Here is a 47,802-nt window from a genome sequence, read left to right as displayed (position 1 = left end):
GGATGAGGCTGTAGCTTTGTCTGCGTTTATCCCCAATTTGAGGCGTAAAAAGATGGTTTTCCGACGCATTGAAAACCGTGTATCTATATTAGTCCTGTGACAAAAACATCCCGTACAAGTTAACAGTCGCGTAGTCCCTGCCTAAAATGACAAACTCTGTCTATGGTTGATTTTTCACATCGCAGGCGGCCTGTTCGCCTGGTACAGATATACGAGACTGACATGGTATTGAATAGTCATTTGCCCGCCTCTGTGCTGTTTGAAAGTCTGACTCCGCGCGAGCGCGACGTGCTGTCTTATATCGCCATCGGCAAGGCGAACAAGGTGATTGCGGCTGAATTGGCGATTTCCCAGCGTACGGTGGAGGCGCATCGGGCACGCGTTTTTCAGAAGTTACGCGTGCGCAATGCGGTTGAATTGACCCGCTTTGTATTTAGCGAGCCGGGCTTGCGCGATGTGCTGCCGCCCAGCCTGGTGGGCAGCCTGTCTATGCCTTAGATTAGCGGCAGGCAGGAGTGGCCTGGCCGTCCAGCTCGCTGATCGGGTCGATGTCGGCTTGGCGAGTCAGGTGGCTCTCCAGCGTAGGGCGTTGCTGGTTAAAGGTGTGAATGCGCAGTACGTTGTTGTTCACAAAGCTCAGATCGGCCAAGGTCGAGTCGTTGTTGGCCAGCAAAGCGATGCGGGTAGGCTGTGTGCCGATAGGTACCCAGCAGCCGCTCATGCGGTGTTCTTCGCCAGCACCCAGCGGGGTGGCACGCAAGCGCCATTGGCCAGCAGGAGCCAGGGTTACGCTGATTTTGTAGGGCTCACATGCGCCGCCTTGTGGTGGGCAGGACAGGGTGCCCAGAAAGGTTTTGGGCTCGGCCAGCTCTGGAACGCTACGGTCGACCATGGCGGCAGGCTGCTGGGCGCGGGCCGGTGTAATGGCGTGCAGGCCTTCCTGGTTACCGAAGCCTAAATTGATTTGCGAGGGGGCACGGGCGGTGCCGCTACCTTGCGCTTGGCGCAGGGCGTCTTTCTGGGTGGAGTCACGACCTTCGTTGGGGGTAGGCTGAACGGGTGCCTGGGCACATGCTGCCAGCAAAACGACCGAAAGCAAGGTAAGGGAACGCAGAGGGGAAATCTTGGTGAAAGACATGGCGGGCTTCCGTGGACTGGTTGATAGCTGAATTCTACGCTAGACCTGGGGCGGCGGGACAGTATCAGGTCTATTCAGGGTAGGAGGATTGGCGCGGGTACGTTACAGTTTTGTTTTTTATCCGTGGATTGCGCATGCTGACAATTGGGCTGACTGGTGGAATTGGATCGGGCAAAAGCCAGGTGGCCAATTTTTTTGCCTCTTGGGGGGCGGCTGTCGTGGATACGGATGTCATCGCGCATGAGTTGACCGCGCCCGGTGGTCTGGCCATTGAGCCGATTCGCGCTGCCTTTGGGGCACAGGCCTTGGCCGCGGATGGTTCCATGGACCGGGATTGGATGCGGGCCTGTGTATTTGCCGATCCTGATGCCCGTCATCGACTCGAGGCGATCATTCATCCCCTGATTTGGAACGTAACAAAAGCACAGACCTTGAAAGCGCAAGGATGTTATCTTGTTGTGGTTGTACCCTTGCTGGTGGAATCAGGACGATGGCGAGACCGTGTGGACCGGATTTGCGTTGTGGATTGTGATGAAGCGACCCAGATCGAGCGTGTTCAAAAGCGCAACGGGCTGGCAGTGGCCACAATTGAACGTATCATGGCAGCACAGGCGCAACGTCAGCAGCGCCTGGATGTGGCCGACGACGTGGTTCTGAATGACGGGCAGACGACTTTGCCCCTGTTGGAAGAGCGGGCGCGAGCAGTACACCAACGCTGGTGTGCCTTGACTGCCTGACAACACGACGTGTCTGACCCTCCAGTCGACAGAAAAAGGTTTTTAAACGCGTGACTCTATACGAATACCCCTGCAATGAGCGTGTCCGGGCTTTACTGAGAGTCGAATACTTGTTCGATAGGCTGTTTCATTTTTCGGCCAACCAGGATGCGTACTCGCATCAGATTGCTGTAGCGACTTTGTTTGATTTGCTGGACATCTCGGATCGAACCGATTTGCGTTCTGCTGTTCTTCAAGACCTGGAGCGTCAGCGCGTGGCGCTGGCTGCGCTGCGTGAACACCCCGGTGTTCAGCTGCAGGCGCTGGACAAGATGATTGAACAAATTGTGCGCGCTTCTGCTGACCTCTCGGCCCAGGGACGGGTGGGGCAGGGCCTGCGTGAAAATGAATGGTTGGCCAGTTTGCGGGGCCGGGTTGCTGTGCCCGGTGGTACGTCGCAGGTGGACATGCCTTCTTATTATTCCTGGCAACAGCGCCCCGATGCCGATCGTGTCCAGGATTTGCGCCGTTGGTCCGAGTCTTTCCTGCCACTGTATCAAGGTCTGGCCTTGATTTTGCGCTTGCTGCGCCAGTCGGGTGACTCGGCAGACCAACTGGCCCGTGACGGTTCCTATCAAGAAATGCTGGCAGGCAAGACCTTCCAGTTGCTGCGGGTGTGGGTGGACGCCGGTGCGTGCATCTATCCGGAAATGAGCGCTAACCGCTACGTCATCTGGATACGCTTTGTGCAGCAAGATAATCAATTGAAACCGCAGGCCGTGACGGGGGATATCCCCTTCAGGCTGGCCCGTTGCAACTTCGGCTGAAAACGCTGTTCATATAAGGTTCAGACTGCCGCTTTTATACTTGCTGTGCCAGCGTGGTCTAGCAGGGATGCGGTTTTGTCAGCGCTTGTATCTCTTTATCGTTTGAAACTAATTGCTATCGTGTTTTGGCTGCATAATGCGTGTCGCCGTCACGATCGGTAGTGCTTAAACGCTTATTTAGACCGTGCATAGAGACAATCAAGTTTTAGCCGGGGAGTATTCATGTCGGAGTTGAACACAGGCAGAGGTCGGCGGTCCCGATCCTTCTATGTCTGGGTGGTGGTGGGGCTGCTGGTGACAGCAGGCCTCGTTTATTACGCCCTGTCTTCCCCTTCCAGTACGTCCACTCCCATGCGCGGGCCTCGCGGCATGATGGGGGCGACTAAAGTCCCGGTGCAGGTGGCCACGGTCAAGGAAGGCCTGATCGACCAAACGGTCAATGCGATTGCCACGGTTAAACCTTTGCAAACAGTCGCCGTGCGCGGTGAAGTTGATGGTGTGCTCGAACGCATCCACTTCAAGGACGGCCAACGTGTAAAGGCCGGCGATTTGCTGGCCGAGATTGATCCGCGTACCTATCAGGTGCAACTGGATCAGGCGCGTGGCCAATTGGCGCAGAATCAGGCTCAGCTCAAAGGGGCGCAGCAGGAACTGGCCCGCCACCGCGTCCTGTTTCAACAGAATTCTATTGCTCGCCAGGCCTTGGAAACCAAGGAAACGGCCGTGCAGCAACTGCAGGCACAGATCAAATCCAATCAAGCAGAGGTGGCCCGTGCGCAGGTCCAGCTGGATCGCACTCGTATTACGGCGCCTTTGGATGGCCGCCTGGGTTTGCGCAAGCTGGATCAGGGCAATCTGGTGTCTGCCGGTAGTACTGATGGGATTGTCGTCATTACCCAGACGGATCCCATAGGCGTGGAGTTCTCCTTGCCGCAGAATCAATTGAGCAGCCTGCTGGAGGCCATGAAACAAAGCGAATCGCCTTTGCGGGTGTCCCTGATCGACAGCAAGGGTCAGCTCTTGTCGGACAAGGGCCGTTTGCAGGCACTGGATAACCAGATCGACATCAATACCGGCACGCTGAAAGTGAAGGCCGAATTTGATAATGCCGATGAAACCTTGTTTGCTAATCAGTTTGTCAATTCCCGTGTCTTTTTGGGCCAGGAACAAGGCTTGCTGATCCCATCGCACGCTGTGCAACGGGGTTCGGTGGGCACGTATGTGTACACCTTGGATGCCGAGGACAAGGTCCATATCCAGGTGGTGGAATTGGGGACGGCCACGCTGGAATTGACCTTGATTAAAACCGGCCTGAAAGAGGGCGATCGTGTGGTGGTTGAAGGGACTGACCGTTTGCGTGAAGGCTCGGAGGTCGAGGTGATGCAGCAAGATGGTCAGGCCAAGGAAAAGCCTGCGCCCGATGATGCCGCCGACAAGCCAGAGCAAGGCAAACGTCCGGGTGAGGGTCGCCGTCCACGTCCTGCAAGCGAGTAAGCCGTGAGCATGTCGCGTATCTTTATCCTGCGCCCGGTGGCTACCACCTTGGCGATGGTGGCCTTGCTGGTGTCCGGCTTGCTGGCCTATCGCATGTTGCCCGTAGCCGCTTTGCCGCAGGTGGATTACCCCACTATTCAGGTGGTCACGCTCTATCCGGGCGCTAGCCCGGATGTAGTGGCGGCCTTGATCACTTCACCGCTGGAGCGGCGTTTCGGCAGCATGTCGGGCCTGTCGCAGATGATTTCGTCCAGTTCAGGCGGGGCATCGCGCATTACCTTGCAGTTTGATTTGGGCTTGCCCCTGGATGTGGCCGAGCAAGAGGTGCAGGCGGCGATTAATGCCGCCTCCAATATGCTGCCCAATGATTTGCCTGCACCGCCTATCTATAACAAGGTCAATCCGGCTGATACCCCGGTTATTTCTTTGGCGGTGACCTCCCCCAATATGCCCCTGCACGAGGTGCGCGACCTGATTGATGTGCGGGTTGCACAAAAGCTCTCGCAGGTGACGGGCGTGGGTCTGGTCAGCATTGCGGGTGGTCAGGAACCAGCCATGCGCATTCAGGCTGATCCCAACGCCTTGGCCGTCCGCAATCTGACCTTAAGTCACCTGCGGCAGGCGGTGGTCGCGGCCAACGTGAACCAGCCCAAAGGCAATCTGGATGGGCCTCAGCGTTCCACCAGCATCGGTGCCAATGAACAACTGAAAACGGTACAGGATTATGAAAATCTGATCGTCAGCTACAAGGACGGTGCTGCCGTGCGTCTGGGCGAACTGGCCAAGGTGGTGCGGGATGCGCAGGATGTGCGTCAGGCCGCCTGGATGGGGACTGTGCCTGCGATCTTGCTGAATATTCAGCGTCAGCCTGGCGCCAACGTCATTGATGTAGTGGACCAGATTCAAAGCCTGCTGCCCGAGATACGCCGTTCCTTGCCGGTCGGTGTGGATGTGGAAGTCGCCACGGACCGCACCCAGACCATTCGGGACTCGGTTGACCATGTGCAAAAGGAAATGATGCTGGCCATTGTGCTGGTGGTGCTGGTGACTTTTGTGTTCCTGCGCACCTGGACGGCTACGCTGATTCCCAGCGTTGTCGTGCCTATCTCCCTGATCGCCACCTTTGCCATCATGCTGATGTGGGGATTCAGTATCAATAACCTGACCCTGATGGCCTTGACGGTTGCCACCGGCTTTGTGGTTGATGATGCGATCGTGATGATCGAGAACATCGCCCGCTATATCGAAAAGGGCGAAACCGCCTTGCAGGCTGCCTTGAAGGGCGCGGCGCAGATTGGCTTTACCCTGCTGTCACTGACCATCTCCCTGATCGCCGTGCTGATTCCGCTGCTGTTCATGAGCGATGTCATCGGCCGTTTGTTCCGTGAGTTTGCCATTACCCTGGCCGTCGCCATCCTGCTGTCCCTGTTCATTTCGCTGACGCTCACGCCCATGATGTGTGCGCGTATGCTCAAGCCCGAGGACGAACGCCAGTATGGCCGTTTCACGACCTGGTTGGGCGATCAGATGGACCGCATCATTGCGGCTTACGACCGTGGCCTGATTGTGGTGCTGCGCCACCAGACGCTGACCTTGTGGGTAGCTCTGGGCACAGTGGTGTTGACGGGCCTGCTGTACGTGATCGTCCCCAAAGGCTTTTTCCCGCAACAGGATACCGGCCTGATTCAGGCGATTACCCAAGGACCGCAAACCGCGTCGTTCCGCGCAATGGGGAATTTGCAGCAGCAAGCCGTTGCGATTGTGCTGGAAGATCCGGATGTGGAAGCCGTCACGTCCTTTATCGGGGTAGATGGCACGAACGCCACCTTGAACAATGGCCGTCTGCAAATTGCTTTGAAGCCCATTGGTTCAGGCCGGGCCAGCGCCAATGAAATCATGGCCAGGCTCGATGAGCGTCTGAAAGATATTCCCGGTTTGTCGATTTACCAACAGTCCATTCAGGAGCTGACGGTAGACGATCAGATCAGCCGTAATGTGTACCAGATGGCCTTGTCGGACCCGGAAACAGAGGTGCTGACGACCTGGATGCCGCGCTGGCTGGATGCTGTCAATGCCTTGCCGCAGATTAAAGATGCATCCATGAGCCTGCAAAACGATGGCCTGCAAGTGCTGCTGGATATAGACCGGGATGCGGCAGCCCGTGTGGGCGTGACCAAGGCAAATATCGACGATGCACTGTACGACGCGTTCGGACAGCGTTTGATCTCCACGATCTACACGCAGTCTGCCCAGTACCGTGTCGTGCTGGAGGTCAAGGATCAATATCGCCAAGGCCCGCAGGATCTGGAAAATATTCATGTAATGACAGCGGCAGGTACACCTGTGCCGATTACTTCCCTGGCGCGCATTCAGCTGGTTCCCACAACGTTATCGGTAGAGCGCTTGGGACAGTTCCCGTCCGTGAACGTGTCCTTTGACCTGGCTGATGGCTATTCCTTGTCCGACGCCATTGAAGCCATTGAAACCGTGCCCGACCAGATCGGTATGCCCTCCTCGGTGGATACCCGCTACCTGGGTGCCGCCAAGGCCTTCCATGCCTCTTTGTCCAGCACGCTGTGGCTGATGTTGGCCGCCGTGCTGACCATGTACATCGTGCTGGGTGTTTTGTACGAAAGCTATATCCACCCCATCACTATTTTGTCGACGCTGCCTTCGGCTGCCATCGGCGCGCTGCTTGCCTTGCTGTTAGCCGGGCGGGATCTGGACATGGTGGGGGTGATCGGGATCATCCTGCTGATTGGCATCGTGAAAAAGAACGCCATCATGATGATCGACTTCGCCCTGGAGGCGCAGCGCGAGCAGGGCATGAAACCGCAAGAGGCCATTCATCAAGCCGCCTTGCTGCGTTTCCGCCCCATTTTGATGACGACTCTGGCGGCCTTGTTCAGTGCCATCCCTTTGATGCTGGCCACCGGCTCTGGCGCAGAGCTGCGTCAACCCTTGGGACTGGTCATGGTGGGCGGTCTCTTGGCTAGCCAAGTGCTGACCCTGTTCACGACTCCCGTGATCTATCTGTTTTTTGACCGCTTTACCCGTAATGGCGCCAAGTCGGTACGCGAGTCGACATGAAACGCTTGTTAGGGCTGTTTATCTTCCGGCCAGTGGGCTCCAGCCTGCTGACACTGGCGATGGTCTTGGTGGGCGCATTGGCCTTGCGGCTCTTGCCCGTGGCGTCTTTGCCGGAAATGGATTTTCCGGTGATTGCGATTTCGGCCAATTTGCCCGGTGCCAGCCCTGAAACCATGGCTTCCAGTGTGGCCACGCCACTGGAGCAGGCTTTAGGTTCTATTGCCGGGGTGTCGGAAATGAGCTCTCGCAGCAGCGAGGGTTCCACCCAGATCATGCTGGTATTTGAACTGGACCGAGATATTGAAGGGGCTGCACGCGATGTGCAGGCCGCTATCAACCAGGCCCGGCCCATGTTGCCTTCGGGCATGTCCAGCGTGCCCACCTACGAGAAGGTCAACCCGTCGTCCATGCCTATCATGGTGCTGGCGCTGACCTCGCAGACGGCAAACAAGGCCCAGCTGTTTGATATGGCCAGCGGCATTGTGCAGCAGAAGCTGGCACAGATTCCGGGCGTGGGTTCGGTAGACGTGGGCGGTGGCTCCTTGCCAGCGGTACGGGTGGGATTGAATCCCAAGGCATTGGCCTCGGCTGGCATTGCGCTGGACGATGTGCGTTCGGTGATCAATAACGCCAACAGTTTGCGTCCTAATGGCTACCTGGAAAGTGAGCAGGGCCAGTGGCAGATCAACTCGGGCAAGCAGTACAACCAGGCACGGTTTTTTGACCCCTTGATTCTGAAGAATCAGGACGGGCAGGTTATTCGTTTGGGAGATGTGGCCAAGGTCGAGGACTCTGTTGAGAACATTCACAGCATGGGTTACTGGAATAACCAGGAAGCGGTGCTGTTGATTGTGCGTCGTCAGGCGGGCGCCAATATTATCGAGACGGTCAATACCATTCGTGAACGCCTGGCTGGTATCGAGGAAATGCTGCCCAGCCAGGCGCAATTGACAGTGGCTCAGGATCGTACGCCCAGTATTCGTGCCACGCTGGAAGAGGCTCAACTGACACTGATTATTGCGGTGGCCCTGGTGGTGCTGGTGGTCTTGCTGTTCCTGCGAAACTGGCGCGCTGCTTTAATTCCGGCCATTGCCGTCCCGGCGTCCTTGATCAGTACCTTTGCCTTCATGCATTTGTTCGGCTTTACGCTGAACACCATTTCCCTGATGGCCCTGATTGTCGCTACCGGATTTGTGGTGGATGACGCCATCGTGGTGCTGGAAAGCATTATGCGTTACCTGGAAAAAGGCTTGTCCCCCATGCGGGCAGCCTTGCGCGGGACGCGGGAGGTGGGCTTTACCGTCACAGCCATGAGCTTGTCGCTGGTGGCCGTGTTCATTCCCTTGTGGTTGATTGGCGGGCTGGCGGGACGCTTGTTCATGGAGTTTGCCGTCACCTTGTGTACCGCCGTCCTGGTGTCCCTGGTGATCTCCTTGATGCTGACTCCCATGATGTCATCGCGCCTGCTGCGTCCTGGGCCGCAAGAGCATGAGTCCACCAACCCTATCAGCCGCTTTTTGGGCTGGATAGGCAGCGTCAGCTGGCGTGGCTACCGTCGTTCATTGGGGTGGGCGCTCAAGCACCATCGCCTGATGCTGTTCTCCTTGTTCGTCACGATTGGCCTGAATGTGTACCTCTACGCCGTGGTGCCCAAGGGACTGTTCCCGCAGCAGGATACTGGCCAGTTGATGGGTTTTTTCCGAGTCGACCGGGGGACCTCTTTCCAGTCCATGGTGCCCAAGCTGGAATACTTCCGTTCTATCCTGAATCAGGACCCGGACATTCGTTCGGTGGCCGTGTTTGCCGGTGGCCGCAGTGGCAGCACCTCGTCCTTTATTCTGGTTGAGCTCAAACCTATGGACGAGCGCAAGGCCAGCACGACGGATATTGTGAATCGTCTGCGCGAGCCTTTATCCACCACGCCGGGGGCGCGCATGTTCATGGTGCCGCAGCAGGATATTCCGGTCGGTAGCGGGGGCGGTGGGCGCAGTGGCTCTTACGACTATTCCTTGCTGGGCAGTGATCTGGAGCTGTTGAAAACCTGGTTGCCCAAGGTTCAGCAAGCCATGGCCGAATTGCCAGAGCTGGTGGACGTGGACACTGGCACGGACGATAAGGCAGGCCTGGTCCAGCTGGAAATTGACCGCGATATGGCCACGCGCCTGGGCATTGATATGTCCATGGTGGCGGGGACCTTGAATAACTCCTTTTCCCAGCGTCAGGTTTCCACGATTTTTGGCCGCTTGAACCAGTATTACGTAGTCATGGAAGTGGAGCCGCGTTTTGCGCAGGATCTGGAGTCTCTGAAGGAAATCGAGGTCGTTGCCAAAGACGGCACCCGCGTTCCTTTGTCTGCCTTTACGCGCTTTACGACCGGCACCGCGCCGCGCAGCATTAACCATATGGGTTTGCTGGTGGCCGAGTCTGTGTCCTTCGGTTTGGCCGAAGGCGTCACCCTCAGTCAGGCAACGGCGGCCATTGAGCAGGCCATGGCTCGTATTCAGCTTCCTACACGCGAGATCCAGGCCGGGTTTGAAGGTAATACGGCGCAGATGCTCGATGCCCTGGCCAAGCAACCCATGATGTTCCTGGCTGCTTTGGTGGCTTTGTATATCGTGCTGGGGATGTTGTACGAGAGCTATATGCACCCGCTCACCATTCTGTCCACTTTGCCTTCGGCTGGGATTGGGGCATTGCTGGCCCTGATGATGACTAGTGGCGAGTTCAACCTGATTGCCATGATCGGGGTGTTCTTGCTGATTGGTATCGTCAAGAAGAACGCCATCATGATGGTGGATTACGCCTTGCAAATGGAGCGTGAGCGCGGCATGGGTTCGCGTGAAGCTATTTACGAAGCCTGCCTGGTGCGATTCCGCCCCATCATGATGACGACCTTGTCCGCCATTTTTGGTGCTATTCCTTTGATTCTGGCCTCCGGGCCGGGCGTGGAAATGCGCCAGCCCTTGGGCGTCACCATTGTGGGTGGTTTGGTGCTCAGTCAAATCCTGACCTTGTACACCACGCCGGTGGTTTATCTTTATCTGGATCGTTTGCGCCATCGCTTCATGCGCCGCAAGAACCAGACAACTTTGAATATATAAGCTGATATGCCTACTTCTAACGCCATGATTCTTCCGCGCTTCGCACTGGCTGGGATGGTGCTGCTCCTGTCCGCATGTGCTGTTGGCCCTGATTATCAGCGGCCCGAAGCGCCGGTGGGCGAGCACTTCAGGGAAGAGGTACGGTCCACGGCCTGGAAGCAGGCCGAACCGGCTGATTTGAAAGACCGCGGCCCCTGGTGGGAAAGCTTCAACGATGGCGTGCTCAACACCCTGATGCAAAGCCTGAACGAGCAGAACTTCACTTTGCAGCAGGCACAGGCACGCGTTCGTCAGGCGCAGGCCACCCTGTCCAACACGCGTTCGACCCAGTTCCCGCAAGTAGGCAGTTCGGTCGGCACGACACGGCGTGGCAGCGGGTCGGGTGATACCAGCCAAAGCAGCAGCGCCTATGACGCCAGCATCACGGTGAATTGGGAAGTGGATTTGTGGGGGCGGATTCGCCGTCAGGTAGAAGCAGGTGATGCTGGCCTGCAAGCCAGTGCTGCGGATATGGCTGCTACACGCTTGAGCCTGCAGTCTCAATTGGCACAGACTTATTTGCAGTACCGCAGTGTGGAGTCCAGCGAGCGAGTGCTGGATGAAACCGTGGCCGCGTACGAGCGTTCTTTGCAAATCAATCAGAATCGCCTGGACGCCGGGTTTTCGGCACCGGGAGATGTGGCTGCAGCCTTAAGCCAGCTAGAGGGGGCTCGCACCCAGCGCTTGGCCTTGAATCGCGAGAAGGCCACCTACCTGCATGCGATGGCTGTGTTGGTAGGCCGCGCACCTTCCCAGTTTGAGGTGGTGCCTCATGCGCCCTGGCCTGTTGCTCCGGATATTCCGGTGGGTCTGCCATCCAGTTTGCTGGAACGTCGCCCCGATGTGGCCCGTGCCGAGCGTCGCATGGCGCAGGCCAATGCCCAGATTGGTGTGGCCAAGGCTGCCTGGTTTCCCAGTCTGAGCCTGAAGGCCAGTGGAGGGTTCAGCAGCAGTGATCTTAGCGAATGGCTGACGGCACCCGCGCGCGTCTGGTCCCTGGGCCCAGCCTTTGCCCTGACTTTGCTGGATTTTGGGGCACGCCGTGCGCAAGTCGAGCAGGCCGAGGCCAGCTATGACGAACAATTGGCTGCCTATCGTCAGACGGTGCTGGATGCGTTGAAGGAAGTGGAAGATGCCTTGTCTGAACGCAATGGCCTGGAGCTGGAGCAAGCCAGCCAGGCGCGTTCTCTGGCCGCGGCACGCGAATCCCTGCGGCTGACGCGCAATCAGTTTGATGCTGGTCTGGTGGATTTCCTGAGTCTGGCACAAACCCAGGCTACGGCTTTGTCAGCCGAGCGGCAGGCTTTGGATCTGGAGTCCCAACGCCTGCGGGCTGCGGTCAAGCTGATGGTTGCCTTGGGTGGTGGCTGGGATGTAGCGACGGGTCTGAATCCCGAAGAGCCGAAAGCGGTGGAAGTTGATCCAGCTGCGAAAGCAGAATAGGTTTGGCCTGACCTACACTAATCTGACCTGACCTGACCTGACCTGACCTGACCTGACCTGACCTGACCTGACCCGATCCAATCTGGTCTTAATCAAGTTTGGTTTAGTTTGGTTTGATGTGGTTCGGCGTTGGCTGAACTTCTTGGCGCTTGGTTTGGTTTGGCCGTTTCACCGTGCTCTCCGGCCTGGCTGGGCCGGAGCTTCAACGCCCGGTTTGCTTCGTATGGACCAAGCAAGGATTGGATTACCGCCCAAGCTTTGGGCTGCAGTTTGCTTGCTTGTAGTTCAATAGCGGCTCATTCCTTGCTTGATAGTGCGCGGAAACCGCCTCAGTCCTGGTCCATCCAGGCATACAGTCCGTCAACCCATTCCTCGCCGTCGGCCAAGCCCAGGGTGGCGTGGATTTCTTCGGCCCGCTGGTACAAATCATCAAAATCAATTTGCGGCGGGTCAGCAAAGGCCAGGGCAACCAGATTGCCATCATGGGTTTCAGGTAACCAGACCACGGCCGGGAAACTCTCTTGCAGCGCATGCAGATTGCGCGCATGGACCAGTTCCGAGCCCAGCAAATTCACCGTTAACAGTCCTTGTGGCCCCAGAGCCTTGCGGCAGGCCTGATAGAAAGCTGCGCTTTCCAGGGCAGGGTGTTCGGCCTGGTCGGAGTACACATCAATTTGCAGCACATCCAGCTCGCCGTAGACGGCATCCAGATAGTCCAGCGCGTCTACCGTGTGCACGTTCAGGCGTTCGTCGTCGGGCGGCAGATTGAATAGCAGGCGACTGGCCTGCACCACTTCCGGGTTGATTTCCACGGCGTCGATGCGCGCCTGGGGGAAGTGCTGGTAGCAAAAGCGAGTCAGGCTGCCTGCGCCCAGGCCAAGCTGGGCAATACGACGTGGATCGGTCTGGAACAAGGTCCAGATCATCATTTGACGAATGTAGTGCAGCTCTAGCTGATCGGGAGCATCCAGGCGCATCGCACCCTGCACCCAGGCAGAGCCCAGGTGCAGGTAGCGTACGCCTTCATGTTCCGAAATAGTGACGTGTGGCGTCATGCCGGGTCGTTGTCCAGCATGTGGCGTATACCGGCAATACCGTGTGCACCGTGGTTGCGGGCGTCAGCCAAGGTCTTGGCCGACTGTCCGCCTATGGCAAACACAGGTAGTCCAGCTTGTTCCGCCAGGCTGGCGAAACGGGCCCAGCCCATGCCGGGATCGCCGGGATGGGAGGAGGTTTCCAGGACATGGCCCAGAACCAGAAAGTCCGCCTGGATTTTGCGGGCTATTTCAATATCACTTTCATTGTGCGTGGACATGCCGATCAGGCCTTTGCTGATTGCGGGAAATGTCGTCAGGGTGTCGTGGCATTTCGCGGACAGGGCTTGGGCGTCGCTGGCGCGCAAATGCACACCATCGGCATGGTCCCACCAGCTCTCGGGGTGCAGGCTATTGACCAGGCAGCGCGCTTGGTAGCGCTGGCACAGGTTCACAACTTGCAGGAACGCTTGGTGCAAATGGAATTCGGCATCGGGCCGGGCAGCCCAGGCTGGCTCACGAAACTGGACCAAGGCCGGGCCTTGTTGCAGGGCTTGTTCCAGTTGTTCCAGATAGGCGGGTAAGCGGGCCGGCTCGTCGATGTTGGTAATCAGATAGCGTTCGGGCAGTTGCAGCCATTTAAGCGGCGGTTCGGTAGCAGGCAGTACAGGGCCGACTTCCAAAGGACCTTTAGGGTTGACCCAGGCAAGCTCTTGGCCTTCCAGGCACTGGGGTTCGCCTTCCCATTCCCGCACCAGGCAGAAAGAGAGTTTGACGAAATTCTTGGGGTATTCGTGTGTATAGGTAACCCAGGGGTGTGCGTGGGTGGTTTCAATGCCGAGTTCTTCGCGCAGTTCCCGTACCAGCGCCTGTATGACGCTCTCGCCCGCCTCAATCTTGCCGCCTGGCAGTTCCCACCAGCCCGGCCAGGGTTTATCGGCTGGGCGTTTTCCCAGTAGCACTTGGCCGTGTTGGTTCAGTAAAACGCCAACGGCCACTTCCAACGTGGGTTTAGACATGTCTAGCGGTCCAATCTCTAGCAAATTGACGTGCTACCCGGCCGGAGCGAGAGCCACGTTCCAGAGCCCATTGCAAGGCTTCCATACGCGAGCTTTCAATGTGTTCTGCAGGGCAACCCAAAGCGCCAAGCCAGTAATACACAATGTCCAGGTAGTCGTCTTGTTTAAAGGGGTAAAACGACAACCATAGTCCAAAGCGCTCGGACAGGGATACCTTTTCTTCAACGGCTTCACCAGGGTGGATCTCGCCGTCTGCAGACGTGGAGGCACTCAGGTTCTCTTTCATGTACTCGGGCATCAGGTGACGTCGGTTGGACGTGGCGTAGATCAGTACATTGTCGCCAGGGGAGGCCAGCGAGCCGTCCAGCACGGATTTAAGCGCCTTGTAACCGGCTTCACCTTCTTCAAAGGACAGGTCGTCGCTGAAGATGATGAAGTGTTCGGGGCGGGTGCTGATCAGGTCAATGATGTAGCCCAGGTCGCCCAGATCGGATTTGTCCACTTCGATCAGACGCAGGCCCTGATCGGCAAATTTGGCCAGCATGGCCTTGACCAGCGAGCTTTTGCCCGTACCGCGAGCACCTGTCATCAAGACGTTATTGGCCGGTTTGCCTGCCAGGAAATGGCGGGTGTTGCGCTCAATAATGCCCTTTTGGCGTTCGATATGATGCAGGTCTTCGGTCTGGATGGTGGCTACGTGCTGGACACCTTCAAGCCAGCCGCGCGAACCATTGGTACGCCAGCGAAAAGCAATGGAATCCCAGTTGATGGGGGGTGGAGCAGGGGGCAGCCAGGCTTCCAGTTGAGCGAGAACCCGCTCGGCCCGGCTGATCAGGGTACTAAGGTCTTGCGAACTCAAGACAGTCTCCGTTTCAGGTTGAAATGCTTATTATCGCTAATTTGGCCCCTTTTTCTGTGATCACTGTTGTGCTTGACGCGTAACAATAGGCCCAAAGCGATTCAAAATCGTATAATCATCAAGTTACGGTTGGCCGATAGCGGCCCCCTCCCTTACTCGTCCGGAATTCTGTTTTGAACCTGTCCACCCTGATTGAACCTATTGCCGACGACATGAAGGCTCTTGATGTCGTCATTCGTGAGCGCTTGAATTCGGATGTGGTGCTGATACGCACAATCGGCGAATACATCGTTAGTGCTGGCGGCAAGCGCATGCGTCCTGCGCTGCTGTTGCTGGTAGCCCGCGCGCTGGCTTATCAGGGGAGCACGCACCATCTGTTGGCAGGTGTGGTGGAGTTCATCCACACCGCCACCTTGCTGCACGACGATGTGGTCGATGAATCCGATATGCGACGCGGTCGCCACACGGCCAATGCGGTCTACGGTAATGCCGCCAGCGTGCTGGTTGGCGACTACCTGTACTCGCGCTCCTTCGAGATGATGGTGCAGTCGAACTCCATGCCGGCCATGGCCGTGCTGTCGGCAGCCACCACGGTGATCGCCGAAGGCGAGGTCTTGCAGCTGCTGAACGTACACGACCCGGACGTTTCCTTGGAACGTTATCTGCAAGTCGTACGCTACAAGACAGCCAAGCTGTTTGAAGCGGCGGCGCAAGTGGGGGCGATTGTGGCCGGTGCTTCGCCTGAAATGGAAGAAGCCATGGCCGCCTATGGCCGCCACCTGGGTACCGCCTTCCAATTGGTCGACGACGTGCTCGATTACACCGGTGATGCCCAGGCCTTGGGCAAGAACGTGGGTGACGATCTGCGCGAAGGCAAACCCACCATGCCACTGATCCGTGTCATGGAAGTTGGCACACCCGAGCAGGTTCAGCTGATCAAGTCGGCCATTGAAACCGGTGATGCGGATTTTGCCGCTGTTGCACAGGCTATCGAGCAAACCGATGCTTTGGCCTATACCCGTGAAGCGGCCAAGGCAGAAGCCCAGCTGGCTGTTCAGGCCTTGGCTGATGTTCCCGAGAGCGAATTCAAGCAGGTATTACTGAGCTTGTGCGCGTTTTCCATCGAGCGCGACCGCTAAGTCTCCAGCCTTTCCCAACCCGCCACATGGCGGGTTTTTTTGTAATAAAGCGGGCCGATTCAGGGAAATTGGCGTCATTAGGCGCCTGTTCATGTTATTTTTCTCGGTTTTACTACGCTGTTGGTGGTCATGCCTTTGTCCCACAAGGACGAAGTAGCGACGATAGACATGCCTATTTGAACAAATTGGTTTGAAGCCTCTGTCAGACACAAAGGTGCAGGCCCCTTATTCCAAAGATGTAAGGAACGGATAGATGAACATTCAGCTCGATATCGCGCAAACGGTAGGTTTGGCGGCTGTCTTTCTCGTGCTGGGAGAATATATAAAGAATCGCGTTGCTGTATTGGCCCGCTATTTCATTCCCAGCCCCATTATCGGCGGATTGATTTTTGCCCTGATTGCCTTGGTTGGACATCAGACCGGCTCGTTCAACTTTACGTTTAACGACGATATACGCAATTTCTTGCTGATGGCCTTTTTCACGACCATCGGTTTTTCAGCCAGCTTCGAGTTGCTGAAAAAGGGTGGTCTGGCCGTTGCTTTGTTCCTGGGCTGCGCGGTTGTCCTGATTATTTTGCAGAACGTGATGGGCGTGACCTTGGCGACCCTCATGGACGCTAACCCCTTGCTGGGTCTGGCCGCTGGTTCGATCTCCATGACGGGGGGCCACGGTACTTCGGCTGCCTTTGGTCCAATGCTGGAAAATGCTGGTGCTGTTGGGGCTTTGCCTGCTGCCATTGCTGCTTCGACATGGGGGCTGGTAATGGGTTGTGTCATCGGCGGCCCCTTGGGCAAGCGCTTGATGAAAAAATACAATATCGACGGTCCTGCTCCACACCGTCGTCATCGTCGTCAGCATGAGGGTGCAGATGCGCCTCATGTGGTGGAAACCACGGTTAAAGAAACCGTTAAGATTGACGACGGTGGCTTTGAAATGCCGGTGTACGCCGTAGTCCTCTTGTCCATCGCGATTGGAGTGGGCAGTGTCGTCATCGAATGGTTGGGCGAGCGCGGCATTGTGTTGCCAGCCTACCTGGGCTCCATGCTGGTGGCAGCCATCATCCGTAATGTGATCGACTGGCGTCGTTATCGCTTGCCGGAAAAAGAGTTTGAAACCATGGGCAATGTATCCCTGGCTTTCTTCCTGGTCATGGCGCTGATGGTGATGAAGCTGTGGGAGCTGGCTGAAGTAGCGGGCCCGCTGTTGATCATCCTGATCGCCCAGACGGTGCTGATGTTCTTCTTTGCCAGCTACGTGACTTTCAAGGTCATGGGCAAGGACTACGATGCTGTGGTGATGTCGGCTGGTCATTGTGGTTTTGGTATGGGCGCAACGCCTAACGCCATGGCGAATATGCAGGCCTTTACGGAAGACAATGGTCCATCACGCAAGGCCTTCTTTGTAATCCCGCTGGTGGGCTCCTTGTTCATCGACTTCTTCAATGCCGTGATCATTACCGGTTTTGTGAATTTTCTGACTTAAGTACCGAGAAGTGGGCGCAATCAGCAATATCGCGGCCCTTGTCAGACAGCCCCTTGGATCGATATCCGGTCCCAGGGGCTTTCTTTTTACCTGTGTTGTTGAATCGTGAATCTTGGATCGCTTCTATTTTTGAGTCCTTAAGGACTCTGTTTGCCTTGGCGCAAGGACGCCTGCAGGCGCTTGGGCTTCAATTGTGCTTGTCTTTAGGGAGTGCGCAATGCGAAGCCATGTAGTGGGATCCGTGCTGTTAGTGGCCATTCTGGCCGGATGTTCGTCTGGCGAGCCCAGCAATCCAGCGGGTTTGCCCGAGCTGGTTGAAGTGGCTGGTCCGGCGCGTGAAGTTATGCAGGCCGGTGAATACTTGCTGGATGGACGTTTGATTGCGTCCGACACGGTGATGTACGCTCCTGTTCCCACCTTGAAAGCCATGAAATATCAGGTCAGTCAGTTTGAGTACGATCAGTGCGTTCGTGCCGAGCGTTGTAAAGCTGCCGATGCGGTGGGCCAAGGACAGGCCAAGAATATGCCGGTGGTCGGCGTCAGCTGGCAAGACGGCCAGGATTACGCCGCCTGGTTAAGCGAGCGCACCGGCAAGACATTCCGTTTGCCGGACTATCTGGAGTGGAGCTATTTCGCGGACCAGAAAGTGCCTGAGTCGGCCCAAAGCGGTCTGGACGAAAACGAGCAAGCTGCCTTGTGGCTGCAGGAGTATCAGGAGAGCTACAAACGCAAGCAGGAACAGGAAGTTCCCTTGGCACCCTTGGGGCAGGGCGTTGCCAATGCTTATGGGGTGTTTGATGCGGGTGGGCAGGTGGCTGAATGGACCAATACCTGCCATGTCCGGGTACACCGTATCAGCATGCCACGCGCAGAGTCTCGCCTGGAAAACTGCGGTGTCCGTACCCTGGGGGGCGAGCACATTGCGGTGATGCCCGACTTTATTCGCGACCCAAAAACCGGGGCGTGTTCGGTGGGTGTGCCACCGCGTTACTTGGGTCTGCGTCTGGTCACTGAAGATTAAACCCGCGCTTAGCCGCGTTCCAGAACCGCTTGTGCAAACTTGTCCAGGTCCGCAATCGTAATTTGCTTGCGGCCTGCCAGAATCAAACCTTGATGATCCCAGCTGCTGACGACGCGGCTGGCCGTGTACAAGGTGGTTCCGGCCAGGTCGGCCAGATCTTGCCGGGTTACCGGAATACTCAAGGACGTCCCTTGTGCGCCGCTTTGACCCACCTGACGAATCAAGCGCAGCAGGCTGTGAGCCAGTCGCTGCTCCACTTCCAGACTATGAATTTCCAGCAGGCGATCATCGGCATCGCTTAGTCGTTGTGCGACCGTGTCTTGTGCAGAACTGAGCAGGCAAGGAAAGCGTTGCGTCAGGCTGTCCCAGGACTTTTCAGGCCAGGCCAATGCGGCGCTGGTGGTTACGCTAATGGCGGTTGCCGGATAGTTGCGACGGCGCAGGGCAGGGGCAATGCCAATTACGTCGCCGGGCAAGGCAAAACGTACCAAGAGTTGTGAACCATTGGGCATGGTGCGTACGACTTTGATCAGGCCTTGCAGCAGAACAAAAAAGTGGTCGCTGCTTTGTTCCTGACGAAAGACCTGGCTGTCCTTGTCGTAGTGGATCAGGCGTCCCTCTTGCCACAGTTCGTTGATGCTGGCTGCGTCCAGCTGGGAGAAAACGGGCAGGCTGGCTAACAAGGAGGGGTAGGATATGTCAGTCATCACTTAAGCTTTCTGAGCGGGTTTTAAGCCCTAGTTTGCTGGCCAGCTTGTGCAGATTGCTGGGGTCTATGCCTAGCTGCCGGGCAGCCTGGCTCCAGTTACCGTCGGTCTCATCCAGAGCTTGCCGAATCAGCCGGCTTTGCAGTTGCTCAACGGACTGACGCAAGGATGGGCGAGGTGAGTCAATAGCCGTACTGGTCGCTGCGACAGGCTGGTGGGTAGAAGGTAACAAATTGAGATTATCGGCGCTAAGCGTAAATATTTGGTTACGATCTGGCGTATCGACCAGCAGGCGGATGGTTGCCCGACTGATTAAATGTTCTAGTTCGCGAACATTACCTGGCCAATGATAAGCCAGTAAAGCGGCTTCTGCGTCGGGGGATAAGCGAATTCCGCGCAATCCCAAACGAGAACGGTTGGTTTCCAGAAAGTGGCCTGCCAACAGCAGAATGTCCTGATGGCGCTCGCGCAAGGCGGGGATCGTGAGGGGGAAAACCGACAGACGGTGAAACAAGTCCGCCCGGAAACCACCTTGGGCGATCTGCTGGCTCAGATCACGGTTGGTGGCAGCAACCAGACGTACATTCAATTTGATGGGGTGGTCCGCCCCCAGGCGCTGAATCTCGCCGTTCTGCAAAGTACGCAGCAGTTTGGCTTGTATCGTTAAAGACAACTCGCCAATTTCATCCAGAAACAGGGTGCCTCCCTGGGCGGCCTCAAAGCGCCCGGCACGATTCTCATGGGCACCCGAGAACGCTCCCTTTACGTGCCCGAATAATTCGCTTTCTGCCAGAGACTCGGGCAGGGCAGCGCAGTTCACGTAGATCAAGGGTTTGTTGTGGCGTGGTGAGCGTTGGTGCAGGCGTTGTGCAAATAACTCCTTCCCCACGCCGGTTTCACCCAGCAAGAGCACAGGCAGCTCGGAGGTGGCCACCGTGTCCAGCAATTGAATGACCTCCAGCAGGGATTTGCTGTTGCCAATGATGGCGGCCGAGTTATTGCGCGACAGGTAATCGGGCGGCAAGGTGGAGAGCAGGCGCAAGCTGCGGTTTTCTTCTTCCAGCTCGCTGATGCGAATTGCGCTTTCCAACACCAGACACCAGTGCTTGAGTTCCACCAGCGTGGAGGCTGAAAACGTCCCTGGTCGCAAGGCATCCAGCGTCAGAATGCCCCAGGGCGTGCCCTGGACTTGCAAGGTAATTCCCACGCAATCATGCACCGGCAGGGGCTGGCCCAGCTTGTCATCAAGCAGGCCGTCATACGGGTCCGGCAGGGCACAGTCGGGTTCAAAGCGGGTCAGGCTGGGGGAGTTCAGGATCCGCGTCAGTCGGGGGTGATCTGCAATGACAAAGTGACGCCCCAAAGTGTCATGGCCCAGACCACTGGCAGCCACAATGCGCAGCACCGTGTCGTCCAGCTTCAGCAAACCTGCCGCATCACAGCCAAAGTGCCGTGCCAGCAAATGCACCATGCGCTGCAGGCGTAACGGTCCCGGAATCTCGGTGGCAAGGTCGGCAATCAAGAGATCTAGCATGGGTGAAAAATACCCTTATGGTGAAAAATACCCAGTTTTGTCGAGGTAGTTTATACCCAGGCTGACGGCAACCCTTTGATCTATGTCGTCCAGGACTTGGCACGGTCTTTGCTTTAGATGTTTTGTCATACATTTTTAAGGACTATGACATGACCCCCGACTTAGCAGAACATCGCTACAAGGCGTGTACTTCGGTCCGTCCCCCGTTCCGGGGCCGTACCCAAACAGGTTTTGACCAGGTAACTGGGTCCTGCCAGGACTTGTTTGGATTGGGTCGTTTGATTCATCAGCGAGACGGAGAAGAAAATGCGTAGCTATAAAAAACTATGGTGGTCCCTGGTGGCAGTCACCATGGTCACCTTTGCCATCCTGGGATGGACAGGTGTGGAGGTGTATCGTCAGGCACCTCCCATGCCCGTCAAGGTAGTCACACCGGATGGCCGTGAATTTACCTCACAGGAACAGATACATCGTGGCCAGTCCGCCTGGCAAAGTACTGGCGGTATGCAGCTGGGCTCGATCTGGGGGCATGGGGCCTACCAGGCCCCGGACTGGAGCGCGGACTGGCTGCACCGGGAGGCTCTGGCCTGGCTGGATCTGGCCGCCCAGCAAACCTACTCGCTGAACTATGATCAGCTGACATCCAGTCAGCAGGCCACCTTGCGGCAGGAACTGCAGGACGAATACCGTCCTAACCGCATTGATGAAGCGACAGGCGTATTGCAGATCAGCGAACGTCGCGCCAAGGCCATCGACACCACTGCCCAGTATTACATCGACCTGTTTGGTGATGCGCCCGAGCTGAAATCCAGCCGCGAAAGCTTCGCCATGAAGGACAACACCTTGCCAGAGCTGCAGCGCCGTCAGGACATGACCCGCTTTTTCTTCTGGCTGTCCTGGGCCACGGTAACGGAGCGTCCTGGCACTACCGTCAGCTATACCAACAACTGGCCACATGAGCCCTTGGTGGATAACCATCCTTCCACGGCCAATATCGTCTGGTCCATTGTCAGTATCGTGCTCTTGCTGGCCGGTATTGGTTTGCTGGTCTGGATCTGGGCTTTTACGCACAAAGAAGAGGAAGCCCCTGTTGCACCGGCCACTGATCCGGTTCTGGCATTTCGCCTGACCCCTTCGCAGCGTGCCCTGAAAAAATATGCCTTCCTGACGGTTGCCCTGTTTGTCATCCAGGTCTTCCTGGGCGGCTTTACGGCGCACTACACGGTTGAAGGCCAGATGTTCTATGGCATAGACGTGTCGCAGTGGTTCCCTTACTCCTTGACCCGTACCTGGCATATTCAGGCAGCCCTTTTGTGGATTGCCAGTGGCTTCCTGACCGCTGGTCTGTTCCTGGTGCCATTGATTAATGGGGGCGAGGATCCGAAGTTTCAGCGTCTGGGTGTGGACGTTCTGTTCGGCGCTCTGGTTGTGCTCTTTATTGGTTCTTTTGCCGGCAACTTCCTGGCCATCAAAAACATCCTGCCCCCCGAGCTGAACTTCTGGTTCGGTCACCAGGGTTATGAGTATCTGGATCTGGGCCGTTTCTGGCAGATCATCAAGTTCATTGGCCTGGCTTTCTGGCTCCTGCTGATGTTGCGTGGCATGTGGCCTGCCTTGCGTCGTGACAAGGGCGACAACCATTTATTGGTTCTGTTGACCATCTCTACCGTGGCCATTGGTCTGTTCTACGGTACCGGCTTGTTCTATGGCGAGCACACCAATATCACCATCATGGAGTACTGGCGCTGGTGGGTGGTTCACCTGTGGGTTGAGGGCTTCTTCGAGGTCTTTGCAACGGTTGCCATGGGCTTTATCTTCCTGACCTTGGGTCTGGTTTCCAAGCGTAGTGCCACGATTGCGGGTCTGGCAGCGGCCTCGCTGTTCCTGGTCGGTGGTGTGCCTGGTACTTTGCACCACCTGTACTTCTCGGGTACGACCACGCCGATCATGGCCATTGGTGCTTCCTTCAGCGCGTTGGAAGTGGTGCCTTTGATCATGCTGGGCTACGAAGCTTTCCATAACTGGAAGATGCAGAAACAAGCCAGCTGGATGAGTGATCTGCGTTGGCCTGTCATGTTCTTTGTGGCCGTGGCCTTCTGGAACATGCTGGGTGCTGGTGTGTTTGGCTTCCTGATCAACCCACCTATCTCGCTGTACTACATCCAGGGTTTGAACACCACGCCATTGCATGCTCACGCAGCCTTGTTCGGTGTGTATGGTTTCCTGTCTCTGGGCTTTGTCTTGCTGGTGGTGCGTTATATCTCGCCCGAGGTTCGTTACAACGATCGCCTGATGAGCTGGGGCTTCTGGACGCTGAACCTGGGTCTGGTGCTGATGATGTTCGTCAGCCTGCTGCCAGCCGGGATTATTCAGGCCTGGGCCAGCATCTCGGAAGGCATGTGGTATGCCCGTAGCGAAGAGTTCATGCAGCAGCCTATCCTGCAATCCTTGCGCTGGTGGCGCACCTTGGGTGACGTTGTGTTCATTGCCGGTGCCTTGATTGTGTTCCAGCAGGTTTGGGTACGTATCATGGCTGGCCGTCGCGGTGCCGCTGCCAATGCTGCAGGTGCAGTAAAAGCATCGTGATCTTGTTTAAGGACGGTCTGTTTTTTCTGTGAGATTCCGTCTATGAAAAAAACCGCCTTCGGGCGGTTTTTTTTGTTGCTTATGCGAGATGCTTGCGCTGCAGCAAAGAGCGGGAAGTCTGATTGCGGTCCAATACATCCTGTAACTGTTAGATCTGAATAACATTTAATCAGCAGGCATCACGCCTGGATCAAACCGGAGGTAGTATGGAACGTCGTCATTTCTTGAAAAGTGCTGGCCTAGGTGTCGCCGCAGGAACGACTTTGCTGGCGGCTCAAGTACAAGCCCGCGAGACGGCTGCACCAAAAAAGAACGCGCCCTGGCTGGCCGCGCGTACAGAAGCCCAGATCGCCAAGCTGGAGCGGGTCAAGGTGGATCTGGTTGCGCCTCCTATGGTCCACAAGCACGAGCAGAAAGTAGGTCCCGAGCCTCGCGTGGTGGAGTTCCGCATGAGCATCGTGGAAAAAGAGATCGTGGTCGATCGCGATGGCACCACCATGCACGCCATGATGTTTGATGGCTCCATGCCCGGCCCCACCATGGTTGTGCATGAAGGCGACTACCTGGAGCTGACTCTGGTCAACCCGGCCAGCAACACCATGCCGCACAACATCGACTTTCACGCCTCGACTGGCGCGCTGGGCGGTGCCAAGTTGACCAACGTGAACCCCGGCGAACAAGCCACCTTGCGCTTCAAGGCCGACCGTACCGGTACGTTTGTGTACCACTGCGCACCCGAAGGCTCGGTAGCCTGGCACGTGGTCCAGGGCATGCACGGTACCGTCATGGTGCTGCCACGCGACGGCCTGAAGGATTCGGCGGGCAACTCGCTGCATTACGACCGTGTCTACACCATTGGCGAGTTTGACCTCTACATCCCTCGTGATGAAAAGGGCAACTTCAAAAAGTATGGTTCCTCGGCTGAAAGCTATGGCGACACCCTGGAAGCCATGCGTGGTCTGATCCCCAGCCACGTGGTGTTCAACGGCAAGGTCGGTGCCTTGATGGGCGACGGTGCCATGAAGGCCAACGTGGGTGAAACCGTGCTGTTCATTCACTCGCAGGCCAACCGCGACACCCGTCCTCACCTGATCGGTGGTCACGGTGATTGGGTTTGGGAACTGGGCAAGTTTGATGATCCACCTGCCAAGAACCTGGAAACCTGGTTCATTCGCGGCGGTTCGGCCGGTGTGGCGCTCTACACCTTCAAGCAGCCTGGTGTGTACGCCTATGTGAACCACAACCTGATCGAAGCCATGGAACTGGGCGCAGCAGGTCACGTTCTGGTCGAAGGCGAATGGAACGACGACTTGATGAAGCAAGTCAGCCCTCCCGGCCCGATCAAGGGCTAAGCAGGGTTGGCACCCGGTACGCGGAATTGAGGACTAGAAGCACTTATCAATTCCGCCGGGCTTCAAGGCAGTTATTGAATAGTGATTAGCTAGTGAAAACGCAAGAGGTTCGAACCATGAAAAACGGGCCTCTTGTACAGAAAACGAAGTATCAGCCAGGCATGCATTCATGCCGACTGTTTAAAGGGTAAACCCATGAGAACCTATCGCCCCGCCACCATGATGTACTCCGCAATGGCCGCTTTGTTTTTGCTGGCCGCCGCACCTGCAGCACATGCCAACTCGGACGAAGCTCTCAAGCTGTACAAGTCTTCGTGTATGGTCTGTCATGCATCGGGTATGGCCAATGCCCCTCGTTTGGGTGACAAGGCTCGTTGGGAGCCCCTGATCGCCCAAGGCGAAGACGCCTTGATGCAAGTTGTGCTGAACGGCAAGGGCGCCATGCCCCCACGCGGTGCAGCACCCAAAGCAACCGATGAACAATTGCGTAGCGTTGTGCGCTACATGATTGAAAAAGCCAGCTAAGGCGCTGGCTTTTTCAGGCTGGATTTACAGGCTCCAGTCGTAATCAACCGTCAGTGGTGCGTGGTCGCTGAAACGCTCTTCCTTATAGACCGTTGCACTGCGCGCCTTGGCAGCAATACCTGGGGTGGCAATTTGATAATCAATGCGCCACCCCACATTTTTGGCCCAAGCCTGGCCGCGGTTGCTCCACCAGGTGTAGCACTCGTCCGTGGTATCGGGATGCAGGCTGCGGTACACATCCACCCAAGCCAGTTCGCCCAGCACTTTGCTCATCCAGGCGCGTTCTTCTGGCAGAAAACCGCTGTTTTTCAGATTGCCTTTCCAGTTCTTCAAATCGGCTTCGTGGTGCGCAATATTCCAGTCACCGCAAATGATGAACTCGCGGCCGGTCTCGCGGTGTTCCTGCATCAAGCCATTAATCCATTGCTCAAAATGATCCAGAAAGCGGTACTTGGCGGTTTGACGCTCGTCGCCCGATGAACCTGAGGGCAGGTAGGCGCTGATCACACTAAGGTCGTTCCAGTCGGCGCGGATAATGCGGCCTTCAGCATCGAACTCTTCGCAGGCCATGCCTTCGGCCACGCTTTCTGCCTTGTGGTTCAGGTACAGGCCTACACCGCTATAGCCTTTTTTCTGAGCATGGTGGAAATGCCCGTGGTATTGACCGGGGTTGGTCAAATCGGGGGTCAGATCAGGCTCGCTGATCTTGATTTCCTGCATGCAGACAATATGAGGTTTCTGGGCTTCCAGCCAGGCGGGCAGGCCTTTACGAAAGGCGGCCCGAATACCGTTGACGTTTAACGAGGTGACGCGTAACACGTGGCAATTCTCCTTATAGCGTCAGCACTTTAACCCGTAACCTGCCTGGATGTCAGTGGCCGTCAGAGCTTGTTACGACGCTGAGCCGAAGCGGTAGCTGGACACGGTCAAGCCACCAAAGGCCTGGGTTTCGTGGTGGAAGCGATGCGCTGCGTCGCCACGCGCAGCACCAGCGGCCACCATGAGGGGAACCAGGTGATCTTCGCGGGGATGGGCAATACGTGCGGCCGGGGCCTGTTCCCAGTCCATCAAGGCCTGACGACGGGCGGCAGGGTCCTCCAGGCTCAGGCTTTGATGCAGCCAGGCATCAAACTGGGCAGAGGGCTGCACACCGCCAGGGCCCATATTGCGCAGGTTGTGATAGCTCAGACCGCTGCCAATAATCAGCACCTCTTCGTCTCGCAAAGGCGCAAGCGCCTCGCCCATGGCGTAGTGCAGGGCCGGGTCGTAGTTCGCGTGAATGGACAGTTGCACCATAGGCACTTTGGCTTGCGGATAGATCACATAAGCCGGTACGAATGCACCGTGGTCAAAGCCACGCTGCGAATCCAGATGAGTGGGCAGGCCAGCGCCTTCCAGCAAATTACAGACCTGTTGGGCCAGAGCAGGATCGCCTGGTGCAGGGTAATGAATCTCGTACGTGTGGGACGGAAAGCCGTAATAGTCGTACACCATGCTCGGTTGTGCTGCGGCGGCAACCAGCAGATTGGCTTGTTGAGCTTCCCAGTGGGCGGAGACCATCAAGATCGCTTTGGGTGTGCGCCCCAATTGGCGTGGAATATCCTGCAAGGCAGCACGCAGCGGGGCGTACATGGTTTGCGCTTCAGGCATCCAGGGCCAGGGTCCGCCACCATGCGAGATGAAGTAGGTGGGCATTGTCATGATGATCTCCTGCCCCTGCCCTGATAGGGGCAGGGGATAAGGGGTTGGTTAAGGCGTCAGGCTTTGCCGCGGCCTGCGTCAATACTCCATGGGCCTGGGCCGGCAAAGGCCAGGTACAGGAAGGCAAAGCAGAACAGAACTGCCGCCTCACCGCCATTGAGGATAGGGGTTGCGAAGGTGCTGCCGCTGGCGTGGCCAATAAAGTAAGCGAAAGCGCACAGGCCCGAAGCAATAAAGGCCGCAAAACGAGAGAACAGACCAATCACCAGCAAGACACCCAGAACCAGTTCCAGAATGCCCGCAATGCCGTAAATGGAGCTGATTTGCAGGTTGGCAAACATGTCTACTTTGGGGAAACCCAGGATCTTGGCAGTACCGTGTGTCAGCAGGAGATAGCCTGTAACGATGCGCAGCAGGCTAAGGATGCGAGGAGTCCAGCTAGAGGTAAGGGCGCTCATGTATGTTCCTTTGGAAAGTTGACAGTATCGGTAAACGAAGCACTGGCCCGGCGTAGTGACAAAAGCTCTGTGTCAGGCATGACGTGATGACATCCTGGTGCTGGTCCCGCCCATTCAAGGCCCAGACAGGCACCGGGTTAGCGCTCGTTCAAGATTAATCAATTACTATCAGGAAATAAACAGGCCTATTTTCATTAGATACTTTCTTATTAGGAAAGCATGGATACGATTCAGAGTTTGCGGGTGTTCCGGGAAATCGTCGCAGCGGGCAGCTTTGCAGCGGCGGCGCAACGCTTGGATATGTCTGCGCCCATGGTCAGCAAGCACCTGGCCAATCTGGAAAAACAGCTGGGCGCCCGCTTGCTCCATCGCAGCAGCCGTCGTTTGAGCCTGACGGAGTTGGGGCAAACCTACTTTGATTATTGCTTGCAGGCACTCGATACCCTGGAGCGCGGACAGCAGGCATTGTCGGGTTCTGAGCATCAGCCCCAAGGTGTGTTGAGAGTGACGGCCCCCGTATGGTTTGCCAACCGCAAAGTGGCGCAGCTGTTGCAGGATTACCAAACGCGCTTTCCGGAAGTGACTCTGGACATGAGCCTGAGCAATCATAAAGTGGATTTGGTGGCGGAAGGTTTTGACCTGGCCTTGCGGGTGATGCGCGAGCCTGCGCCGCATCAGATTGCACGTCTTATTTGCCCCACGCCCTTTCATCTGGTGGCCAGCCCGGAGTTTGTGGCCCAGCACGGCATGCCGCGTAACTGTGCGGAGGTGATGCGTCTGCCGGCTATCAGCCCCAGTTATTTACAGCAGCCCAGTTTTGAATTTTTGGGGCCGGACGGGCCGGAGTCCTTGCGCCTGAATCCTTTCATGCGTTCGGATAACACCAATCTGACTTATTACAGTGCGTTGGGTGGAGCAGGGCTGGCCTATTTGCCGGAGTGGCTGGTGATGGATGATCTGGAAAGTGGTCGGCTGATTCGCCTGTTGCCCGATTACACCGAAGAGCTGCAGCAGCTGCATGCCGTCTATGCCAGCCGTCGCTATTTGACACCTAAAGTGCGCAGTTTTATCGACTTCTTGCTGGAAGAACTGGCCGAACCTGCCAAGTGATGGCTCACATCACGCTAAAATGCTTTTCGTCTCTATCTTTTTCATACTCTGTCATGTCGGCTAATAACGATAATCGTCGCAATTTTGTGCGCTTTTCCCTGGAACAGGGAGTGCTGCGCTTTGGGGAATTCAAGGTCAAGTCTGGCCGTTTGAGCCCTTACTTCTTCAATGCCGGCCTGTTCAATACGGGACGTAGTGTGGGTCAGCTGGCCCGTTTCTATGCTCAGGCTTTGCTGGATTCGGGCGTGTCTTTTGACATGCTGTTTGGTCCCGCCTACAAGGGGATTCCTCTGGCTGCCGCAACCTCGATTGCCCTGGCTGAGCACCCGCAAATCGGTGAGCGTGATGTGCCTTTTGCTTTCAACCGCAAGGAAGCCAAAGACCACGGCGAAGGCGGCACCTTGGTGGGCGCTCCTTTGCAAGGCAAGGTCGTGATTATTGATGACGTGATCACAGCGGGTACGTCCGTGCGTGAATCCATGCAGATCATCAAGGCCGCAGGTGCAGAACCTGCCGCGGTGCTGATTGCTCTGGATCGCATGGAGCGCGCCGGTAACGATCAGGAACTGTCCGCGCATTCTGCAGTGCAGGAAGTGGAACAGACTTACGGTATTCCTGTGATCAGCATTGCCTCTTTGGCTGACATCATGGCGGTGCTGGCGGACGATACCACCTTGGCGGCTCATGCTCCTCAAGTGAAAGCCTACCGCGACCGCTACGGTGTCTGATCATCTGCGTTTGTTAAGCAGAGTTCAGCAGTAAAAAAACACCAGGCCTTGGCCTGGTGTTTTTGTATCCGCCAAGCGCAGAGTCCGGACTTAGGCGTCCAGCTTTTGCTTGAGCATTTCGTTGATCTGCTGCGGATTGGCCTTGCCCTTGGCAACCTTCATCACCTGACCGACCAAGGCGTTGAAGGCTTTTGGCTTGCCGGCACGGTGCTGCTCGACGATGCTGGGGTTGGCGGCCAGTACTTCGTCCACCATGGCCTCAATGGCACCTACGTCATTGATCTGCTTCAGGCCACGGGCGTCGATAATGGCATCCACATCGCCATTGAGCTCGCCATCCCACTGTGCCGCAAACACGTCACGGGCAATCTTGTTGGAGATGGTGCCGTCAGCAATACGGGCAATCAGCTGAGCCAATTGTGCTGGGCTGACTTTGGACTGCTCAATGTTCAGCTCTTCACGGTTCAAGGCAGCCGACAGTTCGCCCAGAATCCAGTTGGCGGCCAGTTTCGCGTTCGCCTTGGAGCCCGCTTGCAAGATGGCTTCGAAGAAGTCGGCCGTTGCACGATCTACCGTCAGTTGCGAGGCGTCGTAACGGCTCAGTTCAAACTCTTGCTCGAAGCGAGCCAGTTTCTGGGCGGGCAGTTCAGGCATGTCCTGACGGACCTGTTCGATCCACTCTTCACTGATAAACAGAGGTGGCAGGTCAGGATCGGGGAAGTAGCGGTAATCGTGTGCGTCTTCCTTGCTGCGCATGCTGCGGGTCTCGTCACGGTCCGAGTCGTACAGGCGCGTTTCCTGGATGACTTTGCCACCGTCTTCGATCAGCTCGATCTGGCGGCGTGCTTCGTATTGAATGGCACGTTCCAGGAAGCGGAAGGAGTTGATGTTCTTCAGTTCGCAGCGAGTGCCAAATTCTTTCTGGCCTTTGGGGCGTACCGATACGTTGGCATCCACACGGAAAGAGCCTTCCTGCATATTGCCGTCGCAAATGCCCAGCCAGACTACCAGGCTGTGCAGGGCGCGTGCATAGCCCACGGCTTCAGCCGCCGAGCGCATTTCAGGTTCGGACACGATTTCCAGCAGCGGAGTGCCTGCGCGGTTCAAGTCGATCCCGGTGCTGGACTCGCCGTAAGGACCACGGAAGTTTTCATGCAGGGATTTACCGGCATCCTCTTCCAGGTGCGCGCGAGTCAGATTGATGGTTTTTTCTTCACCGTCCAGCATGAAGCTGACCGTACCGCCGCTGACGACGGGAATTTCCATCTGACTGATCTGGTAGTTCTTGGGCAGATCCGGATAGAAGTAGTTCTTGCGCTCGAACACGGAGCGCGGCGCAATGTGGCCGCCTACGGCCAGACCCAGGCGAATTGCCCGTTCGGCAGCGCCACGGTTAAAGACAGGCAGAGCGCCGGGCAAGGCCATATCGACTTCGTTGGCTTGCGTGTTGGGCAAGGCGCCAAAGCGAGTGCTGCTGCTGGAGAAGATTTTGGATTCGGTCGAGAGCTGGGTATGAGTTTCCAGCCCGATCACAATTTCCCATTCCATTATTGTTGTCCTGGTTGACGTTGATGCCAGTCGGTGACTTGCTGGAAGCGGTCGGCAAAGGCCAGCAACTGGCCTTCACGGAAGTAGTTGCCAATGATTTGCAGGCCGATGGGCAGGGGGCGCTCATCCTTGCTGAATCCGCAAGGAATGGACATGGCGGGCAGGCCGGCCAGGCTCACGCCCAGTGTGTAGACGTCGCCCAGCCAATCGGTGGTGGGATCCTCGATGGTGGCACCCAGCTTGCGGCCCAGAGCCGGTGTGACGGGGCCCAGGATCAGGTCGCACTGTTCAAAGACTTTCTGGAAGTCGTCCACAATCATGCGGCGCACGCGTTGGGCTTGCAGATAGTAGGCGTCGTAGTAGCCATGCGAGAGCACATAAGTGCCGACCAGGATGCGGCGTACCACTTCAGGGCCAAAGCCTTCCGAGCGCGAGCGCGAAATCATGCTGTTCAGATCGGTGTACTGGCTGGCGCGGTGGCCAAAGCGTACGCCGTCAAAGCGCGACAGGTTGGTGGAGGCCTCAGCGGGGCTGATGACGTAATAAGTAGGGACAGACAGCTCTGTCAGGGGCAGTTGCACGGTGACGCGCTCTGCACCCAGGCTTTCGTAGGTTTTCAGGGCGGCTTCAATGGCGTCGGCAACGACCGGGTCCAGGCCGGGGCCAAAGAACTGGGCGGGCACACCAATACGCAGGCCTTTCAGTGGCTGGCTGCCTTGGGCTTCTTGTTGAGCCTGTTGCTGTTCAAATTGCTGACGAATGCGCGCGCCGTTATTGGGCTGGTCGTCGCAAAATTCCAGGCTGGTGGCGTCTTGCGGGTCGAAACCACACATGTTCTCCAGCAGGTCCAGCAAGTCGCGTGCATTGCGGGCGATCGGGCCGGCCTGATCCAGGCTGGAGCCGTAGGCAATAATGCCGAAGCGGGAAATCGTGCCGTAGGTGGGCTTGATGCCGCTGACACCACACAGGGCGGCAGGCTGGCGAATCGAACCACCGGTATCGGTTGCAGTCGCACCCGCTACCAGGCCAGCAGCGACAGCGGCGGCAGAACCACCCGAGGAGCCACCGGGCACCATGGAGTGATCCCAAGGGTTGCGCACGGGGCCAAACACCGAGCTTTCGTTGCGCGAGCCCATGGCGAACTCGTCACAGTTCAGCTTGCCCAGCGAGACAGCACCGGCTGCCTGCAGCTTGGTCACGACCGTGGCGTCAAAGGGGCTGACGTAGCCTTCCAGCATTTTGCTGCAGGCGGTGGTCTGCCAATCCTTGGTGACAAACAAATCTTTGTGGGCGATAGGGATGCCGGTCAGTGGACCGGCCTTGCCTTGAGCAATCAGGGCGTCAGCAGCATCGGCTTGGGCCAGGGTCAGGGCAGCGTCCTGCTGCACAAAGGCATTGAGCTCTTTTTGACGTGCGCTGTTGTCCAGGGCTTGCTGGGCCAGCTCGCGGGCACTGACGGTTTTGTTTTGCAGAGCTTGGCGCAGCGCTGCAATAGTCGCGAATTCAGGGGTAAAAGACATGGTTTTGCTTTATTCGATGACCGTGGGCACCAGAAACAGGCCATCCTGCTCGGCGGGGGCGTTGCGCATCATGGCCTGGCGGCTTTCTACCGTTCCGGAAGGCAGGGCCTTGTCCTCGCGCAGACGCAGACTGATCTGCTGGCGGGCGGACAAAGGGTGGGCCATGGGCTCAACGCCTTGAGTATCAACGGTTTGCAAGGTCTGGATCAGGCCCAGGATGCGCGTCAAATCGTGCTCGACCTGGGAGGCTTGTTCAGCAGAAAGATCAAGGCGCGCCAGTTGCGCTATACGGGCAACATCCTGTTCAGTGATAGACATGTGGGTGGGTACTGGAAAATGAGTAATAAAAAAAAGCGGAAATCCGTCAGTTAGGGACAGTTTGGCACTTTTACAGCAAATGCGGGGGTTACAGAACTTAACTGACCATTAAAACAGTCCTAATGTAGAGCAATTATAAGTTATCATTGACCGTTTCCTTCCCAGGTATTTTTGAATTCGTTGCCTGGTTCTTGTGCCTGTCGTTTTACGCTTGAGTTCCGCGCCGAATTTACCTGCCTTTTCCCCAAACACTTTACACTTTGCGCGCCCATGTTCGGATTCCTACGCAGTTACTTTTCCAGCGATATGGCAATCGACCTCGGTACGGCCAATACCCTTATCTATGTACGCGGCAAGGGTATCGTACTGGATGAACCGTCCGTTGTAGCCATCCGCCATGAAGGTGGACCTAATGGTAAAAAAATCATTCAGGCCGTTGGGCAGGAGGCCAAGCAAATGCTGGGTCGGGTGCCTGGCAATATTGAAGCCATCCGGCCCATGAAGGATGGTGTGATCGCGGACTTTACGGTTACCGAGCAAATGCTCAAGCAGTTCATCCGCATGGTTCACCCACGCAGCATGTTTGCTCCCAGCCCACGCATTATCGTGTGTGTGCCTTGCGGCTCCACCCAGGTGGAACGCCGTGCCATCAAAGAATCTGCTCTGGGCGCTGGCGCCAGCAAGGTCTACCTGATTGAAGAGCCCATGGCGGCCGCGATCGGTGCAGGCCTGGCCGTGTCCGATGCCAGCGGCTCCATGGTGGTGGATATCGGTGGTGGTACAACCGAAGTGGCAGTGATCTCTTTAGGCGGTATGGTCTATAAAGGATCGGTTCGCGTCGGTGGCGACAAGTTTGACGAAGCCATTATTAATTACATCCGTCGCAATTACGGAATGCTAATTGGTGAACCTACGGCTGAATTGATCAAAAAAGAGATCGGTTCCGCATTCCCTGGCACTGAAATTCGCGAGATTGAAGTCAAGGGTCGTAATTTGTCCGAAGGGGTGCCACGCAGTTTCACGGTGTCGTCCAACGAGATTCTGGAATCGCTTACCGATCCCTTGAATCAAATCGTTTCCGCGGTTAAAACCGCTCTGGAACAAACTCCTCCAGAACTGGGTGCGGACATCACTGACAAGGGCATCGTCCTGACAGGTGGTGGTGCTCTGGTTCATGACCTGGACCGTCTGCTGCAAGAAGAGACCGGCTTGCCCGTCGTGGTGGCTGAAGATCCTCTGACCTGCGTGGTACGGGGTTGCGGTGAGGCTCTGGAACATCTGGAGCGTCTGGAGTCCGTATTCATTTACGATTGATCTTTGCTTGGCCTTCACGGCAGTGTCTGCCTGTGGGGGCAAGCGATCGAGTGCTTGAGTAATGCGAGAACAAGGCTCCATCCGGCTATTTAGGCGCGGCTCATCAGCTGAGCTGCGTCTGGCCGCTCTTTTGGTGCTGGCTGTGGGCTTGTTGATTACTGACGCTCGTTATGCGGTGCTCGAACCCGTGCGGCAGGCCGTGGCCACTGTGCTGTATCCCTTTCAGCGTGTCATGCTGGCCCCTCGTGATCTGGTTACTTATTTCAGCAGCTGGACCGACGCGGCCTCCACCGCCCGTTCCGAAAAAGAAGCCTTGCAACGCCAGCGTATCGAGCTGGCTCAGTTGTCTACCCATGCCGCCCAGCTGTCTGCTGAGAACGAGCAGCTGCGCCGTTTGCTGCAAGTGGCCGATACGGTTACCCAACCGTCTGTCGCGGTAGAGGTTCTGTACGAACCGCCTAATGGGTACGCCCGTCACCTGATCTTCAATAAAGGCTCGGCCAGCGGCATTCGACCCGGTATGCCGGTTATTGACGAAGGCGGCGTGGTTGGCCAGGTGGTGCGTGTCACGCGCTTTACCTCGGAAGCTGCGCTGATCACGGACGATAAAGTCTCGGTGCCGGTACAGGTGTTGCGCAATGGTCTGCGTTTGATTGCCTTCGGTGGCAACCCCGGTGGCAAAGTGGAAGTGCGTTTTCTGACGGCTGATGTGGATCTGGAGCCGAACGATACCTTGATCACCAGCGGTATCGGGGGCTTGTTCCCTGCCGGTCTGCCGGTGGGCATGGTCAGCAGTATCGAGCGCGATGATGCGTCCGGTTTTGCGCTGGCCTTGGTGACGCCTTTGTCGCACCCCGAGCGTTATCGCCATTTTCTGATTTTGCTAGTGCCCGAGAGCGAGCGCCCTCTTGAACAGGACGATGCCAATGATGCGACGCGCTGAGTCCTCGGACACCTCTGGCCGTAAAACCCGGTCCTCATCCTTGAGTAGTTTGCAGCCTATTGATAGCAGCCCGTTTTCGCGCGCTTCCAGTCCCTGGTTGGTGTGGGGCTCGATTCTGTTGATGTGGCTGGTTTCCATGCTGCCCTGGCGCCTGCTGCCCTTTGCGCCCGATCTGTTGATGCTGGTGCTGGCCTTCTGGGCTGTACACGAGCCGCGCCGTGTTCCCATGTCACTGGCATTTATTGTGGGCATTCTGGTGGATGTGCACGATGGCAGTCTGCTGGGCGAGCATGCCCTGGCCTATATTCTGGTCGTGTACGGCGCATTGCTGCTGCGCAAGCGCATCCTGAACTTTGGCATGTGGACTCACTTCTTGCACATGGCAGTTGTCATGCTGCTGGCCCAGTTGATTGTGCGGGTTCTGCACGCCTGGCTGGTAGGGGAGTGGTCTGGCTGGGAGTGGGCCGGAGGCGCCTTGTTGACCGCCGCCCTGTGGCCGCTGGCCGATAGCGTGCTGTTCTTGCCGCAGCGACGTCTGGACGAGTCCGACTCCGGTTCGTCCTGACGGGTAGGGCGGCCATGTTTGAATTCAAAAAAACTTCGCATCAGTTGCGCCAGCGCATCCTGTTTCGCGCTTTGGTAGCGGCCGTTCTGGCCTGCGTACTGTTAGGGGTGCTGGGCGTGCGCTTGTGGTACTTGCAAGTGGTGCGCTACGAAGGCTTTGCCGCCCGAGCCGATCAAAACCGTATTGCTGTTATCCCGATTACCCCTCGTCGAGGCGAGATTCTGGACCGCAATGGCGAGGTGCTGGCCCGTAATTATCGGGACTATACCTTGTCGGCCGTACCCGCCAGTCTGGGCGAGCCGGTAGACGATATGCTGGATCGTGTCGGCGAGCTGGTGGAGCTAAGTCCACGTGATCGTCGTCGATTCAAGCAGAACGTCGCGCAAAACAGTCGATATTCTGAAATTCTGTTGCGCAATAACCTGAGCGATGATGAAGCCGCCTGGTTTGCTGCCCATGCTTTCAAGTTCCCGGGTGTGACCTTGCAGGCTCGCTGGGTGCGCGAATATCCGCAAGGCGAGGCGGCGGCGCACGTGCTGGGTTATGTGGGCCGTATTTCCGAGGGCGATCAGCAGCGCCTGGAAGAAACCGGGCAAACTGGTAACTACCGTGGCACGCAGGTCATTGGCAAAAAAGGGATCGAGAAAACCTGGGAAAAGACCCTGCACGGTCGCACAGGGATCGAGGAAGTGGAAGTGGCTGCTTCGGGCCGTCCAGTACGTACCTTGAGCCGGGTCGACCCCGTACCGGGTGCCAGCTTGCGCTTGTCGCTGGATATTGGCTTGCAGAAAATGGCTGAAGCCCTGTTTGCAGGACGACGCGGTGCGCTGGTGGCGATCGAGCCCAGCACTGGCGAAGTGCTGGCTTTCGTGTCGGCCCCGTCTTTCGACCCGAACCTGTTTATTGACGGTATAGACGTAGAGAACTGGCGCAAGCTGAATGATTCGCCCGACCACCCGCTGATTAACCGCCCACTGTACGGCACCTATCCTATCGGTTCGACTTACAAGCCCTTTGTGGCCTTGGCTGCTTTGGAAACCGGCAAGCGCAAGGCGACGGACCGTATTTCTGACCCTGGCTACTTTGAGTTTGGTGGTCAGCGTTTCCGTAACGCAGGTGGCGCTGTGTATGGCTCTACCGACATGCACCGCGCCTTGGTGGTGTCCTCCGATACCTATTTCTACTCATTGGGCCCAGAAATTGGCGTTGATAATCTGCATGATTTCATGAAGCAGTTTGGCTTTGGCCAGCAGACGGGTATTGACCTGGATGGCGAGCGCCAAGGCATTCTGCCTTCTACTGAATGGAAACGTCAGGCCTACAAAAAACCGGCCCAACAGCGCTGGTATGCAGGGGAAAGCATCTCGGTGGCCGTGGGCCAGGGCTATAACTCGTTTACTGTGCTGCAACTGGCCCATGCGACTGCCGTGTTGGCCAGCAATGGCATTGTGCGGCCTCCGCATCTGGTCACCCAGACACTCAGCCCCCATGATCCGGAAATTGAACAGCCCGTGCGTATTGATGCCAAGCTGATCCCCCTGAAGCAGGCCAATGTGGATGTGGTCAAACGTGCTCTGGTGGATGTGGTGCGTTTGGGTACCGCCCGCCGGGCTTTTGCGGGTGCGGCGTATCAGGCTGCTGGCAAAACGGGTACGGCACAGGTCTTTAGCTTGCGCGGTGCCAAGTACAACGCCAACGCCATTGATGAGCGTTTGCGCGACCACGCCTTGTTCATGTCCTACGCCCCGGCAGAGAACCCCAAAATTGCTGTTGCCCTGATCGTGGAAAACGCAGGTTGGGGTGGTTCGGTTGCGGCACCGATTGTGCGCAAGGTCTTTGATTACTGGTTGGTGGAACGAGGGCAGATGCAATGAAGCGACTTTTGCAACTGGGCCTGAGAGCCGTCACCGCCTTTGATTGGCCTTTGCTGCTTTTGCTGGTGCTGATGGCTGCGCTGGGCATGACCGTCATGCATTCCGCTGTGGGCGGTACAGACTGGCGCTTTGCCGATCAGGTGCGTAATTTCCTGTTGGCCTTTGGTGTGATGTGGCTGGCCGCCCTGATTCCGCCTGCCTTGTGGATGAAGCTGGCTCCAGTGGTGTATTCGATCGGGGTCGTGTTGCTTTTGGGGGTGGAGTTCTTTGGCGAAACCAGCAAGGGCGCGACGCGCTGGCTGGACCTGGGGGTGGCACGTATTCAGCCCTCGGAAATGCTCAAAATTTCCGTGCCCTTGATGTTGGCTTGGTATTTCCACCGCTATCAGCGGCCCAAGATGAGCCTGCTGGACTTTATGGTGGCAGGCATCTTGCTGATGATTCCGTTCCTGCTGATCGTGCGTCAGCCGGATTTGGGTACGGCTTTGCTGGTGTTTGCGGCCGGTTTCTGCGTGATTTACTTTGCAGGCCTGTCCTTCAAGCTGATCGTGCCCATTGTGGTGGTGCTGGTGCTGGGCATTAGCGCCTTGCTGTACTACGAAGACTATATCTGCGTACCTGACCTGGATTGGGTGGTGTTGCACGACTATCAAAAGCACCGTGTCTGCACCTTGCTGAACCCCGGTAGTGACCGTTTGGGTAGAGGGTTCCATACCATCCAGTCCATGATTGCGATCGGTTCTGGTGGTGTTTACGGCAAGGGCTACATGATGGGCACCCAGTCCCATCTGGATTTCGTGCCCGAGCGCACAACCGACTTTATTTTTGCAGTGTTTGCCGAAGAATTCGGTTTGTACGGCGGCATCATGCTGCTGGTGCTGTACGCCTTGTTGATCCTGCGCGGCTTGTCGATTGCTGCTGTGGCTCACACCCAATTCAGCCGTCTGCTGGCCGGTTCCATGTCCATGATGCTGTTCGTTTATGTGTTCGTGAACATAGGCATGGTGACGGGAATTCTGCCCGTGGTGGGCGTGCCTTTGCCGTTCCTGAGCTATGGCGGTACGGCCCTGATGACCTTGGGTGTAGCCTGCGGGATGCTGATGAGCATCAGCAACGATAAGCCAGCGCGGCCTGCATAGGCGCCGCTCCCCCCGGATTAGGCCGGGGATCTTGGCATCAGCTTAGCAGTAACTGTTCACTATCCTTGCTCTGGTACAAACCCAGCAGCAGCTTGCGTATGGGCGCAGGTAAAGCGGTCTGCTCCAGTGCTTCATGATCCTGCCATTGCTGGCCTGCCACTGGCTCAGCCAGTACAGATTCATCGACTTGCAGTAACCAAGGGGTGATGTGCAGCTTGAAGTGCGAGAACACATGCTGGAAAGAGGCCAGCGCAATAGCCTCCTTGTTAGACCAATGCAGTGCCGCCGTTTGCAGGCTGATGGCATCATCAAACTGGGGCAGGGTGAGCAGACCACCCCAAATTCCCTTGTCAGGACGTTGCTCCAGTAAAACCTGGCCATTCAGTTCCAGAATCAGCACATGCGCATAGCGCTCATCCTGACGAATGCGTTCTTTGGGGCTGGGCAGCTCGGACTGTGCCTGATGCGTGTGGGCGTAGCAGTCGCTTTGCAGCGGACAGAGACTACAGGTGGGCTTGCTGCGGGTACAGCATTGCGAGCCCAGGTCCATCAGCCCTTGGGTGTAAGCCGCCATATCCAGGCTGGCGGGGGCAAGTTCCACGACCTCATCTGCCTTGCCCCATAAGGCGTTCTCCACGGCCTTTTTCTGCGTGGGCCCATAGATCCCGAAATAGCGCGTGAACACACGTTTTACGTTGCCGTCCATGATGGGGCTGCGCTCGCCAAAACAGAAGGCGGCGATGGCACAGGCGGTAGAGCGACCAATGCCGGGTAAGGTCGCCAGATCTGTGGCATTAGCCGGAAAACGGCCGCCCCATGTCTCCATGACCTCGCGGGCACAGCGGTGCAAGTTACGGGCGCGGGCGTAGTAGCCCAACCCGGCCCAATAGGGCATGACTTCATCTTGCTCGGCCTCGGCCAAATCCTTGACGGTGGGGAAGCGTTCCAGAAAACGCTTGTAATAACCCAGCACGGTAGCGACCTGGGTTTGCTGCAACATGATTTCGGAAAGCCAGACGCGGTAAGGATCTTGCGTGTTCTGCCAAGGGAGGTGGTGGCGGCCGGAGGTTTTTTGCCAGGCCACCACTTTTTCGGCCAGATCTTGGGGACAGGGTTCAGGAAGTGACATCAATATTGGGTACTACGGGTAACAGACCAGCGTGCTGCCAGGGCGCCCAAAATGGCGACCAAAATAGCCGCTGTCAGCAACAGAGAAAATTCCGGCAGCCGGAGCGTCAACTGGACGCCATAGCTTTGGGCCAGACTGGATAAAGCTTTGTTCAGCGGGGTCAGTGCCAGCAAGGCCAGACCGCATGCCAGAGCGCTGGCCGTGAGGCCAGTTAGCGCGCCCATATACAGGAAGGGGCGGCGTACAAAGGCTTCGGTGGCGCCGACCAGACGGGCCACGGCAATTTCTTCACGTTGGTTCAGGGCTTGCAGACGGACGGTATTGAACACAGTGGCAATCACGACTACGCCCACGCCTGCCATCAGAATCCATAAGCCAATACGGATGAAGCTTAGAATCGCGGCCAGACGCTGCACCCATTCACTATCCAGCAGTACGCTATCCACGCCTTCGCGGCCTTGCAAGGTCTTGGCCAGGGAGTCGGCACGCGTCACCAAGTCCGGGGTTTCATGCAGAGTCAGCACAATGGCGTGTGGCAAGGGGTTGCTGGGCAAAGCGCCCAAGGCGTCTGTCCAACTGGGATTACTCTGCAATTGTTTAAGCGCCTGCTCCTTGCTGACCAGCCTGATCTGGGCCAGTTCAGTTTGAAACTCTTTGCCCACAGCCTGACTGAAGGCTTGCGCCTGTTCCAGCGTGCTGTTCTGCTTCATGAACACGGTCATTTCGGGCGAGGTCGGAATCTCGCGTACGACAGGTTGAGCGGCCAGCAAGATACTGGCTCCCAGAACGGGCACAGCCAGGGTCAAGGCAATGACCAGCAGGTTGGACAGGGAGGAGAAGGGTTGCACTTTCAGGCGGCGCAGGGCCACCAGAAAGGCGTATTGATGATGACGCAGCCAGGTTCTCATGCCAGCACTCCTGGGTGATCGGAAAAACGGCCGTCCTGAATCAGCAGGGTTCGACGTGCATAGCGTGCCATCAAATTCAGATCGTGCGAAGCAATCAAGGTGGTGACACCCACCCGGTTAAAGTCCATCAATACATCCATGATGCGTTTGGCGTTATCAGCGTCCAAATTGGCAGTGGGTTCGTCGGCAATCAAAATAGCCGGGCGATTCACAATAGCGCGGGCAATCGCCAGCCGTTGTTGTTCACCCCCCGACATTTCCACCGGCTTTAAATCTTCTTTGCCACGCAGGCCCACTTTTTCCATGGCGGCGCGGGCACGTGCCTGCGCCGTGCTGGGCTCCAGACCCATGACGGCCAGGGGCAGGAGTACATTGGCCAGGGCGCTGCGATCTTGCAGCAAGTGCGTATCTTGTAAAACCACGCCTACGGCGCGTCGCAAATACGGCCGTGCGCGGGCCGGCAGCTTATCCAGCCTGTGTCCATTGACCTGGACCGAGCCACGGCTAGGCAGCTCCAGGCCTCCGATCAGACGCAATAAAGTGGATTTACCTGCTCCCGAGGGGCCGGAAACAAAAATGAATTCGCCGTCATCAATGCGAAAATTAATGTCGGCTAGAATATTTTTACTGCGGCCATACGATTTAAAAACGTGTTGGAACTCGATCATCGCGACGCACAATTAAAGAGGAGTCTGCTTGGAAAGCCCCTGGGGATGACCGCCGGGGCTCGCATGAAAATGTCGGCGTAGGTAAAAGTATTAGTCAGATTGTTAGAGGGAAACCCCCGATTTGTGTTTGGACAGTCTGGCTCTACGATTGGACACCACAGCTTAGCTGCAATTGTAATCTGCATCCATTTACCAAAAGTAAACAGGAGGTGATATTCCATGACCTTAGTGAAAACCATTGCATGTAGTGTTGCGTTGATGGCCTTGGCCGCTAATGCACAGGCAGGTGAAACCCTGGACTCGGTGAAGAAGAAAGGCTTTGTTCAGTGCGGTGTCTCAACCGGTATTGCAGGATTCTCGCTGGCAGACAGTAAGGGTGTCTGGTCCGGCATTGACGTGGACATGTGCAGTGCGATCGCCGCTGCTGTTTTTGGGGATGCCAAAAAATACAAGGTTACGCCTTTGACCACTCAGCAGCGCTTTACCGCCCTGCAATCGGGTGAAGTCGATGTGCTGACCCGTAATACCACCGCGACGATCTCTCGCGATACGACCTTGGGTTTGGTCAGCACTGGCATTAACTACTATGACAGCCAGGGCGTGATGGTGAAAAAATCCCTGGGCGTGAAAAGCGCTAAAGAGCTGGATGGGGCCGCTGTGTGCGTACAGCCCGGCACCACGACCGAGCTGAACCTGGCGGACTGGTTCCGTGGTCAGGGGATCAAGTTCAACCCTGTGGTGATCAACAACCCTGAAGAAGCCATGCGCTCCTTTACCTCCGGTCGTTGCGACGGCTTTACCAGCGATAAATCCCAGCTGGCAGCCATGCGTGCCGCCCAGGCTACGCCGGATGAGTTCGACATCCTGCCCGAGGATTTCTCCAAAGAGCCGCTGGGCCCATTCGTGCGTCAGGGCGACGAGGACTGGTTCACCCTGGTGCGCTGGACTCTGAACGCCATGCTGGAAGCCGAAGAATATGGCATTACCAGCGCGAACGTGGATGAAAAGACCAAGAGCGATAACCCGAACATTCAGCGCATTCTGGGCGTGTCCGGCGAGCTGGGCAAAGGTCTGAAGCTGGATAACAAGTGGGCCTACAACATAATTAAACAGGTCGGCAACTACGGCGAAAGCTTCGAGCGCAATCTGGGTAAATCGACCGCCTTGAAGCTGGAGCGCGGTTTGAATGCGCAATGGCGTGACGGTGGTGTGATGTACGGCTGGCCAGTGCGTTAAGATTTCGGTCTTCGCTGTTTGTTCTTGCGTCTGGCTTCGGCCAGACGCGCGCCACCTCGCAGGGCTACGCGTAGTGCTGCATCCACGGGTTTTACGCTATGGCACAAAATACACCTGCCGCGCCAGCCCCCCCTAAACGGCGCCTGTCCTGGAATGATCCGTTCACACGCGGCATTATTTACCAGGTGCTGATTTTGGGTGTGCTTGGCTTTTGTGTGTGGTATCTGGTCTCCAATACCTTGCACAACCTGGCTGTTCGCAATATTTCTACAGGCTTTGATTTCCTGAATCGAGAGGCTGGCTTTGCCATTGGCGAGTCGGCACTGGCTTATAAGCCCTCGGATACTTATGGGCGGGCCATTCTGGTCGGTCTGGTCAATACGCTGAAAGTGGCGGTGATCGGCATTATTGCTGCCACCGTGTTTGGCACCTTGCTGGGCATTGCACGCTTGTCCAAGAACTGGCTGGTCTCCCGGCTGGCGGGCTTGTACGTGGAAGTGATGCGTAACGTGCCTTTGCTGCTGCAACTGTTCTTCTGGTACGCCCTGATTACCGAGACCTTGCCCGGACCGCGGCAGGCTTTGAATCCGCTGGGCGGCGTATTTTTATCGAATCGTGGTTTGAAGCTGCCCACCCTCCAGGGCGATGGCATGGACTGGATCTTCATGGGTCTGGGCCTGGCGGTGGTGCTGTGGGTCTTGATGGCGCACTGGGCGCGTCGTCGTCTGGAAAAAACGGGCCGTCCTTTCCCCACCATTCGCTTTGGCATATTGCTGCTGGTTCTGATGCCGGTTCTGGCCTTGCTGATCAGCCCCGAACCCTTGGCGCTGGATGTGCCCCGTCTGCAAGGTTTCAACTTTGTAGGGGGCGTAACCTTATCGCCTGAGTTTGCCGCCTTGCTGGCCGGTTTGATTACCTATACCTCGGCCTTTGTGGCGGAAGTGGTGCGTTCCGGTATTCAGGCCGTGGGCAAAGGACAATGGGAAGCGGCGCAGGCACTGGGTCTGTCCCGTGGCCGCATGATGCGTCTGGTGGTTCTGCCCCAGGCTCTGCGTGTGATTGTGCCTCCCATGACCAGCCAGTACCTGAATCTGACTAAAAACAGTTCCTTGGCCGTGGCCATTGGCTATCCCGATATTGTGTCTGTGGTGAACACCACCTTGAACCAGACAGGGCAGGCGATTGAAGGCATTTTGATCATCATGGCGGCTTACCTGACGGTCAGCTTGTCGATCTCGATCTTCATGAACTGGTACAACAACCGAATTGCTTTGGTGGAGCGCTAAATGAGTCATACGCCTACATCCACCGTAAGCGGGCCACCGCCACTGCAGCGGGGCACCCTGGGCTGGCTGCGCCAGAACCTGTTTTCCTCTCCCTTGAACGCCATTTTGACGGTGTTGTCGGCCTGGCTGCTTTTGATGACTGTGCCAGCCATGATCGATTGGCTGTTCATCAAGGCCAATTTCGATGCGCAAACCGCGCAGGATTGTCGGGCCAGTGCGGGTGCGTGCTGGGCTTTCATTCGTGAAAAGCACCGTCTGATCCTGTTTGGCATCTATCCCTATGACGAGCAATGGCGACCCTTGTTGGCCTCCATCCTGCTGACCTTGCTGATCGTGTGCAGCTGCGTGCGTTGGTTCTGGAAACCCTGGCTGCCTGTGATGTGGCTGGTTGGCCTGACCGTCGTGGGTATTTTAATGTGGGGCGGTGTGCTGGGCCTGAGCTATGTGGAAAACAGCCTGTGGGGCGGTTTGCCGCTGACCTTGATTCTGGCTACCTTCGGCATCGCGTTCGCCTTTCCTTTGGGCTTGTTGCTGGCCTTGGGACGTACCTCGCGCTTGCCGGCCGTCAAGGCAGTGTGCGTGGTTTACATCGAACTGATTCGTGGCGTGCCGCTGATCAGCTTGTTGTTCATGTCCTCGGTAATGCTGCCTTTGTTCATGCCCGAGGGCTTTAACATCGACAAGCTGCTGCGTGCTCAGATCGCCATCATTTTGTTTGCGGCGGCGTATATCGCGGAAACCGTGCGGGGCGGCTTGCAAGCCATTCCCAAGGGACAGTATGAAGGCGCGGCTTCGCTGGGCTTGAGCTACTGGCGCACCATGCGTCAGATCATCTTGCCGCAGGCGCTCAAGATCGTGATCCCGCCACTGGTAGGCATTTTCATTTCCCTGTTCAAGGACACCTCCCTGGTCGTGATTATCGGTATTTTCGATTTGACCCAGGCGGCCAAAGTGGCCCTGGCCGATGCGGCCTGGCGCGGCTTTAGCCGGGAAGCCTATCTGTTCATCGCACTGATTTATTTTGTGTTCTGCTACTCCATCTCTCGCTACAGTCGTTCGCTGGAGCGACGTTTGCAAACGGGTTATGAACGCTGACACAGGTAGCAAAGCCTTGGTTAAGACCTATTGCTTTGCTGGCCAGACAAGGAGTTTTGCATGGCAGACGCCATTATTCAGCTAAAGAACGTCAATAAATGGTACGGGCAGTTCCATGTGCTGCGCGATATCAATCTGGATGTGGCCCCCGGCGAGCGCATCGTTATTTGTGGGCCTTCGGGTTCGGGCAAGTCCACCCTGATTCGCTGCATTAACCGCCTGGAAGAGCATCAGAAAGGGCAGATCATTGTGTCCGGTGAAGAGCTCACCAACGATGTGCGTCAGGTCGAGGCTATTCGGCGTGACGTGGGCATGGTGTTTCAGCACTTCAATCTGTTTCCTCACCTGACCGTGATGGAAAACCTGACTTTGGGGCCGATGTGGGTTCGTCGCAAGACCAAGGCCCAGGCTCAGGAGCTGGCCATGAAGTATCTGGAGCGTGTACGTATTCCAGAGCAGGCCAACAAGTATCCCGGACAGCTCTCTGGCGGACAGCAACAGCGCGTGGCCATTGCACGTTCCCTGTGCATGGAGCCTAAAATCATGCTGTTTGACGAGCCGACCTCGGCGCTGGACCCGGAAATGGTCAAGGAAGTGCTGGAAGTGATGGTCGAGCTGGCCCATACCGGCATGACGATGTTGTGCGTGACCCACGAGATGGGTTTTGCGCGTAAAGTGGCTGATCGGGTCATTTTTATGGATCAGGGCGAAATCATCGAGCAAAATACGCCTGATGAGTTCTTTGACTCGCCACGCAGTGAAAGAACGCGTGAGTTCTTAAGCCAGATCATTCATTAAGGATCAGTGGCTGCTCTGTATGGGCTGCCTTGTGCAGCCCATATGCATTTTTATTTCAAGGAAAAAAAGTGATGTTTCGAGTCTGTAAGTGGCTGCTGGCTGTCTCTGGTGTCGCGGCTGTCATGGCTGCCCCGGCTGTAATGGCGGAGGATGCTTATCCTTCCAAACCTATCCAGTTCGTGGTGCCTTATCCACCGGGTGGCCCTTTGGACAGCATGGCTCGCTTGCTGGCTGAACGCGTCAAAGGCGACCTGGGCACGGTTGTGGTGGAGAACAAGTCGGGTGCGGGTGGCAATATCGGTGCCAGCATTGTGGCCAAGGCCGCTCCGGACGGCTATACCCTGATGATGGGGGCGGTGGCGATCAACTCCATTAACCCCTGGCTGTACAAGACCGTGCCTTTTGACCCGGTCGAGAGCTTTGCGCCTATCGCCCTGGTTGCCTCGGTGCCTAACATTCTGATCGTGAACAAAGAGTTTGCCGAACAAAACAAGATTGCTTCGGTGCAGGATCTGATCAGCTACGCCAAAGAGCATCCCGGTCAAATGAACTTTGCTTCGGGCGGTAATGGCAGTGCGGGTCATCTGGCCGGTGAGGTCCTGAACACCCGTGCCGAGATCAATTCCGTGCATGTGCCTTACGCCGGTGCCAACCCTGCCAAAACGGCCTTGCTGGCAGGCCAAGTGCATTTCATGTTTGATAACCTGGCTTCGGCAGCGCCGTTGATCAAGGCAGATACCGTCAAGGCCCTGGCTGTGACGACTCTGGAGCGTTCCAGCTTCCTGCCTGATGTTCCCACCATGGAGCAGGCTGGCGTGAAGCCTTTTGATCTGGGCACCTGGTTTGGAGTGTTTGCTACGGGCGGTACACCACAGCCTGTGCTGGACAAGCTGCATGCCGCTTACTCCAAGGCTTTGATGGACCCGGCCGTGCGTGAAGCACTGGCTACCATGGGCTCGGATGTGCAGCCTGGTACCATGGCTGAATTCAGCGAGCTTGTCAGCAATGATCTGAAGAAGTACAAAGAAGTCGTTGCCGACTCGGGTGCGGAGTTGTTCTAAGCTTTCAAGTACTTAGCCCCCAGGCAATCAGTGACTGCAGTTTGTGTGGTCGCTGGCAAGATCAAGAATTGTTAAAGAAGGCAGTGAAGTCTGTTTTGAAGTACCTGCTTGCGGTGCCTCTTGCTAGTATTGGAGGCATTCAAGCGGTCCTGGTACTTAATTTGAGATTACGGAGCCAATAATGACAATTTCCATTCGTTCTGCAAAATTAGCAGCATGTGCTGGTGCTCTTTCCCTTTTGGCCGCTTGCGGCACGATGGACAATATGAGCACAGGTGGTCGTACCGCAGTGGGTGCGGGTGGCGGCGCTGCTGTGGGGGCTGGTCTTGGGGCTTTGATTGGTGATAGCAGCAAGGCCGCCATGATTGGTGCAGGTATCGGTGCACTGGCTGGTGGTATTGCAGCGTACAACTGGTCTGGCATTAAAAAGGATGTTCAGCAGTCTGGCGCAACTGGCCTGGGTGTGGATGTGACCGAAATGCCCGATGGCAGCTTGCGGGTCAATATTCCTAGCAGTGTGTCGTTTGATACCGGCCATTATCAGTTAAAGCCTGCTTTGCTGCCTGTTCTGGATAGTGTGGCTCGCGCCATGAATCAGCATCCAGAGCTGCGTGCCAAGGCTGTCGGTCATACCGATAGCACCGGGTCGGCACAGACCAATCAAACTTTGTCGGTTAACCGCGCAAGCGCTGTGACGAATTACCTGACGCAGCAAGGTGTGGGACAAGGTCGTTTGATGGTAGAAGGCCGTGGCCCGAACGCTCCTATTGGGGATAATGCGACGGCTGAAGGCCGTGCCATGAACCGCCGCGTGGAGTTGTATTTGTACGCTCCGCAGAAGTAAGTCTCTGCTTGCCGCCTTAAGGCGTGCTGACAAAAGGCCCGGTTTTTTAACCGGGCTTTTTTTTGTTTGATCGGGGAGTGAGGGCATGGTTTGAGGGCAGCATGTTCTGTCAGTTGTCAGTTGTCAGTTATTAGTTGTGAACTGCTGATTGGTGGTTATCTGTTGTCGTTGATGGCATTAACGTTATTTGAGAGGGGCAGGGCTGATTATTGAGTAGAACCCAGTAATGAGCACGCCCTTGGGGGCGGTGGGCACCCGGAGGGGCTTGAGCACTTGCCGGTGCTGCGCACCGGTCCCCTTGTCGAGGGCATCATCCGGGCGCACTCTGAACTTGTATGGTTAAGGTGTCGGGGTGGAGGGACATCCTGAACTATCGGCCAATGCCGGACCGACACCGCGAGAACTCTCCCGCCCCACCCATCACCGTCGATAAGGAACTGAGCGGCGCCGTT

Annotated in this window: 41 protein-coding genes; 26 read left to right on the top strand and 15 right to left on the bottom strand. The window is 56.7% G+C overall.

The features are described 5' to 3' along the window. The first annotated feature begins 222 nt into the window (after positions 1–222). Positions 223–498: a response regulator transcription factor gene (locus KOE80_RS17715; protein WP_035270375.1), complete on the top strand. Its 276-nt coding sequence runs from the start codon at positions 223–225 to the stop codon at positions 496–498. A 1-nt stretch (position 499) separates the two neighbouring features. On the opposite strand, the gene KOE80_RS17710 is transcribed toward KOE80_RS17715, so the two are convergent. Next, positions 500–1,138, bottom strand: a complete 639-nt coding sequence (locus KOE80_RS17710) for a hypothetical protein (protein WP_009458742.1) — start codon at positions 1,136–1,138, stop codon at positions 500–502. 134 nt (positions 1,139–1,272) lie between these two features. Here KOE80_RS17710 and coaE point away from each other — a divergent pair, with 134 nt between their 5' ends. The 6 genes from coaE (at position 1,273) to KOE80_RS17680 (ending at position 11,848) form a co-directional block, all read left to right on the top strand. Continuing rightward, a complete protein-coding gene (coaE, locus tag KOE80_RS17705) occupies positions 1,273–1,875 on the top strand; it encodes a dephospho-CoA kinase (RefSeq protein WP_009458744.1) in 603 nt (200 codons plus the stop codon). Between the two features lie 50 nt (positions 1,876–1,925). After that, entirely contained in the window at positions 1,926–2,681 is a 756-nt protein-coding gene (gene zapD, locus KOE80_RS17700; protein WP_026484449.1) for a cell division protein ZapD, read from the top strand. Between the two features lie 222 nt (positions 2,682–2,903). After that, positions 2,904–4,175: an efflux RND transporter periplasmic adaptor subunit gene (locus KOE80_RS17695; RefSeq protein ID WP_035270381.1), complete on the top strand. Its 1,272-nt coding sequence runs from the start codon at positions 2,904–2,906 to the stop codon at positions 4,173–4,175. A 3-nt stretch (positions 4,176–4,178) separates the two neighbouring features. Further along, positions 4,179–7,265, top strand: a complete 3,087-nt coding sequence (locus tag KOE80_RS17690; protein ID WP_319002434.1) for a multidrug efflux RND transporter permease subunit — start codon at positions 4,179–4,181, stop codon at positions 7,263–7,265. Further along, on the top strand, positions 7,262–10,366 hold the full coding sequence (locus tag KOE80_RS17685) for an efflux RND transporter permease subunit (RefSeq protein ID WP_226349617.1): 3,105 nt from the start codon (positions 7,262–7,264) through the stop codon (positions 10,364–10,366). The genes KOE80_RS17690 and KOE80_RS17685 overlap by 4 nt, the downstream gene beginning before the upstream one ends. Before the next feature lie 6 nt (positions 10,367–10,372). Then, the gene (locus tag KOE80_RS17680) at positions 10,373–11,848 is read left to right on the top strand and encodes an efflux transporter outer membrane subunit (RefSeq protein WP_035270390.1); all 1,476 of its coding nucleotides are present in this window, start codon (positions 10,373–10,375) and stop codon (positions 11,846–11,848) included. Positions 11,849–12,177: 329 nt separating this feature from the next. On the opposite strand, the gene KOE80_RS17675 is transcribed toward KOE80_RS17680, so the two are convergent. Genes KOE80_RS17675 through KOE80_RS17665 form a run of 3 tightly spaced genes read right to left on the bottom strand, consistent with a single transcriptional unit; the run spans position 12,178 to position 14,760 of the window. After that, the gene (locus KOE80_RS17675) at positions 12,178–12,903 is read right to left on the bottom strand and encodes a hypothetical protein (RefSeq protein WP_022983621.1); all 726 of its coding nucleotides are present in this window, start codon (positions 12,901–12,903) and stop codon (positions 12,178–12,180) included. Further along, positions 12,900–13,901 carry a Nudix family hydrolase gene (locus KOE80_RS17670; protein WP_083054679.1) on the bottom strand — a complete coding sequence of 334 codons (1,002 nt, stop codon included), beginning with the start codon at positions 13,899–13,901 and terminating at the stop codon, positions 12,900–12,902. Before KOE80_RS17670 ends, KOE80_RS17675 begins: the two co-directional genes overlap by 4 nt. Then, the gene (locus KOE80_RS17665; RefSeq protein ID WP_009458756.1) at positions 13,894–14,760 is read right to left on the bottom strand and encodes an ATP-binding protein; all 867 of its coding nucleotides are present in this window, start codon (positions 14,758–14,760) and stop codon (positions 13,894–13,896) included. Before KOE80_RS17665 ends, KOE80_RS17670 begins: the two co-directional genes overlap by 8 nt. A gap of 173 nt (positions 14,761–14,933) precedes the next feature. On the opposite strand from KOE80_RS17665, the gene ispB reads away from it, so the two are divergent. The 3 genes from ispB to KOE80_RS17650 all read left to right on the top strand — a co-directional run bounded on the left by ispB (position 14,934) and on the right by KOE80_RS17650 (position 18,403). Continuing rightward, positions 14,934–15,899, top strand: coding sequence for an octaprenyl diphosphate synthase (gene ispB / locus KOE80_RS17660; protein WP_009458758.1), 966 nt, complete (start codon positions 14,934–14,936; stop codon positions 15,897–15,899). Between the two features lie 253 nt (positions 15,900–16,152). Then, positions 16,153–17,382, top strand: coding sequence for a sodium/glutamate symporter (gene gltS, locus KOE80_RS17655; RefSeq protein ID WP_226349616.1), 1,230 nt, complete (start codon positions 16,153–16,155; stop codon positions 17,380–17,382). Between the two features lie 217 nt (positions 17,383–17,599). Further along, entirely contained in the window at positions 17,600–18,403 is an 804-nt protein-coding gene (locus KOE80_RS17650) for a formylglycine-generating enzyme family protein (RefSeq protein ID WP_051316358.1), read from the top strand. A gap of 8 nt (positions 18,404–18,411) precedes the next feature. Here the strand turns inward: KOE80_RS17650 and KOE80_RS17645 are convergent, their stop codons facing one another. Continuing rightward, on the bottom strand, positions 18,412–19,110 hold the full coding sequence (locus KOE80_RS17645) for a Crp/Fnr family transcriptional regulator (RefSeq protein WP_009458784.1): 699 nt from the start codon (positions 19,108–19,110) through the stop codon (positions 18,412–18,414). After that, positions 19,103–20,644 carry a nitric oxide reductase transcriptional regulator NorR gene (gene norR / locus KOE80_RS17640; RefSeq protein WP_226349615.1) on the bottom strand — a complete coding sequence of 514 codons (1,542 nt, stop codon included), beginning with the start codon at positions 20,642–20,644 and terminating at the stop codon, positions 19,103–19,105. Before norR ends, KOE80_RS17645 begins: the two co-directional genes overlap by 8 nt. Before the next feature lie 306 nt (positions 20,645–20,950). On the opposite strand from norR, the gene KOE80_RS17635 reads away from it, so the two are divergent. The 3 genes from KOE80_RS17635 to KOE80_RS17625 all read left to right on the top strand — a co-directional run bounded on the left by KOE80_RS17635 (position 20,951) and on the right by KOE80_RS17625 (position 25,107). Next, positions 20,951–23,230 carry a nitric-oxide reductase large subunit gene (locus tag KOE80_RS17635; RefSeq protein ID WP_026484439.1) on the top strand — a complete coding sequence of 760 codons (2,280 nt, stop codon included), beginning with the start codon at positions 20,951–20,953 and terminating at the stop codon, positions 23,228–23,230. Positions 23,231–23,436: 206 nt separating this feature from the next. After that, positions 23,437–24,582, top strand: a complete 1,146-nt coding sequence (nirK, locus tag KOE80_RS17630) for a copper-containing nitrite reductase (RefSeq protein ID WP_009458792.1) — start codon at positions 23,437–23,439, stop codon at positions 24,580–24,582. Between the two features lie 195 nt (positions 24,583–24,777). Further along, on the top strand, positions 24,778–25,107 hold the full coding sequence (locus KOE80_RS17625) for a c-type cytochrome (protein ID WP_035270399.1): 330 nt from the start codon (positions 24,778–24,780) through the stop codon (positions 25,105–25,107). Between the two features lie 24 nt (positions 25,108–25,131). Here KOE80_RS17625 and KOE80_RS17620 read toward each other — a convergent pair whose 3' ends face one another. From KOE80_RS17620 to KOE80_RS17610, 3 genes are all read right to left on the bottom strand, one after another. After that, positions 25,132–25,926, bottom strand: a complete 795-nt coding sequence (locus KOE80_RS17620) for an exodeoxyribonuclease III (RefSeq protein WP_226349614.1) — start codon at positions 25,924–25,926, stop codon at positions 25,132–25,134. Between the two features lie 72 nt (positions 25,927–25,998). Then, a complete protein-coding gene (locus KOE80_RS17615; RefSeq protein ID WP_060186651.1) occupies positions 25,999–26,808 on the bottom strand; it encodes a DODA-type extradiol aromatic ring-opening family dioxygenase in 810 nt (269 codons plus the stop codon). Positions 26,809–26,864: 56 nt separating this feature from the next. After that, positions 26,865–27,266, bottom strand: a complete 402-nt coding sequence (locus tag KOE80_RS17610) for a DoxX family protein (RefSeq protein WP_026484436.1) — start codon at positions 27,264–27,266, stop codon at positions 26,865–26,867. A gap of 219 nt (positions 27,267–27,485) precedes the next feature. On the opposite strand from KOE80_RS17610, the gene KOE80_RS17605 reads away from it, so the two are divergent. Together KOE80_RS17605 and pyrE are read left to right on the top strand one after the other, a co-directional pair. Then, positions 27,486–28,376, top strand: a complete 891-nt coding sequence (locus tag KOE80_RS17605) for a LysR family transcriptional regulator (RefSeq protein ID WP_226349613.1) — start codon at positions 27,486–27,488, stop codon at positions 28,374–28,376. A 53-nt stretch (positions 28,377–28,429) separates the two neighbouring features. Next, positions 28,430–29,104: an orotate phosphoribosyltransferase gene (pyrE, locus tag KOE80_RS17600; RefSeq protein ID WP_009460379.1), complete on the top strand. Its 675-nt coding sequence runs from the start codon at positions 28,430–28,432 to the stop codon at positions 29,102–29,104. Between the two features lie 90 nt (positions 29,105–29,194). On the opposite strand, the gene gatB is transcribed toward pyrE, so the two are convergent. Genes gatB through gatC form a run of 3 tightly spaced genes read right to left on the bottom strand, consistent with a single transcriptional unit; the run spans position 29,195 to position 32,490 of the window. Further along, entirely contained in the window at positions 29,195–30,652 is a 1,458-nt protein-coding gene (gene gatB / locus KOE80_RS17595; RefSeq protein WP_035270404.1) for an Asp-tRNA(Asn)/Glu-tRNA(Gln) amidotransferase subunit GatB, read from the bottom strand. Then, the gene (gatA, locus tag KOE80_RS17590) at positions 30,652–32,172 is read right to left on the bottom strand and encodes an Asp-tRNA(Asn)/Glu-tRNA(Gln) amidotransferase subunit GatA (RefSeq protein ID WP_035270405.1); all 1,521 of its coding nucleotides are present in this window, start codon (positions 32,170–32,172) and stop codon (positions 30,652–30,654) included. Before gatA ends, gatB begins: the two co-directional genes overlap by 1 nt. Before the next feature lie 9 nt (positions 32,173–32,181). Then, positions 32,182–32,490 carry an Asp-tRNA(Asn)/Glu-tRNA(Gln) amidotransferase subunit GatC gene (gene gatC / locus KOE80_RS17585; RefSeq protein WP_003801948.1) on the bottom strand — a complete coding sequence of 103 codons (309 nt, stop codon included), beginning with the start codon at positions 32,488–32,490 and terminating at the stop codon, positions 32,182–32,184. 270 nt (positions 32,491–32,760) lie between these two features. On the opposite strand from gatC, the gene KOE80_RS17580 reads away from it, so the two are divergent. The 5 genes from KOE80_RS17580 to rodA all read left to right on the top strand — a co-directional run bounded on the left by KOE80_RS17580 (position 32,761) and on the right by rodA (position 38,325). After that, on the top strand, positions 32,761–33,804 hold the full coding sequence (locus tag KOE80_RS17580) for a rod shape-determining protein (protein WP_003801946.1): 1,044 nt from the start codon (positions 32,761–32,763) through the stop codon (positions 33,802–33,804). Between the two features lie 61 nt (positions 33,805–33,865). Continuing rightward, positions 33,866–34,747 carry a rod shape-determining protein MreC gene (gene mreC, locus KOE80_RS17575; protein WP_009460381.1) on the top strand — a complete coding sequence of 294 codons (882 nt, stop codon included), beginning with the start codon at positions 33,866–33,868 and terminating at the stop codon, positions 34,745–34,747. Further along, on the top strand, positions 34,731–35,312 hold the full coding sequence (mreD, locus tag KOE80_RS17570) for a rod shape-determining protein MreD (protein ID WP_080748006.1): 582 nt from the start codon (positions 34,731–34,733) through the stop codon (positions 35,310–35,312). Before mreC ends, mreD begins: the two co-directional genes overlap by 17 nt. A 14-nt stretch (positions 35,313–35,326) precedes the next feature. Then, on the top strand, positions 35,327–37,186 hold the full coding sequence (gene mrdA, locus KOE80_RS17565) for a penicillin-binding protein 2 (RefSeq protein ID WP_035270408.1): 1,860 nt from the start codon (positions 35,327–35,329) through the stop codon (positions 37,184–37,186). Continuing rightward, positions 37,183–38,325 carry a rod shape-determining protein RodA gene (gene rodA / locus KOE80_RS17560; protein WP_035270410.1) on the top strand — a complete coding sequence of 381 codons (1,143 nt, stop codon included), beginning with the start codon at positions 37,183–37,185 and terminating at the stop codon, positions 38,323–38,325. Before mrdA ends, rodA begins: the two co-directional genes overlap by 4 nt. Before the next feature lie 37 nt (positions 38,326–38,362). On the opposite strand, the gene mutY is transcribed toward rodA, so the two are convergent. From mutY to KOE80_RS17545, 3 genes are read right to left on the bottom strand one after another with little or no spacing between them, the layout of a single operon-like run. Beyond that, positions 38,363–39,454, bottom strand: a complete 1,092-nt coding sequence (gene mutY, locus KOE80_RS17555; RefSeq protein WP_226349612.1) for an A/G-specific adenine glycosylase — start codon at positions 39,452–39,454, stop codon at positions 38,363–38,365. Further along, complete coding sequence (locus KOE80_RS17550) at positions 39,454–40,362, bottom strand: cell division protein FtsX (protein ID WP_009460542.1); 909 nt, start codon at positions 40,360–40,362, stop codon at positions 39,454–39,456. The genes mutY and KOE80_RS17550 overlap by 1 nt, the downstream gene beginning before the upstream one ends. Continuing rightward, positions 40,359–41,030, bottom strand: a complete 672-nt coding sequence (locus KOE80_RS17545) for a cell division ATP-binding protein FtsE (RefSeq protein WP_009460544.1) — start codon at positions 41,028–41,030, stop codon at positions 40,359–40,361. Before KOE80_RS17545 ends, KOE80_RS17550 begins: the two co-directional genes overlap by 4 nt. Before the next feature lie 219 nt (positions 41,031–41,249). On the opposite strand from KOE80_RS17545, the gene KOE80_RS17540 reads away from it, so the two are divergent. The 6 genes from KOE80_RS17540 to KOE80_RS17515 all read left to right on the top strand — a co-directional run bounded on the left by KOE80_RS17540 (position 41,250) and on the right by KOE80_RS17515 (position 47,350). Then, entirely contained in the window at positions 41,250–42,266 is a 1,017-nt protein-coding gene (locus KOE80_RS17540; RefSeq protein WP_035270417.1) for an amino acid ABC transporter substrate-binding protein, read from the top strand. A 98-nt stretch (positions 42,267–42,364) separates the two neighbouring features. Next, positions 42,365–43,552 (top strand): amino acid ABC transporter permease, encoded by a 1,188-nt coding sequence (locus KOE80_RS17535; protein ID WP_022983606.1) that lies wholly within the window; start codon positions 42,365–42,367, stop codon positions 43,550–43,552. Further along, complete coding sequence (locus KOE80_RS17530) at positions 43,553–44,647, top strand: amino acid ABC transporter permease (protein WP_009460546.1); 1,095 nt, start codon at positions 43,553–43,555, stop codon at positions 44,645–44,647. A 60-nt stretch (positions 44,648–44,707) separates the two neighbouring features. Beyond that, the gene (locus tag KOE80_RS17525) at positions 44,708–45,445 is read left to right on the top strand and encodes an amino acid ABC transporter ATP-binding protein (protein ID WP_060186656.1); all 738 of its coding nucleotides are present in this window, start codon (positions 44,708–44,710) and stop codon (positions 45,443–45,445) included. A 71-nt stretch (positions 45,446–45,516) separates the two neighbouring features. Then, positions 45,517–46,506 (top strand): Bug family tripartite tricarboxylate transporter substrate binding protein, encoded by a 990-nt coding sequence (locus KOE80_RS17520; RefSeq protein WP_026484425.1) that lies wholly within the window; start codon positions 45,517–45,519, stop codon positions 46,504–46,506. A 265-nt stretch (positions 46,507–46,771) separates the two neighbouring features. After that, positions 46,772–47,350 carry an OmpA family protein gene (locus tag KOE80_RS17515; RefSeq protein WP_088453170.1) on the top strand — a complete coding sequence of 193 codons (579 nt, stop codon included), beginning with the start codon at positions 46,772–46,774 and terminating at the stop codon, positions 47,348–47,350. Positions 47,351–47,802 lie beyond the last annotated feature (452 nt).

This window comes from Alcaligenes sp. 13f (genome assembly GCF_020496585.1).
In the GTDB taxonomy this organism is placed as follows: domain Bacteria; phylum Pseudomonadota; class Gammaproteobacteria; order Burkholderiales; family Burkholderiaceae_B; genus Alcaligenes; species Alcaligenes phenolicus.
The sequence above is the reverse complement of the archived record's forward strand: the minus strand, read 5'-3'. Positions and strand labels throughout refer to the sequence as shown.

What these genes read in the sequence shown, in the direction of transcription:
- mrdA (WP_035270408.1), top strand. Translation starts at nt 35,327, where the DNA reads ATGTTTGAATTCAAAAAAACTTCGCATCAGTTGCGCCAGCGCATCCTG.
- KOE80_RS17550 (WP_009460542.1), bottom strand. Translation starts at nt 40,362, where the DNA reads ATGAGAACCTGGCTGCGTCATCATCAATACGCCTTTCTGGTGGCCCTG.
- pyrE (WP_009460379.1), top strand. Translation starts at nt 28,430, where the DNA reads ATGTCGGCTAATAACGATAATCGTCGCAATTTTGTGCGCTTTTCCCTG.
- gatB (WP_035270404.1), bottom strand. Translation starts at nt 30,652, where the DNA reads ATGGAATGGGAAATTGTGATCGGGCTGGAAACTCATACCCAGCTCTCG.
- KOE80_RS17520 (WP_026484425.1), top strand. Translation starts at nt 45,517, where the DNA reads ATGTTTCGAGTCTGTAAGTGGCTGCTGGCTGTCTCTGGTGTCGCGGCT.
- mreC (WP_009460381.1), top strand. Translation starts at nt 33,866, where the DNA reads ATGCGAGAACAAGGCTCCATCCGGCTATTTAGGCGCGGCTCATCAGCT.
- mreD (WP_080748006.1), top strand. Translation starts at nt 34,731, where the DNA reads ATGATGCGACGCGCTGAGTCCTCGGACACCTCTGGCCGTAAAACCCGG.
- KOE80_RS17695 (WP_035270381.1), top strand. Translation starts at nt 2,904, where the DNA reads ATGTCGGAGTTGAACACAGGCAGAGGTCGGCGGTCCCGATCCTTCTAT.
- gatC (WP_003801948.1), bottom strand. Translation starts at nt 32,490, where the DNA reads ATGTCTATCACTGAACAGGATGTTGCCCGTATAGCGCAACTGGCGCGC.
- gatA (WP_035270405.1), bottom strand. Translation starts at nt 32,172, where the DNA reads ATGTCTTTTACCCCTGAATTCGCGACTATTGCAGCGCTGCGCCAAGCT.
- KOE80_RS17680 (WP_035270390.1), top strand. Translation starts at nt 10,373, where the DNA reads ATGCCTACTTCTAACGCCATGATTCTTCCGCGCTTCGCACTGGCTGGG.
- KOE80_RS17530 (WP_009460546.1), top strand. Translation starts at nt 43,553, where the DNA reads ATGAGTCATACGCCTACATCCACCGTAAGCGGGCCACCGCCACTGCAG.
- nirK (WP_009458792.1), top strand. Translation starts at nt 23,437, where the DNA reads ATGGAACGTCGTCATTTCTTGAAAAGTGCTGGCCTAGGTGTCGCCGCA.
- KOE80_RS17685 (WP_226349617.1), top strand. Translation starts at nt 7,262, where the DNA reads ATGAAACGCTTGTTAGGGCTGTTTATCTTCCGGCCAGTGGGCTCCAGC.
- KOE80_RS17515 (WP_088453170.1), top strand. Translation starts at nt 46,772, where the DNA reads ATGAGCACAGGTGGTCGTACCGCAGTGGGTGCGGGTGGCGGCGCTGCT.
- KOE80_RS17675 (WP_022983621.1), bottom strand. Translation starts at nt 12,903, where the DNA reads ATGACGCCACACGTCACTATTTCGGAACATGAAGGCGTACGCTACCTG.
- KOE80_RS17610 (WP_026484436.1), bottom strand. Translation starts at nt 27,266, where the DNA reads ATGAGCGCCCTTACCTCTAGCTGGACTCCTCGCATCCTTAGCCTGCTG.
- norR (WP_226349615.1), bottom strand. Translation starts at nt 20,644, where the DNA reads ATGCTAGATCTCTTGATTGCCGACCTTGCCACCGAGATTCCGGGACCG.
- KOE80_RS17715 (WP_035270375.1), top strand. Translation starts at nt 223, where the DNA reads ATGGTATTGAATAGTCATTTGCCCGCCTCTGTGCTGTTTGAAAGTCTG.
- KOE80_RS17580 (WP_003801946.1), top strand. Translation starts at nt 32,761, where the DNA reads ATGTTCGGATTCCTACGCAGTTACTTTTCCAGCGATATGGCAATCGAC.
- KOE80_RS17540 (WP_035270417.1), top strand. Translation starts at nt 41,250, where the DNA reads ATGACCTTAGTGAAAACCATTGCATGTAGTGTTGCGTTGATGGCCTTG.
- KOE80_RS17650 (WP_051316358.1), top strand. Translation starts at nt 17,600, where the DNA reads ATGCGAAGCCATGTAGTGGGATCCGTGCTGTTAGTGGCCATTCTGGCC.
- KOE80_RS17645 (WP_009458784.1), bottom strand. Translation starts at nt 19,110, where the DNA reads ATGACTGACATATCCTACCCCTCCTTGTTAGCCAGCCTGCCCGTTTTC.
- KOE80_RS17625 (WP_035270399.1), top strand. Translation starts at nt 24,778, where the DNA reads ATGAGAACCTATCGCCCCGCCACCATGATGTACTCCGCAATGGCCGCT.
- KOE80_RS17635 (WP_026484439.1), top strand. Translation starts at nt 20,951, where the DNA reads ATGCGTAGCTATAAAAAACTATGGTGGTCCCTGGTGGCAGTCACCATG.
- KOE80_RS17535 (WP_022983606.1), top strand. Translation starts at nt 42,365, where the DNA reads ATGGCACAAAATACACCTGCCGCGCCAGCCCCCCCTAAACGGCGCCTG.
- mutY (WP_226349612.1), bottom strand. Translation starts at nt 39,454, where the DNA reads ATGTCACTTCCTGAACCCTGTCCCCAAGATCTGGCCGAAAAAGTGGTG.
- KOE80_RS17605 (WP_226349613.1), top strand. Translation starts at nt 27,486, where the DNA reads ATGGATACGATTCAGAGTTTGCGGGTGTTCCGGGAAATCGTCGCAGCG.
- coaE (WP_009458744.1), top strand. Translation starts at nt 1,273, where the DNA reads ATGCTGACAATTGGGCTGACTGGTGGAATTGGATCGGGCAAAAGCCAG.
- KOE80_RS17525 (WP_060186656.1), top strand. Translation starts at nt 44,708, where the DNA reads ATGGCAGACGCCATTATTCAGCTAAAGAACGTCAATAAATGGTACGGG.
- KOE80_RS17615 (WP_060186651.1), bottom strand. Translation starts at nt 26,808, where the DNA reads ATGACAATGCCCACCTACTTCATCTCGCATGGTGGCGGACCCTGGCCC.
- gltS (WP_226349616.1), top strand. Translation starts at nt 16,153, where the DNA reads ATGAACATTCAGCTCGATATCGCGCAAACGGTAGGTTTGGCGGCTGTC.
- KOE80_RS17545 (WP_009460544.1), bottom strand. Translation starts at nt 41,030, where the DNA reads ATGATCGAGTTCCAACACGTTTTTAAATCGTATGGCCGCAGTAAAAAT.
- KOE80_RS17710 (WP_009458742.1), bottom strand. Translation starts at nt 1,138, where the DNA reads ATGTCTTTCACCAAGATTTCCCCTCTGCGTTCCCTTACCTTGCTTTCG.
- KOE80_RS17670 (WP_083054679.1), bottom strand. Translation starts at nt 13,901, where the DNA reads ATGTCTAAACCCACGTTGGAAGTGGCCGTTGGCGTTTTACTGAACCAA.
- rodA (WP_035270410.1), top strand. Translation starts at nt 37,183, where the DNA reads ATGAAGCGACTTTTGCAACTGGGCCTGAGAGCCGTCACCGCCTTTGAT.